General features: G+C 67.8%; 38 protein-coding genes and 2 pseudogenes (1 of these 40 cut by a window edge). 31 read left to right on the top strand and 9 right to left on the bottom strand.

What is annotated here, in order from left to right; translation table 11 throughout:
- Positions 1 to 332, bottom strand: a 332-nt coding sequence (locus tag CSW59_RS05845; protein WP_236632161.1) for a CHC2 zinc finger domain-containing protein, incomplete at its 3' end; no start/stop codon positions are given.
- A 182-nt stretch (positions 333 to 514) separates the two neighbouring features.
- On the opposite strand from CSW59_RS05845, the gene CSW59_RS05840 reads away from it, so the two are divergent.
- The 3 genes from CSW59_RS05840 to CSW59_RS05830 all read left to right on the top strand — a co-directional run bounded on the left by CSW59_RS05840 (position 515) and on the right by CSW59_RS05830 (position 7,237).
- Positions 515 to 2,476 carry a M61 family metallopeptidase gene (locus CSW59_RS05840; protein ID WP_099443146.1) on the top strand — a complete coding sequence of 654 codons (1,962 nt, stop codon included), beginning with the start codon at positions 515 to 517 and terminating at the stop codon, positions 2,474 to 2,476.
- A gap of 279 nt (positions 2,477 to 2,755) precedes the next feature.
- Positions 2,756 to 5,176, top strand: a complete 2,421-nt coding sequence (locus tag CSW59_RS05835) for a glycoside hydrolase family 3 N-terminal domain-containing protein (RefSeq protein WP_099443145.1) — start codon at positions 2,756 to 2,758, stop codon at positions 5,174 to 5,176.
- 144 nt (positions 5,177 to 5,320) lie between these two features.
- Entirely contained in the window at positions 5,321 to 7,237 is a 1,917-nt protein-coding gene (locus CSW59_RS05830; protein WP_099443144.1) for a sialate O-acetylesterase, read from the top strand.
- A gap of 46 nt (positions 7,238 to 7,283) precedes the next feature.
- Here CSW59_RS05830 and CSW59_RS05825 read toward each other — a convergent pair whose 3' ends face one another.
- A complete protein-coding gene (locus CSW59_RS05825) occupies positions 7,284 to 7,601 on the bottom strand; it encodes a hypothetical protein (protein WP_143754958.1) in 318 nt (105 codons plus the stop codon).
- A 116-nt stretch (positions 7,602 to 7,717) separates the two neighbouring features.
- Here CSW59_RS05825 and CSW59_RS05820 point away from each other — a divergent pair, with 116 nt between their 5' ends.
- From CSW59_RS05820 to CSW59_RS05800, 5 genes are all read left to right on the top strand, one after another.
- A complete protein-coding gene (locus CSW59_RS05820; protein WP_099443142.1) occupies positions 7,718 to 8,131 on the top strand; it encodes a group III truncated hemoglobin in 414 nt (137 codons plus the stop codon).
- Positions 8,128 to 8,856, top strand: a complete 729-nt coding sequence (locus CSW59_RS05815) for a 2OG-Fe dioxygenase family protein (protein ID WP_099443141.1) — start codon at positions 8,128 to 8,130, stop codon at positions 8,854 to 8,856. The genes CSW59_RS05820 and CSW59_RS05815 overlap by 4 nt, the downstream gene beginning before the upstream one ends.
- 149 nt (positions 8,857 to 9,005) lie before the next feature.
- Positions 9,006 to 9,635, top strand: coding sequence for a PepSY-associated TM helix domain-containing protein (locus tag CSW59_RS05810; protein ID WP_099443140.1), 630 nt, complete (start codon positions 9,006 to 9,008; stop codon positions 9,633 to 9,635).
- A 10-nt stretch (positions 9,636 to 9,645) separates the two neighbouring features.
- Positions 9,646 to 10,164: a DUF2271 domain-containing protein gene (locus CSW59_RS05805; RefSeq protein WP_099443139.1), complete on the top strand. Its 519-nt coding sequence runs from the start codon at positions 9,646 to 9,648 to the stop codon at positions 10,162 to 10,164.
- A complete protein-coding gene (locus tag CSW59_RS05800) occupies positions 10,161 to 11,072 on the top strand; it encodes a DUF4198 domain-containing protein (RefSeq protein ID WP_099443138.1) in 912 nt (303 codons plus the stop codon). Before CSW59_RS05805 ends, CSW59_RS05800 begins: the two co-directional genes overlap by 4 nt.
- On the opposite strand, the pseudogene CSW59_RS21760 reads toward CSW59_RS05800, so the two are convergent.
- Positions 11,069 to 11,219 (bottom strand): annotated as a pseudogene (locus CSW59_RS21760) (hypothetical protein). The gene CSW59_RS05800 and the pseudogene CSW59_RS21760 overlap by 4 nt on opposite strands.
- A 47-nt stretch (positions 11,220 to 11,266) precedes the next feature.
- On the opposite strand from CSW59_RS21760, the gene CSW59_RS05795 reads away from it, so the two are divergent.
- Positions 11,267 to 12,211 (top strand): FAD:protein FMN transferase, encoded by a 945-nt coding sequence (locus CSW59_RS05795; RefSeq protein ID WP_201722728.1) that lies wholly within the window; start codon positions 11,267 to 11,269, stop codon positions 12,209 to 12,211.
- Complete coding sequence (locus CSW59_RS05790) at positions 12,211 to 13,713, top strand: sulfite reductase flavoprotein subunit alpha (RefSeq protein WP_099443136.1); 1,503 nt, start codon at positions 12,211 to 12,213, stop codon at positions 13,711 to 13,713. The genes CSW59_RS05795 and CSW59_RS05790 overlap by 1 nt, the downstream gene beginning before the upstream one ends.
- Here the strand turns inward: CSW59_RS05790 and CSW59_RS05785 are convergent.
- Positions 13,707 to 14,225 carry a molybdenum cofactor guanylyltransferase gene (locus CSW59_RS05785; protein WP_099443135.1) on the bottom strand — a complete coding sequence of 173 codons (519 nt, stop codon included), beginning with the start codon at positions 14,223 to 14,225 and terminating at the stop codon, positions 13,707 to 13,709. The two genes, CSW59_RS05790 and CSW59_RS05785, sit on opposite strands and share 7 nt — an antisense overlap.
- A 112-nt stretch (positions 14,226 to 14,337) precedes the next feature.
- Between CSW59_RS05785 and CSW59_RS05780 the strand changes: the two genes are divergently transcribed.
- The 7 genes from CSW59_RS05780 to CSW59_RS05750 all read left to right on the top strand — a co-directional run bounded on the left by CSW59_RS05780 (position 14,338) and on the right by CSW59_RS05750 (position 22,642).
- A complete protein-coding gene (locus CSW59_RS05780) occupies positions 14,338 to 15,393 on the top strand; it encodes a LacI family DNA-binding transcriptional regulator (protein WP_099443134.1) in 1,056 nt (351 codons plus the stop codon).
- Between the two features lie 148 nt (positions 15,394 to 15,541).
- Complete coding sequence (locus tag CSW59_RS05775) at positions 15,542 to 16,696, top strand: fumarylacetoacetate hydrolase family protein (RefSeq protein WP_099443133.1); 1,155 nt, start codon at positions 15,542 to 15,544, stop codon at positions 16,694 to 16,696.
- Between the two features lie 22 nt (positions 16,697 to 16,718).
- The gene (locus CSW59_RS05770) at positions 16,719 to 18,155 is read left to right on the top strand and encodes an aldehyde dehydrogenase family protein (protein WP_099443132.1); all 1,437 of its coding nucleotides are present in this window, start codon (positions 16,719 to 16,721) and stop codon (positions 18,153 to 18,155) included.
- 5 nt (positions 18,156 to 18,160) lie between these two features.
- Positions 18,161 to 18,910, top strand: a complete 750-nt coding sequence (xylB, locus tag CSW59_RS05765) for a D-xylose 1-dehydrogenase (protein WP_099443131.1) — start codon at positions 18,161 to 18,163, stop codon at positions 18,908 to 18,910.
- A gap of 124 nt (positions 18,911 to 19,034) precedes the next feature.
- Positions 19,035 to 19,898 (top strand): SMP-30/gluconolactonase/LRE family protein, encoded by an 864-nt coding sequence (locus CSW59_RS05760; RefSeq protein WP_099443130.1) that lies wholly within the window; start codon positions 19,035 to 19,037, stop codon positions 19,896 to 19,898.
- On the top strand, positions 19,891 to 21,666 hold the full coding sequence (gene xylD / locus CSW59_RS05755; RefSeq protein WP_099443129.1) for a xylonate dehydratase XylD: 1,776 nt from the start codon (positions 19,891 to 19,893) through the stop codon (positions 21,664 to 21,666). The genes CSW59_RS05760 and xylD overlap by 8 nt, the downstream gene beginning before the upstream one ends.
- Before the next feature lie 103 nt (positions 21,667 to 21,769).
- On the top strand, positions 21,770 to 22,642 hold the full coding sequence (locus tag CSW59_RS05750) for a GNAT family N-acetyltransferase (RefSeq protein ID WP_099443128.1): 873 nt from the start codon (positions 21,770 to 21,772) through the stop codon (positions 22,640 to 22,642).
- On the opposite strand, the gene CSW59_RS05745 is transcribed toward CSW59_RS05750, so the two are convergent.
- Positions 22,632 to 23,168, bottom strand: a complete 537-nt coding sequence (locus CSW59_RS05745) for a hypothetical protein (RefSeq protein WP_099443127.1) — start codon at positions 23,166 to 23,168, stop codon at positions 22,632 to 22,634. The genes CSW59_RS05750 and CSW59_RS05745 overlap by 11 nt on opposite strands.
- 44 nt (positions 23,169 to 23,212) lie before the next feature.
- Entirely contained in the window at positions 23,213 to 25,411 is a 2,199-nt protein-coding gene (locus CSW59_RS05740) for a TonB-dependent receptor domain-containing protein (RefSeq protein ID WP_099443126.1), read from the bottom strand.
- A 310-nt stretch (positions 25,412 to 25,721) separates the two neighbouring features.
- Between CSW59_RS05740 and CSW59_RS05735 the strand changes: the two genes are divergently transcribed.
- The 3 genes from CSW59_RS05735 to CSW59_RS05725 all read left to right on the top strand — a co-directional run bounded on the left by CSW59_RS05735 (position 25,722) and on the right by CSW59_RS05725 (position 29,901).
- Positions 25,722 to 27,158: a sugar porter family MFS transporter gene (locus CSW59_RS05735; RefSeq protein ID WP_099443125.1), complete on the top strand. Its 1,437-nt coding sequence runs from the start codon at positions 25,722 to 25,724 to the stop codon at positions 27,156 to 27,158.
- A 258-nt stretch (positions 27,159 to 27,416) separates the two neighbouring features.
- Positions 27,417 to 29,039: a family 43 glycosylhydrolase gene (locus tag CSW59_RS05730; RefSeq protein WP_099443124.1), complete on the top strand. Its 1,623-nt coding sequence runs from the start codon at positions 27,417 to 27,419 to the stop codon at positions 29,037 to 29,039.
- 73 nt (positions 29,040 to 29,112) lie between these two features.
- A complete protein-coding gene (locus CSW59_RS05725) occupies positions 29,113 to 29,901 on the top strand; it encodes a TIGR00730 family Rossman fold protein (protein WP_099443123.1) in 789 nt (262 codons plus the stop codon).
- Positions 29,902 to 30,013: 112 nt separating this feature from the next.
- Here the strand turns inward: CSW59_RS05725 and CSW59_RS05720 are convergent, their stop codons facing one another.
- The gene (locus CSW59_RS05720; RefSeq protein ID WP_099443122.1) at positions 30,014 to 30,610 is read right to left on the bottom strand and encodes a TetR/AcrR family transcriptional regulator; all 597 of its coding nucleotides are present in this window, start codon (positions 30,608 to 30,610) and stop codon (positions 30,014 to 30,016) included.
- Positions 30,611 to 30,796: 186 nt separating this feature from the next.
- Between CSW59_RS05720 and CSW59_RS05715 the strand changes: the two genes are divergently transcribed.
- From CSW59_RS05715 to CSW59_RS20735, 5 genes are all read left to right on the top strand, one after another.
- The gene (locus CSW59_RS05715; protein ID WP_099443121.1) at positions 30,797 to 31,960 is read left to right on the top strand and encodes an efflux RND transporter periplasmic adaptor subunit; all 1,164 of its coding nucleotides are present in this window, start codon (positions 30,797 to 30,799) and stop codon (positions 31,958 to 31,960) included.
- Between the two features lie 12 nt (positions 31,961 to 31,972).
- Positions 31,973 to 35,137 (top strand): efflux RND transporter permease subunit, encoded by a 3,165-nt coding sequence (locus CSW59_RS05710; protein ID WP_099443120.1) that lies wholly within the window; start codon positions 31,973 to 31,975, stop codon positions 35,135 to 35,137.
- Positions 35,138 to 35,139: 2 nt separating this feature from the next.
- Complete coding sequence (locus CSW59_RS05705) at positions 35,140 to 36,543, top strand: efflux transporter outer membrane subunit (protein WP_099443119.1); 1,404 nt, start codon at positions 35,140 to 35,142, stop codon at positions 36,541 to 36,543.
- Positions 36,544 to 37,410: 867 nt separating this feature from the next.
- Positions 37,411 to 37,956, top strand: coding sequence for a hypothetical protein (locus CSW59_RS05700; RefSeq protein ID WP_099443118.1), 546 nt, complete (start codon positions 37,411 to 37,413; stop codon positions 37,954 to 37,956).
- A 117-nt stretch (positions 37,957 to 38,073) separates the two neighbouring features.
- Positions 38,074 to 38,241 carry a hypothetical protein gene (locus tag CSW59_RS20735; protein WP_161495021.1) on the top strand — a complete coding sequence of 56 codons (168 nt, stop codon included), beginning with the start codon at positions 38,074 to 38,076 and terminating at the stop codon, positions 38,239 to 38,241.
- Here CSW59_RS20735 and CSW59_RS05695 read toward each other — a convergent pair.
- Entirely contained in the window at positions 38,238 to 38,705 is a 468-nt protein-coding gene (locus tag CSW59_RS05695) for an Lrp/AsnC ligand binding domain-containing protein (RefSeq protein ID WP_099443117.1), read from the bottom strand. The two genes, CSW59_RS20735 and CSW59_RS05695, sit on opposite strands and share 4 nt — an antisense overlap.
- Before the next feature lie 525 nt (positions 38,706 to 39,230).
- On the opposite strand from CSW59_RS05695, the gene putA reads away from it, so the two are divergent.
- The 4 genes from putA to CSW59_RS05675 all read left to right on the top strand — a co-directional run bounded on the left by putA (position 39,231) and on the right by CSW59_RS05675 (position 44,353).
- Complete coding sequence (putA, locus tag CSW59_RS05690; protein WP_099443158.1) at positions 39,231 to 42,320, top strand: bifunctional proline dehydrogenase/L-glutamate gamma-semialdehyde dehydrogenase PutA; 3,090 nt, start codon at positions 39,231 to 39,233, stop codon at positions 42,318 to 42,320.
- A 38-nt stretch (positions 42,321 to 42,358) separates the two neighbouring features.
- On the top strand, positions 42,359 to 42,613 hold the full coding sequence (locus CSW59_RS05685) for an antitoxin (protein ID WP_099443116.1): 255 nt from the start codon (positions 42,359 to 42,361) through the stop codon (positions 42,611 to 42,613).
- Positions 42,519 to 42,899: a type II toxin-antitoxin system RelE/ParE family toxin gene (locus CSW59_RS21755; RefSeq protein WP_161495020.1), complete on the top strand. Its 381-nt coding sequence runs from the start codon at positions 42,519 to 42,521 to the stop codon at positions 42,897 to 42,899. Before CSW59_RS05685 ends, CSW59_RS21755 begins: the two co-directional genes overlap by 95 nt.
- 128 nt (positions 42,900 to 43,027) lie before the next feature.
- Complete coding sequence (locus CSW59_RS05675; RefSeq protein ID WP_099443114.1) at positions 43,028 to 44,353, top strand: cellulase family glycosylhydrolase; 1,326 nt, start codon at positions 43,028 to 43,030, stop codon at positions 44,351 to 44,353.
- Here the strand turns inward: CSW59_RS05675 and CSW59_RS05670 are convergent.
- Positions 44,350 to 45,225, bottom strand: coding sequence for a LysR family transcriptional regulator (locus tag CSW59_RS05670; RefSeq protein ID WP_236632160.1), 876 nt, complete (start codon positions 45,223 to 45,225; stop codon positions 44,350 to 44,352). The two genes, CSW59_RS05675 and CSW59_RS05670, sit on opposite strands and share 4 nt — an antisense overlap.
- A gap of 135 nt (positions 45,226 to 45,360) precedes the next feature.
- On the opposite strand from CSW59_RS05670, the gene CSW59_RS05665 reads away from it, so the two are divergent.
- Positions 45,361 to 45,888: a polyketide cyclase gene (locus CSW59_RS05665; protein ID WP_099443112.1), complete on the top strand. Its 528-nt coding sequence runs from the start codon at positions 45,361 to 45,363 to the stop codon at positions 45,886 to 45,888.
- An 81-nt stretch (positions 45,889 to 45,969) separates the two neighbouring features.
- Positions 45,970 to 46,080 (top strand): annotated as a pseudogene (locus CSW59_RS05660) (carboxylesterase/lipase family protein); it runs 1,505 nt beyond the window's last position.

The raw sequence follows: 46,080 nt of genomic DNA, 5'->3' as shown, positions 1-46,080 counted from the left end.
GACGAGCGCTTCTGCTCCTCGCGGGCGGCGCGGGGATCGACCTCGGGCAGGCTCATGCCCGCCTCGGCCGCCAGCCGCTCGACGGCCTCGGCGAAGGTAAGCCGCTCGGTTTCCTGCAGGAAGCTGATGATGTCGCCGTGCTTGCCGCTGGAGAAGCAGTGATAGAAGCCCTTCTCGTCGTTGACGAAGAACGACGGGCTCTTTTCCTTCGTGAACGGTGACAGTCCCGCGTACTCGCGCCCCTGCCGCCGCAGCTTCACCGTCTTGCCGACGACGTCGGAGGGGCGAAGGCGGGACTTCAGTTCTTCAAGGAAGCGGTCGTCGAAACGCATGATCCCAGGGGCGAAATCCGGTGAAAGACCGGCTTCCCTTGCCTAGCACAGGATGCGAGGGGCGACGACACCGCCCCAAAAAATCAAACGGGGAAAAGTGGGCCAACTTACCCTCGACAAGGGATGGTTTCCGCCACAAACATCCCGGCTTCTCATCGCGGGAGGCATGCCCGCGCGCCGCATTGGGGTGTTTCGTGAAAGCGCTGCTGTTCTCCGTCTCCGTCCTTTCCCTGGCCGCGACGGCCGCTCTGGCTCAAGTTCCGACGCTCGCCCCCTCGCAATCTTGGCCGGAGTCGGCCGCGCCGACCGCGCCGATCCCCGCGCCCCAGGACATCCCCTACGCCGGCGCGCTGAAGCTGGCTGTCGACGCCACCGACCTGGACCGCAAGATCTGGACGGTCACCACCACCATCCCGGTCAGCAAGGCCGGCGACTTCACGTTCCTGTATCCGCAGTGGGTCCCGGGCGGCCACTCGCCGCGCAACGATCTGGACAAGCTGGCCGGCCTGGTGGTCACGGCCAATGGCAAGCGCATCCCCTGGACGCGCGACGTCGTCAGCGTCCACGCCTTCCACGTCAATGTGCCGGACGGCGTCAGCGAAATCGAGGTCAGCTACCAGTTCCTGACCGCCGTCGAGGGCCGCGTGGGCCGCATCGAGGTCACGCCGGAAATGCTGAACCTGCAGTGGATGCAGGTGACGATGTATCCCGCCGGCTACTACACCCGCCGCATTCCGATCGAGGCCAGCGTCAAGCTGCCGGAAGGCTGGAAGCTGGCTACGGCGCTGGAAACCGCCAAGGTCGAGGGTCAGGTCACCACCTTCAAGCCGACCACGGTCGAGACCCTGGTCGATAGCCCGATCTTCGCCGGCAAATACTTCAAGTCGATCGACCTGGATCCGACCGGCCCCGCCCCCGTTCGCCTGAACCTGGTGGCCGACAGCCCCGAGCTGCTGGAGGCCAAGCCCGAGCATATCCAGGTCCACAAGGACCTCGTGCAGCAGGCCTACAAGCTGTTCGGCTCATACCACTACGATCACTATGACTTCCTGGTCGCCCTGTCGGACAAGCTGGGCGGCATCGGCCTGGAGCACCATCGCAGCTCCGAAAACCGCGTCACGCCCAAGTATTTCACCGAATGGGACAAGAGCTTCGTGGGTCGCGACCTGCTGCCTCACGAATTCACCCACTCGTGGAACGGCAAGTTCCGCCGCGCCGCCGACCTGTGGACGCCGAACCTGAACGTGCCGATGCGCGACAGCCTGATGTGGGTCTATGAGGGCCAGACCCAGTACTGGGGCAACGTCCTGGCCGCGCGCGCGGGCTTCCTGACCAAGCAGCAGGCCCTGGACTCGCTGGCCGCCACCGCCGCCCTCTACGAAAACCGCCGGGGCCGCGACTGGCGTCCGGTGCAGGACACCACCAACGACCCGATCATCGCCAATCGCCGGCCGTTGTCCTGGCTGTCCTGGCAGCGCAGCGAGGACTACTATTCCGAAGGCCAGCTGGTCTGGCTCGACGCCGACACCCTGATCCGCGAGAAGACCGGCGGCAAGAAGTCGCTGGACGACTTCGCCAAGGCCTTCTTCGGCGTCGACAACGGCTCCTACGTGCCGCGCACCTATGTGTTCGAGGATGTGGTCGCCGCTCTGAACGGCGTCGTGGCCCATGACTGGTCGACCTTCCTGAAGACCCGCATCCAGGAGGTGCAGGAGAAGGCCCCGCTGGATGGCCTGCAGCGCGGCGGCTACAAGCTGGTCTACACCGCGACCCCGACCGAGTTCATGAAGGCCGCCGAAAGCCGCGCCAGGAACACCAGCCTCAGCTATTCGCTGGGCCTGACGGTCGGCGCCGACGGCGTGATCAGCGACGTCCAGTGGAGTGGTCCGGCGTTCAAGGCCGGCCTGACCCAGGGCCTGACCATCGTGGCGGTCAACGGCGAAGCCTTCGACGGCGACAAGCTGAAGGCCGCCGTCACCGCCGCCATGAAGCCCGAGAACCCGCTGGTCGAGCTGCTGATCAAGGACGGCTCGCGCTACAAGATGGTCAAGCTCGACTACCGCGGCGGCCTGCGCTACCCGCGCCTGGAGAAGATCGCCGGCGCTCCCAGCCGTCTGGACGACATTCTGGCGCCCCGCAAATAGGCTGCGAACGCCTCGCAGCCTGCGACGAAATGGGGAAGGGCGGGACGCCGGCGGATATGCCATTTTCCCGCCTGTTCATTCCCTCTGAACGCGTACGAAGGGCCCGCTCCCCCCTCTCCCAAAGCGGGCCCTTTTTCGCGTCTGGACCCTGGCGTCACGCGGGGGCAATGAGACCGGTACCATTTCCGGCTTGAGTGGTCTGACAACTGCCCCCATAGTGCTGTCCGAAGGCGGCCCCAGAGCCGCCGCGCCATTCGCGTAGCCCGGGGAAACGTCCAGATGACCACCGCCATCACCCGCCGTCTGTTCGGCGCGAGCCTCGCCGCCCTTTCCGCCGCCGCTCTGCCGGCCGTCGTCAACGCCGCCCAGCAGGCGCCCAAGACCTCGGGCGGCAAGCCGCTCTACAAGGACCCGGCCCAGCCGATCGACGCGCGCGTGCAGGACCTGCTCTCGCGCATGACGCTGGAGGAAAAGGCCGCCCAGCTGATCGGCATCTGGCTGACCAAGAACAAGATCCAGACGCCGGAGGGCGAGTTCTCGCCCGAGCAGGCCAGCAAGAACTTCCCCAATGGCCTGGGCCAGATCTCGCGTCCGTCCGATCGCAAGGGCGCCAAGCCGGTGACGGTGATCGGCGCGGCGGCCGGCGCCGATGACGGGGCGATCAACCGCAACGCCGCCGAGACCGCGCGCTACACCAACGCCGCCCAGAAGTGGGCGATGGAGAAGACGCGCCTGGGCATTCCGCTGCTGATGCACGACGAGGCCCTGCACGGCTATGTCGCGCGCGACGCGACCAGCTTCCCGCAGTCCATCGCCCTGGCCTCGACCTTCGACCCCGAACTGACCGAAAAGATCTTCGCCGTCGCCGCCCGCGAGATGCGCGCGCGCGGCTCGAACCTGGCGCTGGCCCCCGTGGTCGACGTGGCCCGCGACCCGCGCTGGGGCCGCATCGAGGAGACCTACGGCGAAGACCCGCACGTCTGCGCTGAGATCGGCCTGGCCGCCATCCGCGGCTTCCAGGGGACCACCCTGCCGCTGGCCAAGGACAAGGTGTTCGTCACCCTCAAGCACATGACCGGCCACGGTCAGCCCGAGAACGGCACCAATGTCGGCCCGGCCCAGATCGCCGAACGCACCCTGCGTGAGAACTTCTTCCCGCCGTTCGAGCGCGCGGTGACCGAGCTGCCGGTTCGGGCGGTCATGCCCAGCTACAACGAAATCGACGGCGTGCCCTCACACGCCAGTCGCTGGCTGCTGACCAAGATCCTGCGCGAGGAGTGGGGCTACAAGGGCTCGGTCCAGAGCGACTACTTCGCCATCAAGGAGTTGATCAGCCGCCACAAGCTGACGAGCGACCTGGGCGAGACGGCGGTGATGGCCATGCGCGCCGGCGTCGACGTCGAGCTGCCCGACGGCGAGGCCTACGCTCTGATCCCCGAGCTGGTGAAGGCCGGCCGCATTCCGCAGTTCGAGGTCGACGCGGCCGTCGCCCGCGTGCTGGAGATGAAGTTCGAGGCGGGCCTATTCGAGACCCCCTACTGCGACGAGAAGACCGCCGACGCCAAGACCGCGACGCCGGACGCCGTCGCCCTGGCCCGCGAGGCCGCCCGCAAGGCCGTCGTGCTGCTCAAGAACGATAAGGGCGTGCTGCCGCTGGACGGCAAGAAGATCAAACGCCTGGCCCTGCTGGGGACCCACGCCAAGGACACGCCGATCGGCGGCTACTCGGACATCCCGCGCCACGTGGTCTCGATCCACGAGGGCCTGACCGCCGAGGCCAAGGCCCAAGGCTTCCAGCTCGACTACGCCGAGGCCGTGCGGATCACCGAGCAGCGTATCTGGGCCCAGGATCAGGTCAACTTCACCGACCCGGCCGTCAACGCGAAACTCATCGCGGAAGCCGTCGAGGTCGCCAAGAAGGCCGACGTCGTGGTGCTGGTGCTCGGCGACAACGAGCAGACCAGCCGCGAGGCCTGGGCCGACCATCACCTGGGCGACCGCGACAGCCTGGACCTGATGGGCCAGCAGAACGACCTGGCCAAGGCGATTTTCGACCTGGGCAAGCCGACCGTGGTGTTCCTGCTCAACGGCCGCCCCCTGTCGATCAACCTGTTGGCCCAGCGCGCCGACGCGATCATCGAAGGCTGGTACCTGGGCCAGGAGACGGGCGGCGCCGCCGCCGACGTGCTGTTCGGCCGCGCCAATCCGGGCGGCAAGCTGCCGGTCAGCATCGCCCGCGACGTCGGCCAGCTGCCGATCTACTACAACCGCAAGCCCACAGCTCGCCGCGGCTATCTGGATGGCGAGACCACACCGCTCTACCCGTTCGGCTTTGGCCTGTCGTACACAACCTTCGACATCTCGGCCCCGCGCCTGGCCAAGGCCAGGATCGGCCAGGGCGAGCACGTCAAGGTCGAGGTCGATGTGACCAACACCGGCAAGGTGGCCGGCGACGAAGTGGTCCAGCTCTACATCCACGACGAGGCCGCCTCGGTCACCCGTCCGGTGCTGGAGCTGAAGCACTTCAAGCGCGTCACCCTCGCGCCCGGCGCCAAGACCACGGTGACCTTCGAGATCAAGCCGTCGGACCTGTGGTTCTGGAACCTCGACATGAAGCGCGTGGTGGAGCCGGGCGACTTCTCGATCCTGGTCGGCCCGAACTCGGTGAACCTGAAGAAGGCGACGCTGACCGTCGCTTAAAGCGCCGCGCAAGATGCTCCCCCGCGATGCGGGGGAGCTGTCGCGGAGCGACTGAGGGGGCAGGCGCGTAAAGGCCGAGCTTGCCCCCTCCGGCCCTATGGGCCACCTCCCCCGCATCGCGGGGGAGGAACTAGGGAGCACACCATGCGCCGCCTGACCCCGATCCTGCTCGCCGCCCTCGCGGTCTCTCCAGCCAGCGCTCAGTCGCTGCTGAACGGTCTGTTCAGCGACCACGCTGTGGTCCAGCGCGATCGTCCGCTGCCCGTCTTCGGAACCGCCAAGCCGGGTGAGACCGTCACCGCCTCGTTCGCTGGACAGACGCTGACCGCCAAGGCCGGCCCCGACGGCGCCTGGCGCGTCGACTTCCCGGCCACGCCCGCCGGCGGTCCCTACGCCATCACCGCGACCACCGCCTCGGCTCGCGCCAACGCCTCGGACATCCTGGTCGGGGATGTGTGGCTGTGCTCGGGCCAGTCGAACATGGAGATGCAGGTCGCGTACGCCAGCGACGCCTGGAGCCAGATCAACAACGTCGCGCCCAACGACACCATCCGCATGGCGACCATCGAGAAGGCGGACTCCCGCTCGCCCGCCAAGGACTTCAAGAAACCGCCCGCCTGGAATCCGACCAACAAGGACACGATCGGCGCCTTCTCGGCCAGCTGCTACTATTTCGCCCGCGAGCTGCAGAAGACGCGCAAGGTTCCGCTGGGCCTGGTCCATGCCTCGTGGGGCGGATCAGGCATCGAGGCCTGGATGTCGCCATCGGCCCTGCGCAAGGTCGGCGGCTATGACGAGTCTATCGAGATCCTCAACCTGTCGATCAAAGACCCGGGGGGCGCCAGCCGCCGTTGGGGCGAGGTGATCAAGGCCTGGTGGAACGCCAAGAACCCCGGTCAGGAGGCCCGGGCGCCGTGGATCGGCGCTGGAACCTGGACCGCCGCGCCACGCGACCTGGGGACCTGGGAACGCTGGGGCGTCCCGGCCTTGGCTGATTTCAACGGGGTCGTCTGGCTCAAGACCGAGGTCGAACTGACCGCCGCGCAAGCCGCCCAGACCGCGACCCTCGCGATCGGCCCGGTCGACGACATAGACACCACCTTTGTCAACGGCGCGGGGATCGGCGCCACCTCGGGCGCCTGGCTGGACCGCAGCTACGCCCTGCCGACTGGGGCGCTGAAGCCAGGCAAGAACACCATCGTGGTGTCCGCCTACGACAACTATGCGAACGGCGGCATGTATGGAGATCCAGCTCGGCGCGCCCTGGCCCTGGCCGATGGAACCCGGTTGCCGCTGACAGGCTGGTCCTACCAGATCGAGCCGCGCGCCGGCGGCGACCCGCCCCGCGCGCCCTGGGACACCCTGGCGGGCGTCTCCATGCTCTACAATGGCATGATCGCGCCGATGGGTCCCTACGCCTTCTCGGGCCTGGCCTGGTACCAGGGCGAGACCAATGTCGGCCGCGCCAAGACCTACGCGCCTTTGCTGCAGACGTTCATCGCGGAACGTCGCCAGGGACAACCGGCGGACATGCCGGCCCTGGTGGTGCAGTTGGCCGACTACGGCGCCTTCGCCGAAACGCCTCAGAACTCGGCCACAGCCGCCCTGCGTGACGCCCAGCGCCGCGCCGTCGCCGCCGACGGCCACGCGGGCCTGGCCGTGACCCACGACATCGGCGATCCCTACGACATCCACCCGACCAACAAGCAGGAGGTCGGCCGGCGTCTGGCCCTGGCCGCGCGGCGCGTGGCCGGCGAGGCGGTGACCACGGGACCGGAGATCGCCTCGGCCACGAAGGTCGGCGACACGGTCGTCCTGCGCTTCACCCAGGTCGGCGGCGGTCGCCTGGCGGCGCGCGGATCGGACCGGGTGATCGGTTTCGAACTCTGCGACGCGAGCGACGCCTGCCGCTGGGCCGACGCCCGGATCGACGGCCAGACCGTGGTCTTGACCGGAACCGGCGCCAAGGTCCGCTTCGCCTGGGCCGACAGCCCCGTCTTCAACCTGTTCGACGCCGCCGGCCTGCCCGCCGGCCCGTTCGAGATCGCGGTGACGCCGTAAAGAACCGGTGCTCACCTGGGAGAACCGCCCCCCAGGTGAGCAATCCTCAAACGCCGCCGCTCCCAAAGAAAAGGCCAAGCGCGAGAAAGACGGCTAGGCCCGTCATCACTAGGCCCGCAGTCAGCGCGAGAACGCGCGCGCCCCCTTGAGAGAGCACGACATTTCGCCACGAACAGTAAGCGATGGCGCCGACCAGCAAGGGATAGAGCCCAAACAGGAAAAAGCTCGTGGCCCAGATCACCGGCAGAATGAGGACAATACATCCCGTAAGGCCGGCGGGCATGATGCACCTATAGATCGCCGCGCCTACAGGTCCCCAACGATCCTCATACAACCCTGAGCGTTCGCCCATCTTCGGCTCCATGTCCAGCATCTGACGGCAGTGAAGGCGTCTTCTGCAAGGCCCTTAAGTAACAATCGAAAGCCAAGTTTGATCGCCCCGGGGTTCAGTCCCGGGGCGTAAGGGCCCATATCGCGGCCATGTCCGTTTCCGCCCGCGCCCAGAGCCGCGCCGACGCCGCGCCCTTCACCGAAGACGAGATCGACCGGCTGGTCGAGACCTTCTATGCGCGTGTGCGCCGCCATCACCGGCTGGGCCCGATCTTCGAGGCGGCGATCGGCGAGGACGGCTGGCCCGCGCACCTGGCGACGCTGAAGGACTTCTGGTCGTCGGTCCTGAACACCTCGGGCCGCTATAAGGGTCAGCCGATGGTCGCGCACCAAGGCGTGGAAGGGATCACCGAAGGTCTGTTCACCCCCTGGCTGAACCTGTTCCACCAGACCTGCGTCGAGCTGTTCGATGCGCCGCGCGCCGCCATCGTCGGCCAGAAGGCCGAGCGGATCGCCGCCAGCCTGAAGCTAGGTCTGTTCTTCAAGCCGGACGCCCAGGCGTGAGCCCGCGTCAGGCGCTGGCCGCCGACGGCTTCGTCCGCTTCGAAGGCTCCGAGACGATGGCCTTGCTGGGGCCCGAGGCGGCGGCGAGCTGGAGCGTCTTCGCCGACAGCTGGAACGACCTGCCGCTGGACGGCTTCATGGCCGACGGCGGTCGCTATCGCCGTCGTCGGTTCGCCGCCTTCGCCGCGTCTCCGAACCACGTCGAGCGCAAGCCGCATCAGCCGCACTGGCAAAGCCGCGACTACAATCCCCTGAACGGCGGCGTGCAGCGCTGGTTCGAGCCGGTGACCGAGACGATCGCCGACCATCCCGTGACGCGCGGCGTGATCGCCGCGGGCCTTGACCTCTTCCAGCCGCTGACAGTCGATCCGCCGCTAGCCTGGCACGTGGAGCTGCACCAGTTCCGCATCGAGGCGCGCACGGGCATGGCCGGCCTGCCGACCCCGGAGGGCGCGCACCGCGACGGCGTTGATTGGGTGATCGTCCTGCTGATCGACCGCCGCAATGTCGACAGCGGCGTCACCGACATCTACGCGCCGGATGGGACGAGCCTCGGCTCCTTCACCCTGGTCGCGCCGGGCGACGCCGTCTGTGTTGACGACCACCGGGTGCTGCACGGCGTCACGGCGATCCGGCCTCTGGACCCGGCCATGCCCGCCGTCCGCGATGTGTTGGTCGTAACGTTCCGACGCCCCGACGAGCGAGACCGCCAAGCCTCACTGTAACCGTGTCGCGACGGTGCGAAATGCACCGGACATGTTCGCCAGCGATGGAAAACGCATATCGGGCGCGGGATTGACGCCTTCACGCTTGATATTGCAATTCGTTCTCAAGTAAGGACGAGCCTCCTATCGCCAAGGTTCCTCGAACGCCCGTGAAGTCCGCCGCCGACCAGCATCGCCGCTCGTTCTGGCTAAAGCAGCTGCACCAGTGGCACTGGATCAGTGCGGCCGTGTCGCTAGTGGGCATGCTGCTGTTCGCGATCACCGGCATCACCCTGAACCACGCCGGCCAGATCGAGGCCGAGCCCAAGGTCGTCAGCCGCAAGGCGACCTTGCCGCCCGAGCTGATGGCCGTGCTGGCCAAGGGCCCGGAAGAGGGCAAGCGCCCCCTACCCGTCCAGTTGGAACCCTTCCTCGACAAGACCGTCGGCGCCGACGTCGCCGGCCGCGAGGGCGAGTGGTCGCCCGAAGAGGTCTATGTCGCCCTGGCCCGCCCCGGCGGCGACGCCTGGCTGTCGATCGACCGCGAGACCGGCGCGATCGAGCACGAGAAAACGACGCGCGGCGTCATCTCTCTGCTCAACGACCTGCACAAGGGCCGCAACTCCGGCAAGGCCTGGAGCTGGTTCATCGACATCTTCGCCGTGGCCTGCGTGATCTTCACGGTCACCGGCCTGATCCTGCTGCAGTTCCACGCCCGCGCGCGTCCGCTGACCTGGCCTCTCGTGGGCCTGGGCCTGGCCGCGCCGGTCATCCTTGTCATTCTGTTCGTCCACCTTTGAGGCAGACACCGTGAAGTCCAAGCTTTCGCTGCTCACCTTTGCCGGCGCCGCCGTTGCAAGCGCTCCGGCCCTGGCCGCCGACCTCAACGTTACCGTCGAGATCCCGCGCCTGACGGTCGCCGAGTACCACAAGCCCTATGTCTCGATCTGGATCGAGAACCCGGCCGACGCCACCGCCGCCGGCACCCTGGCGGTCTGGTACGACGCCGACAATCGCGAAGACCACGGCGCCAAGTGGCTGAAGGACATGCGCCAGTGGTGGCGCAAGGCCGGCCGCGAGATGAGCTTCCCGGCCGATGGTGTCAGCGGCGCCACCCGCGCGCCGGGTCCCCAGAAGCTGGTCTTCGCCGGCTCCAAGGGCGCCCTGAAGGCGCTGAAGCCTGGCCAGTACAACCTGGTGGTCGAGGCCGCCCGCGAGGTCGGCGGCCACGAGGCCGTCCGCGTGCCCTTCACCTGGGGCAAACCCGGCAAGCCCGCCACCGCCAAGGGCGCGTCCGAGCTGGGCGCCGTCACCGTTTCCGTGAAGTGAGAAAAGCCATGACCTTCAAGAAGCGCCTCCTCGCCGTCGCCGCTGTTGGCGTGGCTCTCGCCCTGCCGATGTCGGCCTCGGCCCACCGGGGCTGGCTGCTGCCGGCCTTCACCACCCTGTCGGGCGACAACGCCTGGGTGACGGTCGACGCGGCCATCTCCAACGAGCTGTTCTATCCCGACCACCGCCCGATGCGCCCCGACGGCGTCCAGGTGCTGGGTCCGGACGGCGCGGCCGACAAGATCCAGAACGCCTCGACCGGCCAGTACCGCTCGACCTTCGATGTGCAGCTGACCAAGCCCGGCACCTACAAGATCTTCACGGCCAGCAACTCGGTCATGGCCAGCTGGACCGAGAACGGCGAGGTCAAGCGCTTCCGGGGTTCGACCGAGGACTTCGCCAAGCAGGTCCCGGCCGGCGCCGCCGACCTGAAGACCATCAAGACGGCCAGCCGCAACGAAACTTTCGTCACCCGCGACAAGCCCTCGACCGGCGCCCTGGCCCCCACCGGCAAGGGCCTGGAGCTGGTCCCGGTGACCAACCCGACCGACGTCGTGGCCACCGAAGCGGCGACCTTCAAGTTCGTTCTGGACGGCAAACCCGCCGCGAATCTGGAGGTCACCTTCATCCCCGGCGGCGCCCGCTGGCGCGCCAGCCCCGGCGAGATCAAGGTCAAGACCGGCGCTGACGGCGCGGTGAAGTTCACCCTGCCGGAAGCGGGCATGTACTGGGTCAACGCCACGGTTCGCTCCGGCGAGACCGGCCGTGGTCCGGGCGGCCCCGGCATGGGTGGTCCGGGCGGTGCTCCGGGCGCGCCCGGCGGCGCCCCGCAAGGCCCAGCCACGCCGCTGGCCGGCAACGGCGTCAGCGCCAGCTACACCGCCGTCATCGAAGCCCAGCGGCCTTAAGGTCCGCTCTCCTCCCTCGCGCAGCGGGGGAGGTGGCGCGGCGCGGATACGCGCCGTGACGGAGGGGGCGCACCCCGCCGTCGACGCCCCCTCCACCGCTTCGCGGTCCCCCTCCCCCGTTCCACGGGGGAGGATGAGATTTCCCAATGCCCCGCGTCCTCGTCCCCGCCCTGACCACGCCCCCCGCCCGCCCGGTGGGCGGCGCCGTGCGCGCGTTCGGCGGGGCGACCATGGGCACGACCTGGTCGGCCAAGGCGGTGCTGCCGGCAACCGTCGACCTTGCCGCCCTCGAGGCCATGGTCCAACGGGCGCTGGATGCCGTCGTGGCCCAGATGAGCCCGTGGGCGCCGCTGTCGGACCTCTGCCGCTACAACCGCGCGCAGGCTGGGAGCTGGGTCCGACTGCCCGAGGCGACCCTGACCGTCCTGCGCCGCGCGATCGAGGTCGCACAGGCCACCAGCGGCGCCTTCGACCCGACCCTGGGCGCCCTGACCGATCTCTGGGGCTTTGGCCCCCGCCCCTTCTCCGGCGCGCCGCCCGAACGCGACGCCGTCGCCGCCCTGCGCGAGGCCGGCGGCTGGAAGCGCCTGACGCTGGACGGCGAGGCCCTGTTCCAGCCGGGCGGCCTGAAGCTGGACCTCAACGGCATCGCCAAGGGCTTCGGCGTCGACCAGGCCGCCGCCGCGCTGGATCGCGCCGGGGTGAAGAGCTACCTCATCGAGGTCGGCGGCGAGTTGCGCGGAACCGGCGCCAAGCCCGACGGCCAGCCCTGGTGGGTCGAGCTGGAGCGGCCGCCGAGTGCGAACGACGCCGAGAAGACCGTCGTCGCCCTGCACGGCCTGTCGGTCGCCACGTCTGGCGACTACCGTCGGTTCTTCGACCATGACGGCCAACGCTACGCCCACACGCTTGACCCGGCCACCGGCGCGCCGGTCACCCACCCGACCGTCAGCGTCACGGTGTTGGCGGCGGACTGCATGAGCGCCGACGCCTGGGCCACGGCCTTGACCGTGATGGCGCCCGACGCGGCCCTGACCTTCGCGGCCAAGCACGATCTGGCCGCCCTGATCGTCAGCCGCGCCGCCTCGGGCGGGCTGGAAGAGCGCCTGTCGCCCGCCCTGCGGGCCATGCTGGACTGATGCCCGACCTCTCCGCCTTTTCGCCCGAGGTCCGCCACCTGCTGGCCGCCGGCGCCGTCGCCGGGGCCTACGCCCTGTTCTGCAGCGGGATCGCCCTGCGCGAGGCCCTGCGCCGCCGCGCCGCCCGCCAAGCCGTCGAGGCCTTGTCGCAAGGCGCGGGCGAGCCCGTGCTGGTCGCCTATGCCAGCCAGACAGGCTTTGCCGAGGAACTGGCCGGCGCCACCGCCAAGGCCCTGTCGGACGCCGGCGCGCCCGTGACCCTGCGCGAGCTGTCGGCCGTCACCGCCGCAGACCTCTCCGGCCGCGCCCTCTTCATCGTCAGCACCACCGGCGAAGGCGACGCGCCCGACACCGCGCGGGCTTTCATCCGGGACGTGATGAAGGACGGTCATGACCTTTCCGCCCTGCGCTACGGGGTCCTCGCGCTGGGGGACTCGTCCTACGCCCAATACTGCGCCTTTGGACGGACTCTGGACGCTTGGCTGGCCCACGCCGGAGCCCAGCCCCTGTTCGATCGCGTCGAGGTCGACGACGGCGATCCAGCCGCCCTGCGCCACTGGCAGGGTAAGCTCTCAGTCCTGACCGGCGTCACCGACGCGCCCGACTGGAGCCGGCCCACCTATGGCCGTTGGACCCTGGCCGAGCGCGAGCTTCTCAACCCCGGCAGCCCCGGCGGTGAGGCCTGGCGCGTGCGCCTGACGCCGCCCTCCGGCGCGGCCTGGCAGGCCGGCGACATCCTGGAGATCGGCCCTCGCAACGCCCCGGCCGACGTGGCCGCCCTGGGTCTGCCCGCCGAGGCGGCCGAGGCCCTCTCCGGCCTGCGCCTGCCCCACGAGCCCGCCGCGGTCGCGGCGCTAAGCGGCCTGTCGCCGGCCGCCCTAGCCGAACGCCTGACGCCCCTGCCGCACCGGGAATATTCGATCGCCTCCCTGCCCGCCGACGGCGGCGTCGAGCTGATCGTGCGGCTGATGACCGACGCCGAGGGGCGCCCCGGCCTCGGCTCGGGCTGGCTGTGCCGCCATGCGCAGATCGGCGGTCCGATCGACGCCCGCGTGCGGACTAACCGCAGCTTCCACGCGCCCGATCCCGCCAAGCCGCTAGTCCTGGTCGGCGCGGGCACAGGTCTCGCCGGCCTGCGCGCCCACCTCAAGGCCCGCATCACCGCCGGCGCGACCCGCAACTGGCTGGTGTTCGGTGAGCGCACCGCCGCCCACGACTACTTCCTGCGCGACGAGATCGAGGGCTGGGCGACGTCCGGCGCGCTGGAGCGCCTGGATCTGGCCTTCTCGCGCGACCAGACCGAGCGGCTCTACGTCCAGCACCGCCTGCGCGCGGCGGCGGACACGCTGCGCCAATGGGTCGACGACGGCGCGGCGATCTATGTCTGCGGCTCGCTGGAGGGCATGTCCCGCGACGTCCATCTGGCCTTGCTGGACATTCTGGGCGCGGAGATGCTGGAGCGCCTCGTCGACGAAGGCCGGTATCGGCGCGACGTCTACTGACCGCCAGACGAGAGCGCCCGGAACTCGTCGGGCGTATTGGCCCCGCGTAGCCGCGCCAGCGCCCCTTCGGGAACCGGCAGCGCCTTCAGCCCCGCCCGCTCGACCAGCCGCCGCAGCGGCCACCCCGCCTCGGCGTCGGCCGGCAAGGCGGCCACGTCGACCACCATCGGCACGGGCAGTCCCTCGTAGAAGCCGCCGCTCTCCAGCAACGGCGCCAGGTCTTCGAGCATCACGGTCGGCGCGTCGACCGCCAGGACCAGCAACCGCGCCGTCCCCAGCGCCCGCGCCCCGGCCAGAACCCCGCCGACCGGACCCGCGCCGGCCTCGTCGTCGGGAACCCAGGGCAGGCCCAGATCGGCCCCGGCCGTGACCAGCGCCCGCGCGCCCGCCGCCCGCGCCAGGTCAGCCACGCGATCGACGGCGCGCCGGCCGTCCCAGGCGAGTTCGGCCTTGTCGCGCCCCATCCGCCGGGAGCCGCCGCCGCACAGGATGATCGCGCCGAGAGAGGTCATGGGGCTTGCCTATCCCTTCTCCCGCAAGGGGAGAAGGGCTTCGACCTTCACCGTCTTCCACCCCGCGCCCAAACCGGTCTAGTCTCGCGCCCGCATAGGGATATTACCGAGAATGAGCCAACCGACCGAGCGCCAGCGTCGCCGCACGACCCAGAGCGCCACGATCCGTGACGTGGCCGCCCGGGCCGGCGTCTCGCCGATGACCGTTTCGCGGGTCATCAACCGTGAGAGCACCGTCAAGGAAGAGACGCGCGTCCTGGTCGAGAAGGCCATCGTCGAGCTCAACTACGCGCCCAATCCCGCCGCCCGCAGCCTGGCCGGCAGCGCGCCGTTCCGGATCGGCCTGCTCTACGACAACCCCTCGACCGGCTATCTGTCAGAGTTCCTGGTCGGCGCCCTGGACGAAAGCAGCCGCACCGGCTCGCAGATCGTCATCGAGAAGTGCGCCCAGCCCGAGCTGGCCGGCGCCACCCTGGCCCGACTGCTGAAGACCGGCGTCGACGGCCTGATCCTGCCGCCGCCGTTGTGCGAGTCTCCCCAGGTTCTCGCCGAGATCAAAGCCGCCGGCGCGGCCGCCGTGGCCGTCGCGCCCGGCATGACCAGCGTCGACATGGCCACCATCCGGATCGACAACGAGGCCGCCGCCTACGAACTGACCCAGCACCTGCTGGGCCTGGGCCACAAGCGTTTCGGCTTCATCAAGGGCCACCCGAACCAGACCGTGAGCCAGCAGCGCCTCGACGGCTTTACGGCGGCTCTGAAGGCGGCCGGGATTCCGCAGGAGAATATCCGCGTCGAACAAGGCTACTTCACCTACCGCTCGGGCCTCGACGCCGCCGAGCGGCTGCTGGCCGTCGAGCCGCGCCCGACCGCCATCTTCGCGGCAAACGACGATATGGCCGCCGCCACGGCGGGTGTGGCCCATCGCCTGGGCCTGGACGTGCCGGGAGATCTGTCGATCGTCGGCTTCGACGACACCTCGATCGCCGACAACATCTGGCCGCCCCTGACCACCGTCCACCAGCCGATCGCCGCCATGGCCCGCGCGGCCGTGGACCTGGTGCTGGAGGAAATCCGCCGCCACCGCGACGGCGGTGGCGAGCCCCGCCAGCTGATGCATCCGCATACGCTGATCGTGCGGGACTCCACCGGGCCGGTCAGCGAGTAGTCACCCTCTCCCATCGGGGAGAGGGATTCTATTATTGGTCTGACAACACGCTTGCAGCCGCTACATGTTAGCGCTACCAAGCTTTGACCAACGAGCGCCGCCGACGGTTTCGGCGCCTGCAGACGCTCGACAAAGGGGAGACGACGCCGTGGGCGTAAGTGAATTCCTTCCGGAAGATTGGAAAAACGCGACCCTGCTGGGCCGCATCGACTTCGGCGACGGCCCGACGCCCGTGCTGGTGCGCGGCGGCCGCGTCGAGGACATGTCCAAGGTCGCGCCGACCGTCGCCGACCTGATGAACGCCTTCCAGCCCGGCGCGGCGATCCCGCGCGGCGAGGACAAGGGCCCGCTGGAAGCCCTCGACATCCGCCCGGTCTGGGAAGACCCCGACGGCGCCGCGCCGGTTAAACTCCTGGCTCCAGTCGACCTGCAATGCCTGAAGGCCGCCGGCGTGACCTTCGCCGTCTCGACGCTGGAGCGGGTGATCGAGGAGCGCGCGCGCGGCGACGCCGCCGCCGCCCTGAAGATCCGCGAGCAGCTGTCCGAGAGCATGGGCGGCGACCTGCGCAGCGTGAATCCGGGCTCGGAGGGCGCCGAGCGCCTGAAGCAGACCCTGATCAAGGACGGCCTGTGGTCGCAGTACCTGGAAGTGGCCATCGGTCCCGACGCCGAGATCTTCACCAAGGGCCCGACCCTGTCCTCGATGGGCTGGGGCGACCATGTTGGCGTCCGCTACGACAGCCACTGGAACAACCCCGAGCCGGAAGTCGTGCTGCTGTGCGACGGTTCTGGCCAGATCCGCGGCGCCTCGCTGGGCAATGATGTCAACCTGCGCGACTTCGAAGGCCGCTCGGCCCTGCTGCTCAGCAAGGCCAAGGACAACAACGCCTCGTGCGCCATCGGTCCGTTCTTCCGCCTGTTTGACGAGACCTTCGCCCTGGACGACGTGCGCTCGGCCGAGGTCGAGCTGAAGATCACCGGCCGCGACAACTTCGTGCTCGACGGCAAGTCGAACATGAGCCTGATCAGCCGCGATCCGGCCGTGCTGGCCGGCCAAGCCTACGGCGCGCAGCACCAATATCCGGACGGCTTCGCGCTGTTCCTGGGCACCATGTTCGCCCCGATCCAGGACCGCGACACCCCCGGCCAGGGCTTCACCCACAAGGTCGGCGACCGCGTGCGCGTCTCGACGCCGAAGCTGGGCGTGCTCGAGAACGAGGTCACCACCTGCGACAAGGCCAAGCCGTGGACGTTCGGCATCTCGGCCCTGATCCGCAACCTGGCCGGCCGCGGCCTGCTCTAATCCAGATCGAAGGAGCTCGGCCATGACCGACACCCTGCGCCACTATATCGGCGGCGAACGCGTCGCCGCCGACGCCCCGGCCGAAAGCCTGAACCCGTCCAACACCAACGACGTCGTCGCCAAGGTCCCGATGGGCGGCCAGGCCGAGGTCGACGCCGCCGTCGACGCGGCCAAGAAAGCCTTCCCGGCCTGGGCCGACGCCTCGCCGGAAGTGCGCTCGGACCTCCTGGACAAGGTCGGCTCGACCATCATCGCCCGCAGCGCCGACATCGGCCGCCTGCTGGCCCGCGAAGAGGGCAAGACCCTGGCCGAGGGGATCGGCGAGACCGTCCGCGCCGGCCGCATCTTCAAGTACTTTGCGGGTGAGGCCCTGCGCCGCCACGGCCAGAACCTGGAAAGCACCCGCCCCGGCGTCGAGATCCAGACCTACCGCCAGGCGGTCGGCGTCTATGGCCTGATCACGCCCTGGAACTTCCCGATCGCCATTCCCGCGTGGAAGGCCGCCCCGGCGCTCGCCTTCGGCAACACCGTGGTGATCAAGCCCGCCGGCCCGACGCCCGCCACCGCCAACGTGCTGGCCGACATCATGGCCGAGTGCGGCGCTCCGGCCGGCGTCTTCAACATGCTGTTCGGTCGTGGCTCGATGGGCGATGCTTTGATCAAGCACAAGGACGTGGACGGCATCTCGTTCACCGGCTCGCAAGGCGTGGGCGCGCAGGTCGCCGCCGCCGCCGTGGCCCGCCAGGCCCGCGTGCAGCTGGAGATGGGCGGCAAGAACCCGCTGATCATCCTGGACGACGCAGACCTGGAACGCGCCGTCGCCATCGCCCTGGACGGCTCGTTCTTCGCCACCGGCCAGCGCTGCACCGCCAGCTCGCGCCTGATCGTGCAGGACGGCATCCACGACAAGTTCGTGGCCCTGCTGGCCGAGAAGGTCGCCGCGCTTCGGGTTGGCGATGCTCTCGACCCCAACACCCAGATCGGTCCGGCCGTCTCGCAGGACCAGATGGAGACGAGCTACAAGTACATCGACATCGCCAAGGGCGAAGGCGGTCGCCTGGTCACCGGCGGCGATCGCCTGAAGCTCGACAATCCGGGCTGGTACGTGCAGCCGACCCTGATCGCCGACACCGAAGCTGGCATGCGGATCAACAACGAGGAGGTCTTCGGCCCCGTCGCCTCGACCATCCGGGTCAAGTCGTACGAAGAGGCCCTGGAGATCGCCAACGGCGTCGAGTTCGGCCTGTCGGCCGGCATCGCCACGACCTCGCTGAAGTACGCTCGTCACTTCCAGCGCCACGCCAAGGCCGGCATGACCATGGTCAACCTGGCCACGGCCGGCGTCGACTATCACGTGCCGTTCGGCGGCACGAAGAGCAGCTCGTACGGCGCGCGCGAACAGGGCTTCGCCGCCGTCGAGTTCTTCACCCAGACAAAAACCTCCTACTCGTGGTCGTAAGCAGCATGTCCTCAGCCATCTATCCCAGCCTGAAGGGCAAGCGCGTCGTCATCACCGGCGGCGGCAGCGGCATCGGGGCAGGCCTGACCGCCGGCTTCGTGCGCCAGGGCGCCGAGGTGATCTTCCTCGACATCGTCGACGAGGACTCGCAAGCCCTGGTCGCCGAGCTGTCGAAGGACGCCGCGATCGCGCCCGTCTACAAGCGCTGCGACCTGATGGACATCGACGCGCTGAAGGCGGTGTTCGCGCAGATCGGCGACGTCGACGTGCTGGTCAACAACGCCGGCAACGACGACCGCCACAGCCTGGCCGACCTGACGCCCGCCTATTGGGACAACCGCATCGGCGTGAACCTGCGCCACATGGTGTTCGCGGCCCAAGCCGTGGCCGGCGGCATGAAGAAGCGCGGCGGCGGCGCCATTATCAACTTCGGCTCGATCAGCTGGCACTTAGGGCTGGAGGACCTGGTCCTCTACGAAACCGCCAAAGCCGGTATCGAGGGCATGACCCGGGCGCTCGCCCGCGAGCTTGGCCCCGACGACATCCGCGTCACCTGCGTGGTGCCGGGCAACGTCAAGACCAAGCGCCAGGAGAAGTGGTACACGCCCGAAGGCGAGGCCGAGATCGTCAAGGCCCAGTGTCTGAAGGGCCGCATCCTGCCCGACCACGTCGCCTCCCTGGTGCTGTTCCTGGCCTCGGACGACGCCTCGCTGTGCACCGGTCACGAGTACTGGATCGACGCCGGCTGGCGTTGACCTAAGAAAACTGTCATCCCGGCCCAGCGCGAAGCGCGCCGAGCCGGGACCACGGCGAGCGCCACGCGTCCGGAGATCCCGGCTCTCCGCTGTGCTACGGCCGGGATGACAGAGGAATGATTGAATGACCGCTGAAGTGACCTGCGTCTGGGATCTGAAAGCCACGCTGGGCGAAGGCCCCATCTGGCATGGCGCGGCCTTGTGGTTCGTCGACATCAAGGGCCACAAGATACACCGTCTTGATCCCGCCAGCGGCGAACGCGCCAGCTTCGACGCCCCCGACCAGGTGACGTTCCTGGCCCCCCTGGCCGGCGGCGGCTTCGTGGTCGGCCTCAAGAGCAGCCTCCACCGCTTCCATCCTGAAACGGGCTTTACGTCGCTGGTCGAGGTCGAGGACCCCGCCCTCGACAACCGTCCCAACGATGCCACCGTCGACGCTCAAGGCCGCCTGTGGTTCGGCACCATGCACGATGGCGAGGAAAACAAGAGCGGCGCGCTCTACCGAATGGACGCCCAGGGCGTGGCGCGGATGGACCAGGACATCTGCATCACCAACGGCCCGTGCGTCTCGCCCGACGGCAAGACCTTCTACCACACCGACACCCTGGCCAAGACGATCTTCGCCTATGACCTGACCGAGGACGGGACGCTGTCGAACAAGCGCGTCTTCGTCCAGATCACCGAGGACAACGCCTATCCGGACGGCTCCGTCGTCGACGCCGAGGGCCATGTCTGGACCTCGCTGTGGGGCGGCTTTGGCGCCATCCGCTTCTCGCCCACCGGCCAGGCCGTGGCCCGCGTGAAGCTGCCCGCGCCCAACGTCACCAAGGTCTGCTTCGGCGGGCCCGACCTGAAGACCCTCTACTTCACCACCGCCCGCAAGGGCCTGAGCGACGAGACCCTGGCCCAGTATCCGCTGGCCGGCGGCGTCTTCGCGGTCCAGGCCGATGTCGCGGGCCAGCCGCAACACGAGGTTCGCCTTGGCTGAACGCACGCCCCGCCGGTTCCGGTCCCGCGATTGGTTCGATAACCCCGACCACATCGACATGACCGCGCTCTATCTGGAGCGCTTCATGAACTACGGGATCACGCCGGAGGAGCTGCGCAGCGGCAAGCCGATCATCGGCATCGCCCAGACCGGCAGCGACATCTCGCCCTGCAACCGCATCCACCTAGACCTGGTGACGCGGATTCGGGACGGGATTCGCGACGCCGGGGGCATCCCCATGGAGTTTCCGGTCCATCCAATCTTCGAGAACTGTCGTCGCCCGACGGCGGCGCTGGATCGGAACCTCTCGTACCTGGGTCTCGTCGAGACCTTGCACGGCTATCCGATTGACGCCGTGGTGCTGACCACCGGCTGCGACAAGACCACCCCGGCCGGCATCATGGCCGCCACGACGGTCAACATCCCGGCCATCGTGCTGTCGGGCGGTCCGATGCTGGACGGCTGGCACGAGGGCGAGCTGGTCGGCTCGGGCACGGTGATCTGGCGCTCGCGCCGCAAGCTGGCGGCCGGCGAGATCACCGAGGAAGAGTTCATCGACCGCGCCGCCAGCTCGGCGCCGTCGGCGGGCCACTGCAACACCATGGGCACGGCCTCGACCATGAACGCCGTGGCCGAGGCGCTCGGCCTGTCGCTGACCGGCTGCGCGGCGATCCCCGCCCCGTACCGCGAGCGCGGCCAGATGGCCTACAAGACCGGCCAGCGGATCGTCGACCTGGCCTATGAGGACGTCAAACCGCTCGACATTCTCACCAAGCAAGCTTTTGAAAACGCCATCGCCCTGGTGGCGGCGGCCGGCGGCTCGACCAACGCCCAGCCGCACATCGTGGCCATGGCCCGTCACGCCGGCGTCGAGATCACCGCTGACGACTGGCGCGCGGCCTATGACATCCCGCTGATCGTCAACATGCAGCCGGCCGGCAAGTATCTGGGCGAACGCTTCCACCGGGCCGGCGGCGCGCCGGCGGTGCTGTGGGAGCTGTTGCAGCAAGGTCGCCTGCATGGCGACGTCCTGACCGTCACCGGCAAGACCATGGGCGAGAACCTGCAAGGCCGCGAGACGAGCGACCGCGAGGTGATCTTCCCCTACGACCAGCCGCTGGCCGAGAAGGCCGGGTTCCTCGTTTTGAAGGGCAACCTGTTCGACTTCGCGATCATGAAGTCCAGCGTGATCGGCGAGGAGTTCCGCAAGCGCTACCTGTCGCAGCCGGGCCAAGAAGGCGTCTTCGAGGCCCGCGCCATCGTGTTCGACGGCTCGGATGACTACCACAAGCGGATCAACGATCCGGCCCTGGAGATCGACGAGCGCTGCATCCTGGTGATCCGTGGCGCCGGTCCCATCGGCTGGCCCGGCTCGGCCGAGGTCGTCAACATGCAGCCGCCGGATCACCTGCTGAAGAAGGGCATCATGAGCCTGCCCACCCTGGGCGACGGCCGCCAGTCGGGCACCGCCGACAGCCCCTCGATCCTGAACGCCTCGCCCGAGAGCGCGATCGGCGGCGGCCTGTCCTGGCTGCGCACCGGCGACACGATCCGCATCGACCTCAACACCGGTCGTTGCGACGCCCTGGTCGACGAGGCGACGATCGCCGAGCGCAAGAAGGACGGCGTTCCTTCGGTTCCCGTCACCATGACGCCCTGGCAGGAAATCTACCGCGCCCACACCGGCCAGCTGGAAACCGGCGGGGTGCTGGAGTTCGCGGTCAAGTACCAGGACCTGGCCGCCAAGCTGCCCCGGCACAATCACTAAAGACAAAGCCCCCGGAGCGATCCGAGGGCTTTCTTCTTAAGGTCTTCTGGCCCCTGGCCTTGCCGCCGCCGCCAAGCCAGGATGCCGGCCGGAGGGCCCCGCCTTGCAAGACTTCGAGCCGCTTTTCGTCGCCGCCCAACAGGCCAGCGCCGCCGGCCATCCCGACCAGGCCCGCGACCTCTACGCAAAGGCCGCCGACAAGGCTCGCGCGGTCAGCGCGGCCGTTCCACTCGCCCACGCCCTACGCCACATCTCTGATCTGGACCGGGAAGCCGGTCAGGCCGAGCCAGCGCTCGCCGCCGCCGATGAGGCCGTCGCCCTATATCGCGCAAGCCCCGACGCCACGGACCTCGACCTCGCCAACGCTCTCCGTCTCAGCGCTTTGGCGCGCGAAGCCTTGGGGCAAGCCGCCACCGACTTCTGGCGCGAGGCCGGCGCGCTCTATCAGGACGCCGATGTCGCGGCCGGCGTCGAAGAGGCGCAAAGACGGCTGAACCTGGCGACCCGCGCCGCCGAACCCGAGGACCTCAAGCCGCTCGCCCAGCTCTGGCGCCAGGGCTGGCTGGAGGCGCACCAGGCGATCGTCCCCGAGGCTCTGATCGCGCTGCGCACGCCCGAGAGCTTCGCCGAGCGCATGGCCGCCGCCCTGCCCCAGGTGCGCGCGCTGGGCCCGGTCGGCGCGCCGCTGGGCTTCCACCTGATCAAGGGCGATGAGCTAAACCAGTTCTATCTGTCCGCCGCCGCCCGGGGCACGGGCTCGGCCGGCGTGCTAATGGCCGACGCCGAGATGCGTCTGGTCGAGGCGGGCGTCGCGACGGCCTGGCTGGCCTGCGCCATCGGCAACGCCCGCGCCGCCCGCTTCTACGAGAAGTCTGGCTGGGTCCTCGCGCGCGAGGTGGTCGTGCCGACCGAAACCTCGGCGGGCCCATTCCCGCTGAAGGTCTGGCGATACGAGAAGCAGTTGCTCAGGACATGAACCTGAAGAAGACGCGCCCCTTAACCCAGCTCCCCTTGGCGCGATGATACGCGGTAAGGCTGCCGTTGCCGCAGAGGCCGGGGCATCTCATGGATTCGAACACCAGCGCGGTGCGTCCATCGGGCGTGATCAGGGGCGCGTGGATGAAGCCAACGGAGATCAGATTGTATTGGCCGAGCTTCTCCACTGCGGCCATTTCCTCCGGCGTCGCCATCCGCACGCCTTCAGGCAACCGCTTCATCAGCTGGGGGCAGCGCGTGAAGAGGTTTTCGGTTGGACGCTGGAGCAGTTTCCATTCGGCCTGTGATGGAGGCGGCTTGGATCGGCCCGCCGCGTCCTGAAGAAACTCGGCCGAGCTCGCGCCCTCGCTGTCGAAAATCTTGACGCCCGCGCGCGCCTGCTCGGCCAGGATCCGCGCGCCGAGCGTGCAGACCTCCGCCCCGTCATTCTTGGGCGCGCTGATCGCCGGCGCCGCAGTGAGCGCGGTCGCCACGACAATCAGTCGTTTCAGGATCGAGGTCTTCATGAACGCGACCCTGCGCGCGGGCTCAGTTTTCTACAAGCGTAATTCTAGCCTGGCCCGCCGCCCGCATTGAAGTCGAACTGCTCAGGCCGAGGCTTGCCGCCGCCGAAGGCGTAGCTGAAGCCGAAGAACACCGAGCGGACATTGGCCGAGCGACGCGTGCGGTCGCGCAGGGTCGGGGTGTCGACCACGATCACTTCCGCGAAGTTGTCCAGCACGTCGGTGGCGGTGACGACCAGCGAGAGCTTGTCGTTGACCTTCCGGCGATAGCCCAGGTTCAGCATCTTGAACGGTTCGCGATAGCCCTGGGGCGTCAGGCGCTTGCCCGAGGTGAAGGCGTTGATCTGGAAGAAGTCCTTGGGCGTGGCCTGCCAGTTCATGTTCGCGCGGCCCGACACCGCCGTGCCCGAGCGATTGCCGGCAAAGCCCAGATTGCCCGCGTCGATCTCGTTCCAGAACAGGTTGCCGCTGACGTTATAGGTCAGCTTCGGCGACAGGCGGCCGTTGGCCACCAGCTCCAGGCCGCCGGCGCGGCTCTTGCCCAGGTTGGCGCGCGTGGTCAGCAGCACGCCGCCGCCGCGATCGACCACCACGTCGGTGACGCTGTCGCGCGTGTCGCGGAAGTAGGCGGTGGCCAGGTAGTAGGTCTGCCCCTTCCGGTACTGCCAGCCCAGCTCGTAGGAGTCGGTGATCTGCGGCTTCAGGTCCGGATTGCCGGCCCGGTAGTTGAACGGGTCGAGATAGATCTCGTAGGGGTTCAAGTCCTGCGCGCCCGGCCGCTGGACGCGGCGGCTGTAGTTGGCGTTCAGGGTCTGGCTCTGGCTGACCGTGTAGCCCATGTGCAGGGTCGGATAGAGCCGGAAGTAGTCGTTCTGGTTCTTCTGGTTCGAGGTCAGCTGGTTGGTGTCGATCTGGACCTGCTCGGCCCGCAGCCCGCCCTGAACCGTGAAATCGCCGAACGGGCGCTCATAGGTGACATAGGCCGCATAGACGTCCTGGTCGTAGAGGAAGCGGTTGGTCCGCGTCGGATCGACCGTCAGGGCGTTCGGCGCCGCGCCCGTCGCGCCGCGATTGTCGTAGTCGTTCGAGGACCACTCGATATCGACGCCGGTCTTCAGCTTCACATCGTCCGGCAGCGGCTTGCTGTAGTCGACCTTGAGGTTGGTGCGCGTCTGGTCCTGGCCGAACCTAAGGGTCTCGTAGACGGTAACGCCCGGAGCGTTACGCAGGACGTTGGCGGAATCGCGCGAGGAGTCGGTGACCTCATGCTCCAAGTGAGCGGTGAGCGTGTGGTCGACGCCCTTCAGCTGCCGGCGCCAATCGGCGCTGACCGACTTGTTGTCACGCGTGATGTCGGCGTCGCTGGTCCGGGCGTAGGCGCGCGACACAGCGCCTTGGGCGTCGCGTGCGCTATAGGTCTCGAGCATGCTGCTGTCGAAGTCCCACCGCCGCAGGCGGACCTCGCCGCTGATGCGGTTCTGCTTGTCGAGGTCGTAGTCGGCGCCGCCGCGCAGGGTCAGGGCGCCGCCTTCGTTATCCTGGGCGGCGTCGAAGCGGCTGGGCAGGAACTGGCCGCTGGCCTTGTCCAGGGCGGCGCGGTCGATCTCCTGGACGCCCTTCTGGGTGTCGTGGCGATAGCCGGCGTCGCCCGACAGGGTCAGCTTGCCCTCGCGGCGCGTGGCGCTGACCCCGCCGTTGTAGCGGCCGTTGGGACCGACGTTCAGGCGCGCCGTGCCGTTCACGCCGGGCTTCTGGGTCTTCTTGGTGATCAGGTTGATGATCCCGGCCGAGCCGTCGGGGCGATAGGCGGCCGAGGGGTTGGTCATCACCTCGACCCGGTCGATCTGGTCCGCCGGCAGCGACTGCAGCGCGTCGGCCTTGCCGTCGCCCGAGAACATGCCCGAGGGCTTGCCGTCGATCATGATCGTGACGTTGGCGTCACCGCGCAGGCTGACATTGCCCTGCACGTCGACCTCGACCGAGGGGATGTTGCGCAGGGCGTCCGCGATCGAGCCGGTCTTGGCCGACAGGTCGTTGGCGACGCTGTAGCTGCGACGGTCGATCGACGCGCGCATCGCCGTGGAGTCGGAGGTGATCGTCACGCCTTCGACGGCCGTCGGCGCGTCCTTTGCTGGAGTATTGGGGACCTGGGTCTTCGGCGCGGCCGGCGTCGGAGCGGTCTGGGCCTCCACCAGGGTCGGCGACAGCACGGCGACGGCGGCAAGCAAAGCGTACTTCAGGTGCAAGAGATCCCCCAGGGCGACAGGCGACGCGATCAGCCAGTGATCGCGTGAAGATTACAAAATGTACATGTGTAAAACTTTGTACTCCGCCCTTAGACCCGCGTTCCGCGACCAAGACAAATGTCTTTTCCGCAATGTTCGAGCGACTGCTATCCATGGCGTCGGAGGTGAGTCCCACGCGCGAGTTGACGGGTCGCCAGAACCTGCGCTTGCGCGCTGATACCGGTAACACTAAGGTCGCGCCAACCAGAGGTCCCAGCAAGGGACCATAGGGGCGTCAACGGGCCGAAGAAGGCTCAATGGGAGGAAACCTGTGGCAAGTGTATCCAACGCCGGCCCCAGCGCGGGCATGAGCGCTGACGGGACGAAGGTGAACATGGCCTTCGTCGCCGCGATCGTCGCGGTCGCCACGATCGGCGGCTTCATGTTCGGCTACGACAGCGGCGTCATCAACGGTACGCAAGAGGGCCTGAACAGCGCCTTCAACCTGACCGAATTCGGCACCGGCCTGAACGTGGCCGCCATCCTGATCGGCTGCGCCATTGGCGCGTTCGCAGCGGGCCGCCTGGCCGACGTCTGGGGCCGCCGCACCGTCATGCTCATCTCGGCCGTGCTGTTCATCATCAGCGCCATCGGCACCGGGGCGGCGCACACCTCGACCGTCTTCGTGATCTTCCGCCTGATCGGCGGCCTTGGGGTCGGCGCGGCCAGCGTGCTGTGCCCGGTCTACATCTCGGAAGTCACGCCCGCCAACATCCGCGGCCGTCTGTCGTCCGTGCAGCAGATCATGATCATCACGGGCCTGACGGGCGCCTTCGTGGCCAACTACGCCTTGGCCCACAGCGCCGGCAGCTCAACCGCCGAGTTCTGGCTGGGCCTGCCGGCCTGGCGGTGGATGTTCTGGATGCAGATCATCCCGGCCGGCGTGTTCTTCCTGTGCCTGCTGGGCATTCCGGAGAGCCCCCGTTACCTGGTCGCCAAGGGCAAGGACGCCCAGGCCGAAGCCATCCTCTCGCGTCTGTTCGGCGCGGGCGCCGGCGCGGCCAAGGTGGCCGAGATCCGCGCCTCGCTGAGCGCCGACCACAAGCCCGCATTCTCCGACCTGCTGGACCCCGTCAGCAAGAAGATCCGTCCGATCCTGTGGGCCGGTCTGGTCCTGGCCGTCTTCCAGCAACTGGTCGGCATCAACATCGTCTTCTACTACGGCTCGGTGCTGTGGCAGTCGGTGGGCTTCACCGAGGACGACAGCCTGAAGATCAACATCCTGTCGGGCGCGCTGTCGATCGTGGCCTGCCTGGCGGCCATCGCCCTGATCGACAAGATCGGCCGCAAGCCGCTGCTGCTGATCGGCTCGGCCGGCATGGCCGTGACCCTGGGCGTCCTGACCTGGTGCTTCTCGACCGCCACCACGATCAACGGCGCCCTGCACCTGGACGCCAGCATCGGCCCGATCGCCCTGATCGCCGCCAATCTCTACGTGATCTTCTTCAACCTCTCCTGGGGTCCGGTCATGTGGGTGATGCTGGGCGAGATGTTCCCCAACCAGATGCGCGGCTCGGCCCTGGCCGTCGCCGGCTTCGCCCAATGGATGGCCAACTTCGCCATCTCGTTCAGCTTCCCGGCCATGGCCAAGGTCAGCCTGGCGGCCACCTACGGCTTCTACGCGGTGAGCGCCGTGGTCTCGTTCTTCCTGGTCCAGAAACTGATCCACGAAACCCGTGGTCGCGAACTGGAAGCGATGGAGGGGTAGGAGTCCAAATCCTCCCCCTAGCGGGGGGGTGTCGGCTCGAAGAGACGACGGAGGGCGAAGTCCTGCTGGCCTTGCCTCTTCCCCCTCCGGTCCTTTGGACCACCTCCCCCGCTGGGGGAGGACTTAGGAACACACAACGCCCGGGAGCCTCGCTTCCGGGCGTTTTCTTTGCCCATGACAACGATGACACCGGTGGACAAAGCCGATGTTACCGCTAGCTTGAGGCCAACAAACAAGTCTGCGTTCGGGAGGAAATCCATGGTCGACATCAACCGCCGCGGCGCGCTGGGCTCGCTGCTGACCGGCGCGGGCCTGGCCGCCCTGCCCGCTTCAAGCGAGGCGGCCCAGATGGGCCTGCTGCCCGCCAAGCCCACGACAGGCCCGACCTGGGTCAAGGGGATCGAGGGACAACGCAAGGCCGACCTGGGCGACGGGACGTTCCTCAATCCGATCCTGTCCGGCGATCGGCCCGACCCGTCGATCCTCAAGGACGGCGCCGACTACTACATGACGCACAGCTCGTTCGACGCCTATCCGGGTCTGTTGATCTGGCACAGCCGTGACCTGGTCAACTGGACGCCGGTCACCACGACGCTGAAAACCAATGTCGGCTCGATCTGGGCGCCCGAGCTCTGCAAGCACAAGGGTCGCTACTACATCTACCTGCCGGCCAAGCTCCCGGGGAACAACACCAGCTACGTGATCTGGGCCGACAAGATCGAAGGACCCTGGTCCGAGCCGATCGACCTGAAGCTGCCGCGTTACATCGACCCCGGCCACATCGTCGACGAGAAGGGCGAGCGCTGGCTGTTCCTCTCGGGTGGCGACCGTATCAAGCTGGCGCCCGACGGCCTGTCCACAGTGGGCAAGCCCGAGCACGTCTATGATCCCTGGCGCTATCCGGACGACTGGGAGGTCGAGGGCTTCTCGCCCGAGGGCCCCAAGCTCATGCGCCGGGGCGAATACTACTACATGATCACCGCCGTCGGCGGCACGGCCGGTCCGCCGACCGGCCACATGGTCATCGTGGCGCGCGCCAAGTCCCTGGCCGGCCCGTGGGAGGACCATCCGCGCAACCCGCTCGTCCGCACCGTCGACAACGCCGAGAAATGGTGGTCGCGCGGCCATGCCACGCTGGTTGAGGGTCCCACGCCCGGCGACTGGTGGACCGTCTATCACGGCTATGAAAACGGCTATTACACCCTGGGCCGCCAGACCCTGCTGGCGCCGGTGACCTGGACCGCCGACGGCTGGTTCGACGTGGGCGGCGGAGACCTCTCTCAGCCCATCCCCAAGCCGAAAGGCGGCAAGCCCGGCCCGCACGGCATGGCGCTGTCGGACGACTTCTCCACCGACAAGTACGGCGTGCAGTGGAACTTCTTCGATCCCAAGCCGGGCGAGCAGGACCGCATCAAGCGCGAAGCCGGCGCTCTGATCTTGAAGGGCGCGGGCGAGGCGCCGTCCAGCGGCTCGCCGCTGATCTTCGTCAACGGCGACCAGGCCTATGAGATCGAGTGCGAGATCGAGATCGAGCCCGAGACGCGCGCGGGCCTGATCCTGTTCTATGACCGCCAGCTCTATTGCGGCCTGGGCTTCGATGCGAAGAACTTCGTCACCCACCAGTACGGCATCGAGCGCGGCCGTCCCGCCAATCCGCACGGCGCCAAGATGCTGATGCGACTGCGCAACAACCGCCACATCGTCGCCTTCCACACCAGCGGCGACGGCGGCAAAACGTGGAAGCGCTTCGACCGCGGCATGGAAGTCAGCGGCTACCACCACAATGTCCGCGGCGGCTTCCTGATGCTGAAGCCGGGTCTCTACGCGGCCGGCAAGGGCTCGGCGCGGTTCCGGAGCTTCAAGTATCGGGCGCTGGACTAGGGGGCGTCCGGAGGTGGCTCACAGGCGGATCGGGCCTATATGCGAGCGTCCGCCTCCGAAAGAGCCATCCTCCGTGACCGAAGTCCTCCCGCCGACCGCCGCCCCTGACAGCCAAGCCCAACTGACCTCGCCGTCCTACCGGCTGGCGGCCCTGGACCAGGATTTCCTGCTGGGCGACTCCATGCGGGGCGTGCGGTTCCTGCTGGAGTTCGCCAAGGCCGACGAGGCCCTGCGCCGCTGGGGCGTGCGCTCGACCGTGGTGGTGTTCGGCAGCGCCCGGGTGCGCCAGGACGGCCCGCCCGATCAGGCGCGCTGGTACGAGGAGGCCCGCAACCTCGGCCGCATCGTCTCCGAGCGCGGCGGGGCCAAGCTGGAGAATGGCGAGCACGTCCGCGACAATGTCATCGCCACCGGCGGCGGCCCGGGCGTGATGGAGGCGGCCAATCGCGGGGCCTTTGAAGCCGGCGCGCCGACGGTGGGCTTCAATATCACCCTGCCCCATGAGCAGGCGCCCAATCCCTACTGCACCCCGGACCTGACCTTCCGCTTCCACTACTTCGCCATGCGCAAGATGCACCTGGCGATGCGGGCCAACGCGCTGGTGGTGTTCCCCGGCGGCTTTGGCACCTTCGACGAGCTGTTCGAGATCCTGACCCTACGCCAGACCGACAAGGCGCCGCCGATCCCCATCGTGCTGTTCGACGAGGCCTATTGGCGCTCGATCATCAACTTCGAGGCGCTCGTCGAGCACGGCATGATCGCGGCGAGCGATCTTGATTTGCTGCACTTCGCCGACGACGCCGAGGCCGTCTGGACCGAATTGGTCACGTGCGGGCTGAAGCTGCCTGAGAGCAAGACCTAAGGCCGGATCGACATCCGACGCGGCCCTAAAGACTATAGCTCGCCTTCCTGGGCCTTGTGCCCAGGAAGGCGGGAAATATTCTCTGGCTTGAAGGTCGATCCTTCCTAGGCCATCAGCTCAGCAGATGCCGCACGGTCGAGCGTAGCGCCTGGCCCAGGGCCTCGCGATCCAGATCGGGATGGTTCACACCCCGGATCAGCAGGCCGTCGAAGATCAGGCCGATGACCTCGCAGCGCGCCAGGAACTCGGCCTCGCTCCATTCGGGCTTGCGGCTGCGTTCCATCAGGGACTTGGCCATCTGCCGCTCCTGGTCGTCCGCCGAACGGACGATGGCGGCGACCTTGGGATTGCGCGCGGCCTCGGCGATGACTTCCAGCGCCAGAGCGGCCCGGCCAGGCTCGAAACACTTATCGATGCTTTCGGGCAAGTGCTCGTCGATCGCGTCGACCAGTGTGCCCGGCTGGCTCTCGAGTTCGGCGAACTTGTCGCGCATCTCGGCCAGGTCCTGCTCGACAATGGCGGCGATGATCGCTTCCTTGTTCTCGAAGTAGCGATAGATCTGACCCACGCTGAGGCCTGCGGCCTTGGCGATGTCGGCCATGCTGGCGCCGTGGAAACCCGAATGGCGCACGCGCTCGCAGGCCGCGTCAAGGATCTGCTGACGGCGCGATTCCGGCGATGGGCGGCCCGACTGGGCGTCATCAATCATTGAAGATCCTAAGCGACATTACATTTCCGTTAGGTCAGCCTCAGTGGCCAGGCTTGGAGGTTGACATGCGATAGTCACACTCCTATGTCCAGCCCAATTGAGAATGAACGTTCATTCTCAGATTGTTCATCATGCCGGTCTAGTCAAGTGCAATAGCTCGCTAGCCCAACGCATCCGGGGTCACATATGCACGCCAAACACACCGCCGCCGTCACGGCCGTGGGACTCGCCGCCATCGCGCTCACCCTTTCGGCCTGCGGCCAGAAAGGCGCCGGCGCCGGCGCGGGCATGGGCGGTCCGACCGAGGTCGCCTACATCTCCGTCCAACCGCAAGCGGTGGGCCTGACCACCGAGCTTTCGGGCCGCACCTCGGCCTTCCTGGTCTCGGAAGTGCGCCCGCAGGTGGGGGGCGTCATCAAGTCGCGCCTGTTCGAAGAGGGCGCGATCGTCCAAGCCGGTCAGTCGCTCTATCAGATCGACCCGGCCACCTATCAGGCCACCTACAACAGCGCCGCCGCCTCGCTGGCCCAGGCCCAGGCCACGGCCCTGGCCGCCAAGCTGAAGGCCGACCGCTACAAGACCCTGGTCGAGAGCGGCGCGGTCTCCAAGCAGGACAATGACGACGCCCAGGCGACCGCCGCCCAGACCGCCGCCGCCGTCGCGGTTCAGAAGGCGGCGCTGGACACCGCCCGCATCAACCTCAACTACACCAAGGTCGCCTCGCCGATCACTGGCCGCATCGGCAAGAGCGCCGTGACCCCCGGCGCCCTGGTCACCGCCAGCCAGGCCACGGCCTTGGCCACGGTGCAGGACCTGTCGAAGATCTATGTCGACCTGACCCAGACCTCGGCCGAGCTCCTGAAGCTGAAGCAGCAGTTCGCCAGCGGCAAGCTGGGTAAGACCAACTCGGCCCAGGTGACCCTGACGCTCGAGGACGGCTCGACCTATCCGACTCCGGGCACGCTGGAATTCTCGGACGTCACCGTCGACGCCGGCACCGGTTCGGTGACGCTGCGCGCGGTGTTCCCCAACCCGAACGGCGTGCTGCTGCCTGGTATGTATGTTCGCGCGACCCTCAGCCAGGGCGTGGCCTCGGGCGGCATCCTGATCCCGCAGACCGCCGTCAACCGCGACCCGAAGGGCGGCGCGACCGTGATGCTGGTCGGCGCCAAGGGCCCCGAACCGCGCCCGATCACCCTGGGCCGGACGGTCGGCGACAAGTGGCTGGTCACCAGCGGCCTCAACGCCGGCGACAAGGTCATCGTCGAGGGCCTGATGAAGGTCCGTCCGGGCGCGCCGATCAAGGCCGTCCCCGCCGGCGCGGCCCCCGCCGCCCAAGCTCAGCGCTAAGGCCAGCTCCCGATGCTTTCCCGTTTCTTCATCGACAGGCCCATCTTCGCATGGGTCATCGCCATCGTGATCATGCTGGCCGGGGCGCTCGCCATCCGGACCCTGCCGATCGCGCAATATCCTGAAATCGCCCTGCCGCAGGTGTCCATCTCGGCCATCTATCCCGGCGCCTCGGCCAAGACGGTCGAGGACAGCGTCACCCAGGTCATCGAACAGAAGATGAAGGGCCTGGACGGCCTGGATTACATGTCGTCGACCAGCGACAGCTCGGGCTCGGCCACGATCACCCTGACCTTCAAGGCCGGCACCGACATCGACATCGCCCAGGTCCAGGTCCAGAACAAGCTGCAGACCGCCACCGCCCTGCTGCCGCAGGAAGTGCAGCAGCAAGGCCTGACGGTCGCCAAGTCGGCGCGGAACTTCATGATGGTCGTAGGCCTCTATTCCGAGGACCCCAAGACCACCGGCACCGATCTGGCCGACTATCTGGCCTCGAATATCCAGGACCCGCTGAGCCGCGTCGACGGCGTCGGCGACATCCAACTGTTCGGCTCTCAGTACGCCATGCGCATCTGGCTGGACCCGCAGAAACTGGCCAGCTTCAGCCTGACCCCGGCCGACGTTTCGGCCGCGATCCAGGCCCAGAACGCCCAGGTTTCGGCCGGCCAGATCGGCGGGACCCCGAACCTGCCGGGCACGGGCCTGAACGCCACCATCACCGCCCAGTCGCGTCTGCAGACGCCCGATCAGTTCCGTCAGATCATCCTGAAGAACTCCACCGGCGGCGCCACCGTGCGCCTGGGCGACGTCGCCCGCGTCGAACTGGGCTCGGAAAGCTATCTTTCGACCGCCAAGTTCGACGGCAAACCCGCCGCCGGCATGGCCATCAGGCTGGCTCCCGGCGCCAACGCGCTGGACACCGCCGCGGCCGTGAAGACCAAGATGGCCCAGCTGCAGAAGAACTTCCCGGCCAGCTACAAGTACGTCATCCCCTATGACTCGACGCCGTTCGTAGAGCTGTCGATCCACGAGGTGGTCAAGACGCTGATCGAGGCCGTCATTCTCGTCTTCATCGTCATGTTCCTGTTCCTGCAGAACTGGCGCGCGACCCTGATCCCGACCATCGCCGTGCCGGTCGTCCTCTTGGGCACCTTCGGCGTGCTGGCGGCCTTCGGCTACTCGATCAACACGCTCACCATGTTCGGCCTGGTGCTGGCCATCGGCCTTCTGGTCGACGACGCCATCGTGGTGGTCGAGAACGTCGAGCGCGTGATGAGCGAGGAGGGCCTGTCGCCCAAGGAAGCCACCCGCAAGTCCATGAACGAGATCACCGGCGCCCTGATCGGCATCGCTCTCGTGCTGGCGGCGGTGTTCGTGCCGATGGCCTTCTTCGGCGGCTCGCAAGGCGTGATCTACCGTCAGTTCTCGATCACCATCGTCTCGGCCATGGGCCTGTCGGTGATCGTCGCCCTGATCCTGACCCCGGCCCTCTGCGCCACGATGCTGAAGCCGGTCCAGGCTGGCCACCACGACGAGAAGACCGGCTTCTTCGGCTGGTTCAACCGCAGCTTCAACGACATGAGCGGCCGCTACCAAGGCAGCGTGCGCAAGATCCTCGGCAAGAGCGGCCGCTGGATGGCCGTCTACGCCGCGATCATCGTGGCCATGGGCCTGCTGTTCGTCCGCCTGCCCAGCGCCTTCCTGCCGGAAGAAGACCAGGGCACCATGTTCACCCTGGTCCAGCTGCCTGCCGGCGCGACCGAGGAGAAGACCCTGGCCGTGCTCGACAAGGTGCGCGACCACTTCCTGGTCGGCGAGAAGGACGCGGTCCAGTCGGTGTTCACCGTCTCGGGCTTCAGCTTCGCCGGCGCGGGCCAGAACGCGGGCCTCGCCTTCATCCGCCTGAAGGACTTCGACGTCCGCAAATCGGCCAATCTAAAGGCCCAGGCCGTGGCGGGTCGCGCCATGGGCGCCTTCAGCCAGATCCGCGACGCCATGGTGTTCGCGATCGTCCCGCCGGCCGTGTCGGAACTGGGCAACTCGTCCGGCTTCGACTTCCAGCTGCAGGACACCGGCGGCGTCGGCCACGAGACGCTGATGAACGCCCGCAACATGATGCTGGGCATGGCCGCCCAGGATCCCAACCTCGTGGGCGTGCGCCCGAACGGCCAGGACGACACCCCGCAGCTGAAGATCGAGGTCGACCAGGCCAAGGCCGGCGCGCTGGGCCTGACCACCGCCGACATCAACAGCGCCCTCAGCGCCGCGTGGGGCGGGTCGTACGTCAACGACTTCATCGACCGCGGCCGGGTCAAGAAGGTCTACATCCAGGCCGACGCGCCCTACCGCATGACGCCGGAGGACCTGAACCGCTGGTACGTGCGTAACGACAGCGGCCAGATGGTCCCCTTCCCGGCCTTCGCCAGCGCCTCCTGGACCTACGGCTCGCCGCGTCTGGAACGCTACAACGGCCTGTCTTCGGTGAACCTCCAGGGCTCGCCCGCTCCGGGCAAGAGCTCGGGCGACGCGATCGCGGCGATGGAGAAGATCGCGGCCAAGCTGCCCCCGGGCGTCGGCTACGAGTGGACCGGCCTGTCGGCCCAGGAACTGGAGGCTGGCAACCAGGCTCCCGCCCTGTACGCCATCTCGATCCTGGTCGTGTTCCTGCTGCTGGCCGCTCTCTATGAGAGCTGGTCGATCCCGCTGGCCGTTATCATGGTCATCCCGCTAGGCGTCATCGGCGCTCTGCTGGCGACCTTTGCTCGCGGCCTCAGCAACGACATCTACTTCCAGGTGGGCCTGCTGACGACCATGGGCCTGGCGGCCAAGAACGCCATCCTGATCGTCGAGTTCGCCAAGGACCTCTACGAGAAGGGCATGGGCCTGATCGAAGCGACGCTGGAGGCTGTCCGCCTTCGCCTGCGCCCGATCATCATGACCTCGCTGGCCTTCGTGTTCGGCGTTCTGCCGCTGGCGATCTCCAACGGGGCCGGCTCCGGCGCCCAGCACGCGATCGGCACCGGCGTGATCGGCGGCATGATCTCGGCCACCCTCCTGGCGATCTTCTTCGTCCCGCTATTCTTCGTGGTGGTCGAGAAGATCTTCAAACCCAAGCACGCCGGTCATGACGCGGCCGCCGCCCCTCAAGGCGACGCCCCGTCGACGGAGGCCCACTGACCATGTTCCGTAATCTCACCCTGATCCTGCTCGCCTCCACGGCGGTCAGCGCCTGCACCCTGGCGCCCAAGTACGAGCGCCCGACCCTGCCGGTAACCCAGACCTGGTCCACCCCGACGGCCGAGCCCACCAGCTCGGTCACGGCCGCCGACCTCGACTGGCGCCAGGTGCTGGTCGATCCGCGCCTGCAAGGCGTGGTCGACCTGGCCCTCAAGCAGAACCGCGACCTGCGCGTGGCGGTGCTGAACATCGAGAAGGCCCGGGCCACCTATGGCGTCCAGCGCGCCAACCTGTTCCCGGCCATCAACGGCGCGCTCGGCGAAACCCGCAGCCGCACCCCGGCGGCGACGTCCGGAACGGGCCAGGCCATCGAAGTGGACACCTACAGCGCCACCATCGGCTTCACGGCCTATGAGCTGGACCTGTTCGGCCGCGTGCGCAGCCTGAACCAGCAGGCGCTGCAAAGCTTCTTCGCCACCGGAGAGACCGCGCGCTCGACCCGGATCAGTCTGATTGCCGAGACAGCCAACGCTTGGCTGACGCTGGCGGCTGACCAGGACCGCCTGGCCCTGGCCAAGAACACCCTGGCCGCCCGCGAGGAGTCCCTGGCTCTGACCCGTCGCCAGGTCGATGGCGGGGTCGGCTCGCTGCTCGATCTGCGCAACGCCGAGACCCTGGCCGAGACCGCCCGCTCGGACGTCGCCACCTACACCGCCCAAGTGGCCCAGGACCGCAACGCCCTGGTGCTGCTGGCGGGCGGCGACGTGCCGGCCGAGCTGCTGCCCTCCGGCGACGTTTCGTCGGCCAAGATCCTGGCGGATCTGCCGGCGGGCCTGCCGTCCGACGTCTTGGCGCGTCGTCCCGACGTGCTGTCGGCCGAGCACAGCCTGCAGGGCGCCAACGCCAATATCGGCGCGGCCCGCGCGGCCTTCTTCCCGCGCATCAGCCTGACCGGCTCGACCGGCGCGGCCAGCGGCGACCTGGGCGATCTGTTCAAGAACGGCACCGGCAGCTGGAGCTTCACGCCCCAGATCAGCCTGCCGATCTTCGCGGGCGGGGCCAATGTCGCCGGCCTGGACAGCGCCAAGGCCAGCCGCGACATCGCCGTGGCGACCTACGAGAAGACCGTGCAGACGGCCTTCCGCGAGGTCTCGGACGCCCTATCGGTTCGTCAGACGGTTTCGGACCGCCTGGCCGCCCAGGAGCGTCTGGTCGCGGCGGCCGCCGACAGCGAGCGGCTGTCGCGTCAGCGTCGCGACGCGGGCGTCGACAGCGCCCTGACCCTGCTCGACTCCCAGCGCACGCTGTATTCGGCCCAGCAGGGCCTGATCAGCGCGCGCCTGGATCGCGCGACCAACCTGGTGACGCTCTACAAGACGCTCGGCGGCGGCGCCCCCGCCCGCTGAGCCTTTACAGACTTCCCCGGTCAGCCCCGGGGAAGTTCGTCGGCCATCATCCCCCCCGATGGTCACGAACGGAAGGGGCGCGCTCCTCTCCCCCATTCCCGGGAGCCGCCCCTTCCCCCCCTTTTTCCGCCCGCCGCCTGCTGGTGGGCGCGGACAATGGCGCCGTCGAGCAGCTATTTGTTGTCCCGGTCAGCGGCGAGAGGCCCGAACACCCGCTCCCAGACCCGCCGAGACACCAGCGGCTGAACCGTCGACGCACCGTGCGCCACTTGCCATAGCGCTCGGGCAGAGACGCCCTTCTCATGTTGAGCGCCTGACTTGATGGGGTCGTCTGATGCGTCAGGCGGCCCCTTTGCATTTCTGCTCGCCTAGCCGTCACGCCGCCAGAAAAGCGCGGCGCATTTCCCAGTTTCACATCACCCGTAAGACGCAGGCGTTCGCTGGAGAGTACAACTTAAGGTGTATCTATTATAAAGCTATTATCTATGATTGACTCCCTCGCCGCACCCTTATAGCGATAGTCTCGCAACATAAATCGCTCATAGAGAGCACATCTAGGGAGATAACGATGTCTGCTTGCGCCCAGCTCAACTACAACAACGTCACGCCAGCTGTATGGGCGTGTCTTTCGGAACTCTCCGGTAGTCGTGGCGGCCCCGACCCGCTGCCGAATACCGGTAGCTTCTCCGCGCAGGGCTACACTTTAGCCTGGTCTTACAATCCCCCCGCCCAGACCGCCTGGGTCCAGTGCACCGATAGCCCGACCTTAGTGCCGTGCTTCGCGATCAATGCCGTCCTGGAGAGCGCGATCTCGAGCTGCTACGCCTCCACGGGCGCATCGCTCAAATCTTTCGCCTGAGGCGGGGAATGTCTCTGGAACTCGAAAGACGGGTTCGTGTCGATGCGAAAGCCGAAGCGCTCGCATCGCTCTCGGACGCTCTGGCGCAAGCGCTCGGTCTCAGCGAACCGCTGCCACCGAAGCTGGCCGAGCGCGCGGCCGTCGATCCGATGTTCCTGCATGAACTAGTCGCGGAGCGCCCCACGTCCATCGCGGACTCCGAGGTGGCGTCAAGGGCGGCGGGCGCGGGATTACCCAAATGGGCTCCCGCGCCCACTCTCCCGCTGATCCTCGCGGCCGCCAAAGCTCTCGCCCGCTGGGGTGCGCACGGCTTCCGCGAGGTGTCCGAGGCGCGCGTCGCCGCGCGAAAAGCGGCGTGCGCGGCGTGCCCTGAACTCCGCCCCCCGGGCCAACACATCATGCACCATCTGATTGGCGCGGGATCCAGCGTCGTCTGCGGGCTTTGCAGTTGCGCCATCGACAAGAAGGCGCGGCTGCCTACCGAGACCTGTCCGGCGCCCTCGCCGCAGGACCCTACGCTCAACCGCTGGGGAGAGCCGCTTTCGTCCGCATGAACCCGATCCGGGGACGGGGTAAGTCAATTCTTACCGTTCGGTAATCCTTTTAGGTAAACGTTTGCATGTGAACGGTGTTTCCGCGCGTGCAGAAGCTAAGGCCGGAAGAGGATACCCATGACGACGAGAGCGAAGAACGATCAGACCGCGAAACAGGCAGCCCAAGTGGCCGGCATCGTGGTCGCCAGCCTGCTGGCCCTGATGGCCATCGCCTCCGCCATCATCGCGCCGACCGATCTTTCCGGTCGCCCCCTGTCGAACCCGGTGATCGGCGCTTCTAACTAAAGCGGCAGCTGGACTGTGCTCTTGACCTCCTCGAGCACGGCGTAGGTGCGGGTCTCCCGCACGCCGGGCATCTTGACCAGGATGTCGCCCAGGAAGCCGCGATAGGCCTCCATATCCTTCACACGGGCCTTGATCAGATAGTCAAAGCCGCCGGCCACCATGTGGCACTCCAGCACCTCGGGCGCGCGGCGCACGGCGGCGGCGAAGTCCTCGAAGGTCTCGCCCGTGGTCCGCTCCAGCACCACCTCCACGAAGATCAACAGCGCCCGGTCGACCTTGGCCGGGTCCAGCAGCGCCGCGTAGCCGGTGATGAAGCCGCGCTCCTTCAGACGCCGGACGCGATCGAACGTGGCCGCCGGCGACAGGTTGCAGCGCTTGGCCAGCTCGGCGTTGGTGATGCGGCCGTCGGCCTGCAGAACCTTGAGTAGTCGGCGATCGGTGTCATCTAGAGCGGAACTGGCCATCGTGCGTTTCTGCCGAAGAAGCTTCGAAAAATAGCGCCCACAAACAGAGCACCTTCGACAAGCTTAGCGTTACACCTCCGATCGTTCCAGCCCACCCGCGCCAACCCCTCCTCCTCAGGGCGTCGGTGGGGCGGCTTTGCCGTTCGGAACGTCGCGACGCTCGCTCTCTCCCCCCTAACCGGGCGTCGCAACAAAAGCGTGGCAGCCGAAAGTGGCTACCGGTTTCGGCGCCTGCCACGCTTTCGCTCAAAGCGAGCGAGCCTGTTTATCCGTTTCTGATGTCCCATCAGAAACGGACAGGCTCTAGAGAGGAAGGGGCGCTCCATGTCTCCCCGACAGCGCCCCTTCCTCCCTCCCCATTTTCACAGCATCCTTCGTATCCGAGCGCCTCGACGCGCTGGAGCGGACGTGCGCTTTTCGCGCCCACACCGAAGACCTGACGGGATCAGCGCTCAACAAACGAAGCACCTTTGGTGAAAGTCGCGTTAGACCGATGATATTCTAACTTCAGGGAACACCATGCCCGTGATGAACTGGGATAGCCTCGACGACGGCAAGTATCGCGACGAAGCCGCCGTGATCGCCGACCTGCTGGCCAAGGCGCCGCTCTCCAGCGAGGACCGCGCCGCCGTCCGCGCCGAAGCCGAAGCGCTGGTGCGCGGCGCTCGCCGCAGCGTCCGCAAGCAGGGCGTGGTCGAAAGCTTCCTGCAGGAGTTCAGCCTGGGCACCCGCGAGGGTCTGGCCCTGATGTGTCTGGCCGAGGCCCTGCTGCGCACGCCCGACGACGACACCCGCGACAAGCTGATCGCCGAGAAGATCGGCTCGGCCGACTGGGCCAGCCACCTGGGCGGCAGCGACAGCCTGTTCGTCAACGCCTCGACCTGGGGCCTGATGCTGACCGGCAAGATCGTCGAGCCCGACGATGAGGCCCGCAACAACATGCCCGGCTTCATCAAGAAGCTGGCCGGGCGTCTGGGCGAGCCGGTGATCCGCGCCGCCGTCGGCCAAGCCATCCGCATCATGGGCGAGCAGTTCGTCCTGGGCCGCACGATCGAGGCCGCCATCAAGCGCGCGGCGAACGAGGACACCATGTGCTCGTTCGACATGCTGGGCGAGGGCGCCCGCACCGCCGCCGACGCCGCCCGCTATGAAAAGGCCTATGCCGACGCGATCGAAACGGTGGGCAAGCTGTCGAACCGCGCCGGTCCCGAGAAGGGCCACGGCGTCTCGGTCAAGCTGTCGGCCCTGTGCCCGCGCTACGAGGCCACCCACGAGGACCGCGTGTGGGAGGAGCTCTATCCCCGCACCCTGCGCCTGGCCAAGATCGCCGCCCGCTACGACATCAACTTCACGATCGACGCCGAGGAGGCCGATCGTCTGGCCCTGTCGCTGAAGCTGCTGGACAAGCTGTGCCGCGAGCCGGAGCTGGGCGAATGGAAGGGCCTGGGCCTGGCCGTCCAGGCCTACCAGAAGCGCTGCGGCGAGGTGATCGCCCGCCTGCGCGCCCTGTCGGAAGCGACCGGCCGCCGCCTGATGGTGCGCCTGGTCAAGGGCGCCTACTGGGACAGCGAGGTCAAGCGCGCCCAGGTCGCCGGCCGCCTCGACTATCCGGTCTATACGACCAAGCCGGCCACGGACCTGTCTTACCTGGTCAACGCCAAGGCGCTGATCGACGCCGCGCCGGGCCTCTACGCCCAGTTCGCCACCCACAACGCCCACACCCTGGCCGCAGTGGTCCGCATGGCCAAGAACGCCGGCGTACGCATCGAGCACCAGCGCCTGCACGGCATGGGCGAGGCGCTCTACAAGGCCGCCGACGACCTCTATGACGGCATCACGCTACGGGCCTACGCCCCCGTGGGCGGTCACGAGGACCTGCTGCCCTACCTGGTCCGCCGCCTGCTGGAGAACGGCGCCAACACCTCGTTCGTCCATGCTCTGCTGGACGAGCGCGTGCCGGTCGAGAAGGTCGTCACCGACCCGATCGACACCGTCGAGGCCCACCCCGACCGCCACGCCAAGATCCCGACGCCGATCCAGGTCTACGGCCCGCGCCGCCGCAACAGCGCTGGCCTCGATCTGTCGGTGAAAGCCGATCGCGAGCGCCTGGCCGCCGCCGTCGCGGCGATCGACGCCGAGACCCTATCGGCCGGTCCGCTGGTCGGCGGTAAGCTAGCCGTCGGAACCCCGCCCCTGCCGGTGGTCGCCCCCGCCGACGACGCTCGCGTGGTCGGCGCCGTCTCCGAGGCCCAGCCGGCGCAGATCGACGAGGCCTTCCGCCTGGCTCGCGTCGCGCAAGTCTCCTGGGATCGCGTCGGCGGCGCCGCCCGCGCCCAGGTGCTGCGCGCCATGGCCGATGCGCTGGAAGCCAATATAGAGCGCCTGATCGCCATCCTCTCGCGCGAGGCCGGCAAGACCCTGTCGGACGGCATCGCCGAGGTCCGCGAGGCGGTCGACTTCTGCCGCTACTACGCCGTGCTCGCCGAGGACCAGTTCGGCGCCGGCGAGATTCTGAAGGGCCCGGTCGGCGAGACCAACAGCCTGCGCCTGGCCGGGCGCGGGGTCTTCGTCTGCATCAGCCCGTGGAACTTCCCGCTGGCAATCTTCACCGGCCAGATCGCCGCCGCCCTGGCGGCCGGCAACGCCGTGCTGGCCAAGCCCGCCGAGCAGACCCCGCTGATCGCCTATGAGGCCGTGAAGCTCTATCACGCCGCTGGCCTTGACCCGCGCCTGCTGGCCCTGCTGCCCGGTCGCGGCGAGACCGTCGGCGCGGCCCTGGTCGCCCACGAGGGCCTGGACGGCGTCGCCTTCACCGGCGGCACCGACACCGCCTGGCGGATCAACCAGACTCTCGCTCAGCGCCAAGGTCCGATCGTGCCGTTCATCGCCGAGACCGGCGGCCTCAACGGCATGTTCGTCGACACGACGGCGCAGCGCGAGCAGGTGATCGACGACGTGATCGTCTCGGCCTTCGGCTCGGCCGGTCAGCGCTGCTCGGCCCTGCGTCTGCTGTTCCTGCCGCACGACACCGCCGACCACATCATCGAGGGCCTGAAGGGCGCGATGGACGCGCTCGTTTTGGGCGATCCGGCCCTGGCCGTCACCGACGTCGGCCCGGTCATCGACGCCGAGGCCAAGGCCACGCTCGAGACGCACCTGGAACGCCTCAAGCGCGAGGCCAAGGTGCTGCACGCCCTGTCAGCCCCGGCAGGCGGGACCTTCTTCCCGCCGGTCCTGGCCGAGATTCCCTCCGCCGACTTCCTGGAGCGCGAGGTTTTCGGCCCGATCCTGCACGTGGTCCGCTACAAGCCGGAGGATCTGGACAAGGTCGCCGGCGCCCTGGCGGCACGCCGCTATGGCCTGACCCTGGGCATCCACTCGCGGATCGAGAGCTTCGCGGCCGACGTCCAGCGCCTGGTCCCGGCCGGCAACGCCTACGTCAACCGCTCGATGACCGGCGCGGTCGTCGGCGTCCAGCCGTTCGGCGGCGAGGGCCTGTCGGGCACCGGCCCCAAGGCCGGCGGCCCCCACGCCCTACTGCGTTTCGCTGTGGAGCGGGCGCTCAGCGTCAACATCACCGCCCAGGGCGGCGACCCGGCCCTGCTGAACCTGTAAGCCTTGACGCCATCGGCCATCGGCGGGATTCTCCGCCCATGGCCGATGGCTTCGACATTCATCTAGGCGCGCAACACGCCGAGAAGCTGAAGGCCTTGGCTGATCGGCTCGGCATGTCGCCCGAAGACTACGCCGCCCTGCTGATAGACCGCGAGGCGGAAGACGCGACGCGTGTGGCGGTCGACCCCGATCCCGCTCTTGATCGCGCTATCCTCGACGCAGCGCACAGCAAGGGCGCGCTCACCCCCTGGGCTGACGTCCGCGATAGTCTTTTGGCCCGCCATCGTCGTTAGCCCCCTGCGCCGCGCGGTCTATCTCACCAATGCTGCACGCCTCGATATTGAGCGGCTCCACGATTTCCTGTTCGAGAAGAACTCCGACGCCGCGAGGCGGTTGATCGCTCAATTGCAGGCGAACTTCGAGCGGTTGGCTGAATACTCCGAGCGCGACCGGTTGGTCGGCGGCGGGGTCAGGGAGCTGATCGTGCCGTTCGGAGGATCGCGCTATGTCGTCCGTTACGAAACGGACGCACGGGGCGTCTTTGTCTCGCGCGTTTGGCACGGCCTAGAGCAGAGGTAGAGGCAAGCGTCCTCTTTCCACCGGCATAGCCCCACCTCGGAAAAGATCGAGCACCACGCTGTTGATAGCGCTATCAGCTCACGGCATTGTGCGCGCCGAGAGCCCTGAGAGGTTCGTCGGAGGACGCCATGACACTTTCCCGCCGCCACCTGATCGCCGCCGCAGCGGCCCTGCCCGCGATCGGAGCGGCCAAGGCGCCGGCGCCGCCCAAAGGGTTCGTGACCGTCAAGGACGGCCGGCTGATGCTCGATGGCAAGCCCTATCGCTTCGCCGGGACCAATGTCTGGTACGCCGCCTGGCTGGGCGCGCCGGCCGGCTATGGCGACCTGGGGCGCCTGCGCCGGGAGCTGGATCGCCTGAAGGCCATGGGGGTGACCAACCTGCGCATCCTCGGCGCGGGCGAGCAGTCTCCCGCTAAGGTGGCTATGGACCCCACTTTCCGGGGGCCGGGCGAGGACTATAACGCCGACCTGCTGAAAGGCCTGGACGTCGCCCTGGCCGAGATGGCCAAGCGCGACATGAAGGCGGTCATCTACGTCAACAATTTCTGGGACTGGTCGGGCGGCATGCCGGCCTATCTGAACTGGGTGGGCGACGGCCCGTGGTTCCAGCAGGGCGACCCGGCCTATCCCTGGCCTCAGTATGCGGACTATTCGGCCCGGTTCTACGCTAACCAGAAGGCCAACGCGCTCTTCCGCCACTATGTGACGAGCCTGGTCGGCCGGGTCAGCACCGTGACCGGCAAGCCCTATCGCGACGATCCGACCATCATGGCCTGGCAGCTGGCCAACGAGCCGCGGCCCGGCGGCTCGGACGCTTTTGGCCAAAGCAACATGCCCGCTTACCAGGCCTGGATCCGCGACACGGCCAGCCTGATCAAGCGCCTGGACAACCAGCACCTGGTCAGCACAGGCAGCGAAGGAACCATGGGCTGCATGGGCCTTGAGTCCTGCGTCGTCGACGCCCACGCCCCGCCGGTGATCGACTACATGACCATCCACATCTGGCCCAACAACTGGGGCTGGATCAGCATGACCGACCAGCCCTCGACCTACGCGGCGGGCGAACAGAAGTGCCGCGACTATGTCGCCCAGCACATCGCCCTGGCCAAGCGCCTGAACAAGCCTCTGACCATCGAGGAATTCGGCCTGATCCGGGATGGTCGGCAGTTCGCGCCGGGCTCGCCAACCACCTATCGCGACCGCTTCTACAAGACGATGCTGGACCTGGCCCTGGCCGACATGAAGGCCGGTGGGCCGGTGGCGGGCGTCAACTTCTGGGCCTGGAACGGCGAGGGCCGCGCTCAGCAACCAGACGCCTGGTTCAAGAAGGGCGACAAGAGCTATGTTGGCGATCCTCCGCAGGAAGAGCAGGGCCTGTTTGGCGTGTTCGACGCCGACGCCTCGACCCTGGCGGTGATCGCCGAGCATGCCGCTGCGGTGAAGGGGCTTTAGGGGGTCATCGGATCGGCGCCGACCTGGAACAGAAGGTCTCGGACCCAGGCGCGGGCTGGATCGCGGTGGGTCCGCTCATGCCAGACAGCCAGCTTGGCAAAGCCTGGAATCTCGATCGGCGGCGTCTGGAAGATAAGGCCGTCGACCTCGGAAAGTAGTCGGCGCGGGGCCACCGCAATGAGGTCGGTGGTGCGCAGCACCTCCAGCAAGACGAGGAAGCTGGTGACCGACACGGCGACACGCCGCCGCCGGCCGATCTTGTCCAGCGCCGCGTCGGTCACCCCGAAGAAGGCCCCGCCGGAATAAGACACCAGCGCATGGTCCAGCGCGCAGAAGCGATCCAGAGACAGGTCCGCCGCATCGGGGTGATCGGACCTCATGGCGCAAACATAGCGCTCATCAAACAGCCGGCGGCCGTATAAGTCGGGCGGCGCGGTATCCGGCGTCATGAACGCGATATCGACCTCGCCGCGTTCCAGTTGCGTCAAGACGCGGTCATCCTCCATCGGCCGCACGGCCACCGTGATCCCCGGCGCACGTCGGCGCAACGCCGCGATGAAAGGTGCGACAATGGCCTGCAATGCATAGTCGGTGGCGGCCAAGCCCAGGGTGAAGGAGGCCTTCGCCGGATCAAAGATCGGCGGCCGTAGCAAAGCCTCGGCCTGGCTCAGAATCTGTTTGATCGGCCCCGCCAACTCCAATGCGCGCGGCGTGGGCGCCACGCCCCGTTGAGCGCGGACGAACAAGGGATCATCGAAACTGTCCCGTAGTCGCGCCAGCATTCCGCTGACCGCCGGCTGTGTCAGGGCCAGCCGCTCGGCCGCCCGCGTAACGCTGCACTCGTCCAGCAAAGCGTCCAGCGTCTTCAGCAAATTCAGGTCCAGCGTTCTGATATCGCGCAGCGTGATGGATCCAATAAAATATTACGATTATCGTTATGAACGAATAGAGCGCATGGGTCCTCCTGTCCACTCCGGACGGTTTCCAAGCCCAAAAAGGTCTTGCCCATGAACGCGATCATCTGGCCCGAGGGCTATCTCCCCGGGACCACCGATAACTTCGTCTCCAACGAGATCATCGTCCCCCAACTTTCAACGGCTCAGGTGTGGCCATACCTGAACACGGCGACCGCCTGGCCCGACTACTATGCCAATGCTTCGGATGTGATCCTTCATAATCAATCGGGACCAGACCTGTCGGCCGGCGCCCGCTTTCGGTTCACCACCTTCGGCTTTCTCGTCGAAGGCGAGGTTGTCGAGCATGTGCCGCCGCGTGATGGCGCTCCGGCCCGGATCGCCTGGCACGGTTGGGTGGAAGGCGAAGGCGATCAGCGCCTGGACGTCCACCACGCCTGGCTGATCGAGGATCTATCCGGCGACCGCGTGCGGATACTGACCCAGGAAACTCAGATCGGAGCGCCGGCGCGCGACCTGGCGGCCACTAGCCCCAACCCTATGCTCAACGCCCACCAGGCATGGCTCGACGGCCTCGCCGACATCGCCCGCCGCCAGACGCCGCTTTCGAAGCTGGGATAGGCAGGAAAGGGTTGCTACCGGTGTCACGCTACATGCTACCTCTGACGGGTACGCTCGTCAGAAAGCGCCGGAGGAAACCCGATGCCCGCCACCCGCCGCACCCTGATCACCGGCGCCGCCGCGCTGACGGCCTACGCCGCCCTGCCCCGTGCGGGCGTCGCTGCAGAGGCGCGCTCGCCGGTGGTGGCGACC

The sequence above is a fragment of the Caulobacter sp. BP25 genome (assembly GCF_002737755.1).
Taxonomy (GTDB): domain Bacteria; phylum Pseudomonadota; class Alphaproteobacteria; order Caulobacterales; family Caulobacteraceae; genus Caulobacter.
The sequence above is the reverse complement of the archived record's forward strand: the minus strand, read 5'-3'. Positions and strand labels throughout refer to the sequence as shown.

Bases quoted from the DNA above. Each gene is read 5' to 3' on its own strand.
- CSW59_RS05835 (WP_099443145.1), top strand. From the start codon at position 2,756: ATGACCACCGCCATCACCCGCCGTCTGTTCGGCGCGAGCCTCGCCGCC.
- CSW59_RS05830 (WP_099443144.1), top strand. From the start codon at position 5,321: ATGCGCCGCCTGACCCCGATCCTGCTCGCCGCCCTCGCGGTCTCTCCA.
- CSW59_RS05825 (WP_143754958.1), bottom strand. From the start codon at position 7,601: ATGGAGCCGAAGATGGGCGAACGCTCAGGGTTGTATGAGGATCGTTGG.
- CSW59_RS05820 (WP_099443142.1), top strand. From the start codon at position 7,718: ATGTCCGTTTCCGCCCGCGCCCAGAGCCGCGCCGACGCCGCGCCCTTC.
- CSW59_RS05790 (WP_099443136.1), top strand. From the start codon at position 12,211: ATGCCCGACCTCTCCGCCTTTTCGCCCGAGGTCCGCCACCTGCTGGCC.
- CSW59_RS05785 (WP_099443135.1), bottom strand. From the start codon at position 14,225: ATGACCTCTCTCGGCGCGATCATCCTGTGCGGCGGCGGCTCCCGGCGG.
- CSW59_RS05780 (WP_099443134.1), top strand. From the start codon at position 14,338: ATGAGCCAACCGACCGAGCGCCAGCGTCGCCGCACGACCCAGAGCGCC.
- CSW59_RS05770 (WP_099443132.1), top strand. From the start codon at position 16,719: ATGACCGACACCCTGCGCCACTATATCGGCGGCGAACGCGTCGCCGCC.
- xylB (WP_099443131.1), top strand. From the start codon at position 18,161: ATGTCCTCAGCCATCTATCCCAGCCTGAAGGGCAAGCGCGTCGTCATC.
- CSW59_RS05760 (WP_099443130.1), top strand. From the start codon at position 19,035: ATGACCGCTGAAGTGACCTGCGTCTGGGATCTGAAAGCCACGCTGGGC.
- CSW59_RS05745 (WP_099443127.1), bottom strand. From the start codon at position 23,168: ATGAAGACCTCGATCCTGAAACGACTGATTGTCGTGGCGACCGCGCTC.
- CSW59_RS05730 (WP_099443124.1), top strand. From the start codon at position 27,417: ATGGTCGACATCAACCGCCGCGGCGCGCTGGGCTCGCTGCTGACCGGC.
- CSW59_RS05720 (WP_099443122.1), bottom strand. From the start codon at position 30,610: ATGATTGATGACGCCCAGTCGGGCCGCCCATCGCCGGAATCGCGCCGT.
- CSW59_RS05715 (WP_099443121.1), top strand. From the start codon at position 30,797: ATGCACGCCAAACACACCGCCGCCGTCACGGCCGTGGGACTCGCCGCC.
- CSW59_RS05710 (WP_099443120.1), top strand. From the start codon at position 31,973: ATGCTTTCCCGTTTCTTCATCGACAGGCCCATCTTCGCATGGGTCATC.
- CSW59_RS05705 (WP_099443119.1), top strand. From the start codon at position 35,140: ATGTTCCGTAATCTCACCCTGATCCTGCTCGCCTCCACGGCGGTCAGC.
- CSW59_RS05700 (WP_099443118.1), top strand. From the start codon at position 37,411: ATGTCTCTGGAACTCGAAAGACGGGTTCGTGTCGATGCGAAAGCCGAA.
- CSW59_RS20735 (WP_161495021.1), top strand. From the start codon at position 38,074: ATGACGACGAGAGCGAAGAACGATCAGACCGCGAAACAGGCAGCCCAA.
- CSW59_RS05695 (WP_099443117.1), bottom strand. From the start codon at position 38,705: ATGGCCAGTTCCGCTCTAGATGACACCGATCGCCGACTACTCAAGGTT.
- CSW59_RS05685 (WP_099443116.1), top strand. From the start codon at position 42,359: ATGGCCGATGGCTTCGACATTCATCTAGGCGCGCAACACGCCGAGAAG.
- CSW59_RS05675 (WP_099443114.1), top strand. From the start codon at position 43,028: ATGACACTTTCCCGCCGCCACCTGATCGCCGCCGCAGCGGCCCTGCCC.
- CSW59_RS05665 (WP_099443112.1), top strand. From the start codon at position 45,361: ATGAACGCGATCATCTGGCCCGAGGGCTATCTCCCCGGGACCACCGAT.